We start from the raw sequence: 54,824 nt of genomic DNA, 5'->3' as shown, positions 1-54,824 counted from the left end.
GATGCCGCGCCCCGACACCTCCCCGCCTGCTCAGCTATCCGAATCGTCTTGCGCGACCGGAATCTCGTCGACCGCGAAATAGACCGGCTTGCCGAGCTGCCGCGCGAGGCTGACGTCCGCGTCGGCCCCGCGCGACGCGCCGTCGATCCGCCATACCGCATCGCAGCGCCGCAGCAGCCGGTGTGCGGCCGGATACAGAAACGTCTCGCTGATTTCGTCGCCGACCTGCCGCGACCCGGCCGCGACGGCGAGCGGCAGCGACACCCACTCGCCTATCATCGGCACATGCCCACGGCGATACACGGCGAGCGCCGCCGCTTCCAGCCGGTGCAGGTTCGCGGCGATGCGCGCGGGGTCGCCGTCCGTGCCGCTGCGATAGGGGCCGGCGACCAGCACGAGCAGCGGCGTCATGCCGCGCGCGCGCCGGCGGTTTCCCGCAGCGCGACGTACTGCAGCAGCATGATCGTCTTCGCGTCGACGATCTCGCCGCGCTCGACCGCGTCCAGCGCCGCCTGCAGCGGCATCTCGACGACCTCCAGATCCTCGCCCTCTTCCGCGACGCCGCCGCCGTCGCCGGTGCGCAGCGACGCGTCGTATTCGCCGACGAAGAAATGCAGCTTCTCCGTCACGGACCCAGGGCTCATGAACGCCTCGAACACCTTGCGCACGCCGCGCACGCGATAGCCGGTCTCCTCCTCGGCCTCCGCGCGGATGCGTGCTTCGGGCGTCGCGTCGTCGAGCAGGCCGGCAGCTGCTTCAAGCAGCATGCCATCGTGCCCGCTGACGAACGCCGGCATCCGGAACTGCCGCGTCAGCAGCACGTCGCCCGTGCCCGCATTGCGCAGCAGGATGGTCGCGCCGTTGCCGCGGTCGTAGGTCTCGCGGCTCAGGCGCTGCCACGTTCCGTCGCGGCGCAGGAAATCGAACGTCACCTTCTTCAGCACATACCAGTCATCGGACAGCACCGTCGTATCGACGATGCGTACGCGGTCCCGCGTTGCAGCCATCGCAGCCTCCCATTCGACAAAAGACGGCGCCCATGGTAACGTGCATATTCGTGCAACTTCAAGATATTTCGTGCAAACACGATGCTGACGACGCAACGCAAGAAAGCGATTCTCGACGCGCTCGCACGCGACGGCCAGGTGCTGGCGGTCGAATTGAGCGCGCAATTCGGCGTGTCCGAAGACACGATCCGCCGCGACCTGCGCGAGCTGGCGGCCGAAGGCCTGCTGCAGCGCGTGCATGGCGGCGCGCTGCCGGCGTCGCCGGCCGTCGCGCCGTTCGCGCAGCGCGAGGTGCTCGAAACGGCGGAGAAGCGGCGCATCGCAAGACGGGCCGCGGAGATGATCGCGCCCGGGCAAGTGGCGATCGTCGACGGTGGCACGACGTCGGCGCTGCTCGTCAGCCAGTTGCCGGCCGACCTGCGCGCGACGATCGTCACGCACAGCCCGAGCGTCGCCGTCGCGCTGGCCGCGCATCCGTCGATCGACGTGATCCTGATCGGCGGGCGGCTCTACAAGCATTCGATCGTCGCGGTCGGCGCCGCGGCGATGGAAGGCATCGCGCGCATCCATGCCGATCTGTATTTCATGGGCGTCACGGGCGTGCATCCGGTCGCGGGTCTGAGCACCGGCGATTTCGAGGAAGCGGCGATCAAGCGCGCGCTGGCCGAACGCGCGGCCGAGACGGTCGTGCTCGCGTCGCAGTCGAAACTGCGCGCGGCGTCGCAGTTCGTGATCGGCGACATCACGCTCGCGCAGACCGTCGTGGTCGAGAAGGAAACGGAAGCCGCGCTGACGAAGCCGATCGAGGCCGCGGGCGTGACGGTCGTGCGCGCATAGCGGCGCCGGCTCGCGCCCGTGCCGGTACGCACCGGATCGTGCTCATCGAATCGGTTGCGGATTTTCGACATGCCAACGCCGCGTCGATGTCAGCGTGCTGACAGGCGCCGCTTGCTAACATGGGCGCCCGCCCAATCGCCACGCGCCGCACGCACGATGCCCTCGCCCTCCGCCACGATTCCGCCTGCACCATCCGCGGGTGATGCGCCGCCGCCCGGCGTCCTCGCGCTGTTCGTCGCGTTCGCGCAGATCGGCCTGACCAGCTTCGGCGGCGGGCTCAGCGGGCGGATGATGCGCGACTTCGTGCACGAGCGGCGCTGGCTCGACGAAGAGGCGTTCCTCAACGGCCTCGCGCTGTCGCAGGCGCTGCCGGGCGTCAACGTGAAGAACCTCGCGATCTGGATCGGCTACCGGCTCGCCGGATGGCGCGGCGCGGTGGCCGGCTTCACCGGCATCATCGCGCCGCCGGCCGTGCTGATCGTGCTGTTCGGCGTCGCGTTCTCGACCCTCACGCGCTTCCCGCTCACGCATGTCGCGCTCGCCGGCGCGGCGGCCGCGGCGATCGGGCTGTCGATCTCGATGGCGATCACGGCCGTGCGCCGGCTGCCGCGCCGCGCTTTGCCGTTCGCGGTGATGACGCTCACCTTCATGTCGGTTGCGGTGCTGCACTGGCCGCTCGTATGGACCGTGCTGATCGGCGGCACGCTGAGCGTCGCGCTCGAATACCGCCGCGCGGCCACCACGCCCGCCGGGAGCGACAAGCCATGACCGCGTCGCAACGCTACGCCGCGCTGTTCGGCGTGTTCGCGCCGCTGTCGATCGCGACGATCGGCGGCGGACAGACGATCATCGCCGACCTCCAGCGTCAGGTCGTCGACATGCATCACTGGATGACCGCCACGCAGTTCGTGAACGACTTCGCGATCGCGCGGATGGCGCCGGGCCCCGGCTCGCTGCTGGCGACGCTGATCGGCTGGCAGGTCGCCGGCTTCTGGGGCGCGGTGATCGCGACGCTCGCGCTGTTCGGCCCGACCGCGTTCCTGATCTACGGCGTCGCGCACCTGTGGCGGCGGCACCAGGGCGCGCGCTGGCAGATCGCGCTCGAAGCCGGCCTGCGTCCGGTGGCGGCCGGCATGATCGTCGCGTCGGTGTGGGTGCTGCTGCAGGCGCTCGACGGCGGCTGGCCAGCACGCGCGATCGCGGTCGCATCGACGCTGTGCGTGATGGTTTCGCGCATTCACGCGCTGCTGCTGATCGCGGCGGGCGCGCTGTTGCTCGTCGGCGTGCACGCGATCGGCGGCGCGTAGCGCATACCGCCGTCGCACCTCAACGCCGCGCCACGCGAACACCTGAACGCCTAGACGCCGCGAAACACCGGCGCGCGCCGCTCCGCAAACGCACGCAGCCCTTCGTCGAAATCCGCGCCTTCGCACGCATGCCGGCGCAGTTCGGCAATCCGCTCGAACGCATCGACCGGCAACGGCCGTGAGTCCTGCAGCACGCGCAGTTGCTCCTTCACGGCGTGCACCGCAAGCGGCGCCTTCGCGGCAATCGTGCGTGCGACGTCGAGCGCCGCCTCGTCGACGCCGCCCGCGTCGGCCAGCCGGTTCACGAGCCCGTGATGCGCGGCGCGCTCCGCATCGAGCGGCTGCGCGCAGAAGAACATCTCCTTCAGCACGTGAATCGGCAGGTTGTCGTAGAAGCGCAGCAGGCCGCTCGTCGAATACGGCAGGCCGATGTTCGCGGGCGTCATCGCGAAGCGCGCGTCGCGTGCCGCGACGACGAGGTCGCAGCTCATCACGAGATCGACCGCCCCGCCCCACACCGACCCCGCCACCGCCGCGATCACCGCGCCCGGATAGGTCCGCACGCGCCGCAGCGCCCGTTCGAGCGGCTTGCCGTATGCGAGCGGATCGCGGTCGTCGGCCAGTTCGCGCAGGTCGTGCCCCGCGCTCCAAACGTCGCCGCTGCCGTCGTTCGACAGGATCACGACGGGCGGTGGACCCAGCTCGGCAAGCGCATCGAGGCGCGCGACGAGCGCATCGAGCAACGGTGCATCGAGCGCATGCCGTCGCGCCGGATTCGCGAACCGCACGCGCGCGATTCGCTCGCCGACCATGTCGACCGTCACGTTCGATTCGGTGTCATGTTTCATGTTGTCGCTCATTGCACCGCCTCCGCTACCGCTTCCGCCTGGAAGATCGCGCGCTCGGCCAGCAGCGCGTCGATCGCGTCGTCGCCGTAGCCCGCTTCGCGCAGCACGTCGACCGTATGCTCGCCGAGCAGCGGCGGCGCATGGCGCGTGCGCGGCGCCGGCACATCGTCGCCCATCCCGCCGAGCGGCGTGACGACCTGGCGCAGCGTCCCGAGCGTCGGATGCGCGACCGGTTCGACCAGCCCGCAGTGCGCGAGCTGCTGATCGTCGAACACTTCGTCAAGCGTATTGATCGGCCCGGCCGGCAGTCCGGCCTCGACGAAACGCTGCGTCCATTCGCGCTTGCCGCGCGTGCGCAGCCGGCTTTCGAGCAGCGCCTTCAGCGCGTCGCGGTGCTCGACGCGCGCATCGTTGGTCGCAAAGCGTGGATCGTTCGGCAACTCGGGCAGGTCCAGCAACCGGCACAGCCGCAGCCACATGTCGGTCGTGATCGGCGCAAGGTTGAGCGGCCCGTCGGCCGTCTCGAACACGCCGTACGGCGCGATCACCGCATGCGCATTGCCGGTGCGGCGCGGCACGTCGCCAAGGCTCAGGTAGCGTTGCCCGTGCACGCTCAGCAGCGCGACGAGGCTTTCGAGCAGCGACGTGCCGACATGCTGCCCGCGCCCCGTGCGCTCGCGTTCGAACAGCGCGGCCGTCACGCCGGTCGCGACCCACATCCCCGAGCTGAGATCGCCGATCGCGGTGCCCGTGCGGGTCGGCTCGCCGTCCGGGAAGCCGGTGAGGCTCATCAGCCCCGCATAGCCCTGCGCGATCTGGTCGAAGCCCGGCCAGTCGCGCAACGGGCCGCGCGGGCCGAACGCGGTGACGCTGCCCATCACGAGCCGCGGATCGCGCGCGCTCAGCGCGGCATAGCCGAGTCCCATCGCCTCCATCGTGCCGGCCTTGAAATTCTCGATCACGACGTCGGCCTGCGCGATCAGCCCCCGCACGACATCGAGGCCGGCCGGCTGCCGGAAATCCACGCAGATGCCGCGCTTGTTGCGGTTGCAGGACAGGTAGTACGTGCTCACGCCGCGATCGAACGGCCCCCACGCGCGGCTCATGTCGCCGTTCGGCCCCGACTCGACCTTGACCACGTCGGCGCCGAGATCGGCGAGCACCATCGAACAGAACGGCCCCGACAGCGCGCGACTCAGATCGACGACCCTGATTCCTTGTAATGCCTGCATTCCGGACTCCTGATATTGATGACGGGATGTTGCGTGCTTCCGTACGATCGCGGCGCGCCGCTCATTCGGGCAGCGTCTGGTGGCGCGTTTCAATCGCGAACGGCAGGATCAGGATGCCGAGCACGAACACGGCCGCGGTCCATGCGACCGGCACGCCGAGCGAACCGTAGCCGTGAATCGCGGCGCCGAGCAGGAAGTTCACGCCCGCGCCGATGAAGCGGCCAACCGACGCGTTGAACGCGAACGCGGTCGCCCGCACGCGCGTCGGATACTGCTCGGGCAGCCACAGCGAGAAGATCGCGAAATTGCCGCCGAAGAAACCGAGGAACGCGAGCGACACCATGAACGCCGTGAGCCCGTTCGGCTGGTAGAACGCCCAGCCGAACGCGAACACGATCGCACCGGCCATGCCCGCGAAATACACGCCGAGCGCCGCGCGGCGGCCGAGCCGCTCCGACAGCCACGGCGCGACCAGACAGCCGGCGATCGTCGCGCACGACAGGATCGCCGCGCCGACCGATGCAAGCCGCAGCGTACCGACGTGATCGATGCCCGCGCGCGCCGCCAGCGTGCTGACCGCGCTCGCCTCGTAGACCGAGCCGGCCCACAGCCCGACGATCGCGACGCCGACGAGGCTCGCGCTCGTCAGCGTGCGGCGCAGGAACGCCGGCGCGAAAATCTCGCGCAGCGGATGCGCGCGCCGCGCGTCGGCCACGTCGCCGTCGCGCGCGTCGTGCCGGCGCCACTGCCCCGGCTCCTTCACGCGCATCACGGTGAACACCGCGAGCAGCGCGGGAGCGAGCCCGCACAGAAACATCGCGCGCCAGCCGTAGGTCGCACCGATCGTGTAGTTCAGGCAGGCCGCGATGAAGAAGCCGAAGTAGTAGCCCGTCTGCAGGTAGCCGGCGCCCATCTTGCGGCGGTCCTCCGGCCAGCTCTCGGCGACGTAGGTGCCCGCGAGCGCCCATTCGCCGCCGACGCCGATCCCGGCGATCAGCCGGCACGCGGCCAGCGCCCACACGTCGTGCACGAACGCGGCCGCGCCGGTGAACACCGAATAGATCAGGATGCTCGCGGCGAGCGTGCGCACGCGGCCGAAGCGGTCGGCGAGCGGCCCCCAGACGAACGACAGCCCCCAGCCGATCAGGAACAGCGCGAACAGGATCGAGCCGTACATCCCGAGATTCGCGGGTGTCGCCGCGATGCCGGATGCCGGCAGCAGTTCGGTCAGTGCGGGAATCAGCACGAGCGCGTAGATCACCGAATCCACGCCGTCGAGCACCCAGCCCGCGTACACGGCCCAGAAGCCCTTGACCTGCTCGCGCGTGAGCGGCGTGCGCCGCGGCTTCGCGCCGGCCGCCGGCGCGTCGATCGCCTTCAACATCTTCGTCTCCTTGCCGGCGGGGCCGGCGCTGTTGCCGCGTCCGGTCCGGGATGGCCGACGGGCTGGCTCTTTTGTGAGACGAGTATAGAAACGCCATCGATCGCCGAAAAATATGATATTCATCTTGATCGATCGGATTGGCTTATGGCTTGAATCGGGAGACGGTGGCGATGGACTTGAGACAGTTGCGCTATTTCGTGAAGGTCGTCGAATGCGGCAACGTCACGCATGCGAGCGAGGCGCTGCATGTCGCGCAGCCCGCGGTGAGCCAGCAGATGCGCAATCTCGAACAGGATCTCGGGATGCAGTTGCTCGAACGGAGCGTGCGCGGCGTCGCGCCGACCGCCGCCGGCCGTACGCTGTACCAGCATGCGCTCGAGCTGCTGCGCCAGGCCGACGGCACGCGCGAGCTGCTGCGCCGCGACGCCGATACGCCGCAGGGCCGCGTGACGGTCGGCATGCCGTCGAGCACCGCGCGCGTGCTGGCGATTCCGCTCGCACGCGCGGTGCGCGACCGCTATCCGGGCATCATGCTGGAACTGATCGAGGCGCCGAGCGCCGATCTCGACACGCTGCTCGAACGCGCGCGGCTCGATCTCGCGATCGTCGTCGACGCGGTCGACACGCGCGGCATCGCGATCCACCGGCTGCTGACGGAAACGCTGTACCTGATCACGTGGCCCGGGTTTCCGGTGCCGGACGATCCCGTGCCGCTCGATACGATCGCGCGGATGCCGCTCGTGCTGCCGAGCGCGCCGAACACGATCCGCAACCGCGTCGACTGGGCGATGCGCGAGGCCGGGCTGTCGTACGAGATCAGCTTCGAGGCGAGCTCGACCGGGCTGCTGTTCGCGGCCGTGATGGCGCAGCTCGGCGTGACGATCCTGCCGTGGACGGCCGCGCACGTCGAGATCGAGGAACGCAAGCTCAAGCTGTCGACGGTCGCGCACCGGCTGTTCGCGCGCGACCTGTCGCTGTGCTGGCACGATACGGCGCTCGTCAGCAATGCGGTGCAGAAGGTGAAGGCCGAGATCGTGCGGTTGTTCGACACGCTCGGGCGGCGACCGGAGTGGGCGGCCGGCGATGCCGGCCGCGCGTGACCGGCGCGGCGCGAGCGCGTGCCACGCGTGGTTCGCTCGCGTGCTCGATTTCTTCGTCGCGGTGATGATGCTCGGCTTCGCGGTGCGTTTCGCGATCGATGCGCTTCAGGCGTCAGCGGCCCGATAGCTTGCGAAACGCGTTGTGCCCGTCGGCATGCAGTTCGAAGCCGATGCCGGGTGCTTGCGGTACGCGTGCGTAGCCCGCGTCGACGGTTTCGCCATCGGCCAGTCCGCTGAACGGATGGAACGCGAACGGATTGACTTCCGCGCCGCCGAGCCCGAGCGCCGCAACGACGTGCAGCGAAAACAGGTGGCCGCCGTGCGGCCAGAACGCGTCGCGCCGCCAACCGCGCGACACGAAGTGGTCGACGATCTGCAGATAGCCCGGCAGCCCGTAGCAATGCACCGGATCGAACACGAGCACGTCGCGGTCGCTGCGCAGGCCGCCGTAGCGGTCGAGCAGCTTTGCTTCCGCGAGTGAGAACAGTGCTTCACCGGCTGCGATTGGCGGCGCGTATCGCGCGGAAAGGTCAGCCTGGAGCGGCAGATCGAGCGGGTCGCAGATGTCTTCGAACCACCAGAGGTCGAACGGCGCGAGCATCGCCGCGGCGGCTTGCACGGTCGTCGCGTCGTATGTGTTCATCGCATCGACCGCGAGATGCGAACTGTCGGCGAGTTGGGCAGCGGCGGCTTCGATGCGGCGTCTGTCCTGGTCGAGATCCGCGCCGCCGATCTTGATCTTCGCGTGCGTGTAGCCGAGATCGGCGATGCGGCGCATCTCGTCCGACAGGCGCGCGAGATCGTCATGCGGATAGCGGTAGCCGCCGCCCGCGTACACGCGCACGCGTGATGCGGCCGTGCGTGCAAGCTGGTCGGCGAGAAAGCGATGGAGCGGCAGGTCGGCGATTTTCGCGGCGGCATCCCAGATCGCCATGTCGAGCGTGCCGACCGCGACGCAGCGTTCGCCGTGTCCGCCGGGTTTTTCGCCAGCCATCATCGCGCGCCATGCGCGGAACGGGTCGAGGTTGGTGCCGGCTTCGTCGGCGAGCGCGTCGGCCGCGGCCAGCAGGCGCGGCGCGAACCGTTCGCGGATCAAGCCGCCCTGCGCGAAACGGCCGACCGATGCGTAGCCGTAGCCCGTTACGGGGCGGCCGTCGCGCACGACGTCGGTGACGACCGCGACGACACTCGTCGTCAGGCCGCCGGAGGGAATGGACGGGTCGGCATAACGAGAGACAGGGATCGGTTGCTCGCGGATGGCGGTGATGCGCATGGTCGGGTTCCGGTGGGCGACCGGCGCATGCGATGGTTCAAGCGGTGCGGCCGGAACGATAAGCAGACCGCTGCATCATAGGCGCTGGCGCGGCCGGGCGCAGGCATTCGTTACCGGTATGGACGATCGCGCCGCCACGCCTGCACGATCGCCGAGAAGTCGGCCTGGATCACGGCGAAGATGCCGGGGACCGACAGCGCGGACACGACAGCCGTTCAACTGGCCCGAATCGCACCGTTGCCATTCCGGCGTGATTCCATGTAAAACCACGCGTTCTGCGAGCGTCGTCTTGTTCTTAATGTGTATGGGCCCTTGCAACATGCAAGGGCCGCGATGACAGAGGCCGCGAACCGGGAAGGTACCGGCGACGACGATATATGCGTGATCGAATCTACAGGCCCGCTCAGGCGAAGACGAAGTACTTGCGCACCGTCTCCACCACTTCCCAGGTCCCTTTCATGCCGGGTTCGATCACGAACACATCGCCGGCTTTCAGGTGCACAGACTCCTCGCCCTCCGGCGTGATGATGCAGTAGCCGTCGAGGAAGTGGCAGTACTCCCATTTCTCGTAGTTCACCTCGAACTTGCCCGGGGTGCAGATCCAGGTGCCCATGATCTTGCTGCCGTCCTTGGAGACGTAAGCGTTGAGGTTCACGGTGTGCGGATCGCCGCCGATGCGCTTCCACTTGGTCGCGTCAAGGACCGGAGTCGGGCAGGTTTCGCGCAAAACGGTGATGAAATCGGACATCTCAGCTCCAAACGATCGGGTAAGTGATCCGTCACGTTAGTTCGGAAGCGTTACCGGGGCTTGCGTGCTTCCGACGCCGACTCGTCTATTTTCGACACCGACTCGCCAGCAAGCGCGCTGCCAGCTCGTTGCCCGCTGGCCCGGGCGGAATGGCCCCGCTGTTTGCGGATTCAAGCCGCGCGAGGTCACGTATGAGAGTCCGGTTGAGTATCTCCATAATGCCAAATGACCATCCCCCACGCCGTGCGCTGAGGTCCCGGCATGGGTGCTCCGGCTTCGACATAAACCGAATCTTTCACGGCCGGGCTTTGCCAATAACCGGCGCGCGGACAAGGCTCCCCGGGCAGGACACGGAGCCTGGGTTGTGCGACAGGCTTGGGGAAGTAAATTTCCTCCTCCGCCGGAATGCTGCCATCCCGGTAACGCTTGTCTTCCCACAGCAGCCGCCAGCGCACAACATGTTCGTCATTCGTACCTTCCAACAGGTACTTGTGGGCGATACTGCCTTTAAGGAAGTAACTCGGACATCCAACCTTGCCAGCCGGAAACCATGGCTCCCAGATACCCTCGACAGGAATCTCTTGATCGCTGTAAACCTCGCCGGCCCCTGATTCATTCTTGGGCGGACAGGGGGGGAGTTCTGCAGGATAGCTGCGACCGGGTGGCCAATACCGCCACGCAGGAAATAGCGGATCTTGAAACAACGATTCGTACGTCCAATGCTTGAAGACACGAGTACCGCCATTGGGGCGCTTGCCATAGGTAAGGTATTCGGAAAAATCGAGCCCGACAGTGCACTTGAGCGCCTGACAACTCAACTCTTCAATCCACGCCCCTTCCGCATACCCCGTTGCATATTCGAAATCCGAAAATCTCGTATCCCTCACGCCAAGCGCGTGGAAAAACGGGTCATATGTTCGACCGACCTCGTGCGCACTCCGCCCGAACAACAGCTCGCCCCCCTTCTCGCTACCCGTTATGAGCGCGTCGTAAGCCGATCGCTTGTCGGCACCTTGTCGCAATGTCTCAATACCTTGACCCATCCTCACCAACGCATTCAGGAAATCGCTGACATACGCTGCCTCCAATTCCTCCTGATTTGGGCTCGGCGTGTCCAATTGCTTGGCGTACGCGTGAAGGAAATCCCTGAACAGACTAACTGCATGATCCAGGAACGTAACGCTTGTCCATTTCTTGAGCAGGTAAAACGCTTTGGCGCGTGCATCCAGCTCCTGCTCAGGAGTCGTGGTCAGAGTATTCAGCATCATTGGTTCTGTTCTTCCGTCGATTGTTTTCCGACATCGGCGAGGGCTCGCCGCGCATAACCTTCCTGTCTGATCTTGGCCGATCGTTCGCGCTCTGCCAGGAAGAGTGCCCGAGCTTCTGCTTGATCGGGCAGCCTCAAGTCGGTCCAATTCGTCCGCTGCGCCTTGACCTACGTTTTTATCCTCTCTGCCACAGGAGCATTGGACGGAGCTTGCTGACGGCTCTGGCACAGAAATGTCCGCAGATCGACAAGGACTTCGCCTACTGCAAGCAGACGTACAACGGTGATTTCAAGAAGATCGGCTCGGTCTTCACCGACCTCTATCGGGAATGGGCGTGGAGCAAGGGCAACTGATTCAGCCGTTGACCAGATCCGAACCGAGCTCGAAAAACTGAATCCGAGCACGAAACGACGAATTCTCGAGAAATTCGCTCTGGCGGCACTCGGCAGTATTCCTTGGGTCGGCGGATTCATCAGCGCGCTAGCTAGCGTCAAGGCCGAAGAATCCGGCTTGCGAACATCGACTCTTCAGACTCAATGGCTGGAACAGCATCAGGCCAAGATGGAAACGCTGAGTGCGACCATGCAGGAAATCGGGCGTCGATTTGAAGCGATCGGCGAGGAAATCGATGAACGCCTGGCGAGCGAAGAATATCTCGACGTCGTCCGCAAGGCTTTCCGCGCGTGGGACAAGGCCGACACCGAGGAAAAGCGCCGATACGTTGCAAACCTCGTGACGAACGCTGCTGGTACGCGGTTATGCTCCGACGACGTAGTTCGTCTCTTCATCGACTGGCTGGACAGCTATCACGAATCACATCTTGCAGTCATTCGCGAAATCTTTAAGAACCCGGGCGCGACCCGGTTTAACATCTGGACCGCGGTCTACGGCGATCTGGTTCGAGAGGATTCTGCGGAAGCAGACCTGTACAAACGACTGATCCGCGATCTCAGTACTGGCGGGGTGATTCGGCAAGCACGCGACACCAACGCTGACGGACAGTTCCTGCGCAAGCAGACGGTGCGTAAGCCGTCTGTCCCAGCCAGTGGCACCGTCGAATCTGCGTTCGATAGCAGCAAGCAATACGTGCTCACCGAACTGGGCAAACAGTTCGTGCACTACTCGATGAATGAGGTTGTTCAACGCGTGTCAGGCGACTAAGCTGTCGCCACTGACGGCGGGAAAGCGTCTTCATCTTGGTCGTCGGGACATCAGTGCAGCGTCCAAGTCTCTCGCGAGATTGTCTGCATGGACTCCGAGGATGGCCCACAGCGCCATGCAGCGCAATCGCATGGCAACAGCGGTGGTTTCCTCGGTTTCACCTGCATGCCTATACGTAATGTCCCGTCCCTTGAATAGATGAGCGGCCGCCAGCTCGGTATCTTCGAAGAACTTAGTCAGGAGCGTATCGAGGCGCACGGGCTGGTCCCGGTGTCCGAGAGCATTGCGAAGGGAGTTCAAGGATGTAATGCCCTTCCAAAAATTGGCATCGGCAGCGGTGCCCACGATTGCACGCGCAAGCTTTGCCGCAGTACCGAAACTGAAGATGTCGTTCTCGATAGTAGGCCTGACGTAGTTCGCGACACCCGCAGAGATGATATCGTGCAGCCGTTCTTCGACCATCATGTGCCCGCGAAGAACCGCCATCAAAAGATCAGCCCTACGGTCGAAAGCCCAATGGAATTGTTCAAGCTTTGCGTCTATGTCGGCTGCGAAGAGTTCTCTTGACATGATTCCTCTCAAGGTTGTTGACTGCCCGTCGAATGGAGCTGCGGTAGCTGTACCGAAAAGCCCCCAAGCATTACAAGACCCTATCTACGATGAATGTGTAGCCACGAGGAGCAAGGCCTTCTGCTCATGCTCGTCGCGGCTCTGTCGCGAAAGCGGCGAAAGGCCCTCGATCGCATTCCTATCACGGTCGGCAGGCTCGTAACAGCTGCCCGCCTTGGTAAATGGGACTCCGCAAAGGTCGAGAACAGTCGTTTCTGACGAACCATCGGGAAGGCGATAGGCGGTTAACAACGAAGCGCGCTCGTTGCCAGACTGCCTTCGCTATACTCCCCGAACGGGGTGGACTTCCTTTCGCGGTTCGGGGGCAACGATGAGCATCTACGGTATCTCGATGATTAAGCTGGACGCGGCGGTCGGTGAAGTGGCCGAAGCGAAGATTCATCGGTTCAGCAAGAACGACGACGGTAGCATCGGATTAGATGAGGGTCGAGCACTGGCCTATCACGAGGTTGCGAACCTGATCGTCGGCGGTGACGACGTGTTCGTCATCGTGCCTGACGGTCCCGGCTCCTACCGACACACGGATAAGGTTCGAGTGAAGCCGGGACAGCACGAATATCTAGAGAGCTTCGGCGACGACGGTGCTGCCAGCACCGCACTGAGGGCGCTGCCGACTTACGAGTAGCCATATGGAATTTGCGATACCGTCCGGGGGTGCGGGTAAGCTTATCATCGCTCATCTCGTCGGTAGCTAACAGCAAAAATCGTTGTCATGTCCGATGTCGTCTCTGCGGCGACTATCTCGGATAACATCGATGGAATAGGACCTCCGAACAAGTTATATATAAGCAAGAAAGCGCCAATGAGCGATATCGAAGATCGGATCATGTCGATGATGCAATCCGAACCAGATCCGGGCAAGCATTACTACGCCTTGACCGTACTGCTCGGTCAAAGCGGACAGCCAGAGTGTTCCGCTTTCAGCCACTTTACTGGATACGCTGACGAAAGTCGGCGGATTGAGTTGAGGGCGGCATCGCTAGTCCATGCTGACCGTATGTTGAATAGTTGGCGCACAATCGGCGAGCCCGGATTAGTGGTGGGCACGCAGGAAGACCTGGGGGTTTTTCTCTGGTTCGGCGGACATGCGGTCGTCGAAAAGGAGCTGGCCAACTCCACGATTCCCGAGTGGCTAGAGGCCAGCCCGGTAGTTCGCGTTGGGGAATTCGGTTTCGCCTCACCAGCATGTCTCCCGTCGTCCGCAATGCAACGAGCGCCCACGCCAAAGCTGCGCATGGAGATCATCAAGCGCGATCGGTACCGATGTCGCGTATGTGGAAGAAGTCCGAACGACCACACCGATATAGAGCTTCACGTCCATCATATTCGCCCGTGGGCTATCGGCGGTGTGACCGAAGCAAACAATCTGATTACGCTCTGCCATACCTGTCACAATGGGCTTGATCCTCACTACGAATACAGCTTGTTCCGGTTGCTTCCTCGACCAGAATCAGAACGAGCCACAGCGTATAGGGAAAAGATCGTTTCATACCAGCGACAAATGGCCGGCCGCTGGGCGGAAGGCGATCTCTAACGCACGACCGAGGGGTATAGATGCTGGGTATCGAGTTTGATTCGCATCTGGTTTACGAAGGATCGTATTCGCTATGGGGACACGCGATATGGCCGGCACCGTTCATTTCTATCGCAACTTATATCGGTCCACATATCGATCGGAACAAGCCATTGAGCGACGACGCATTGACATCGGCGGCCATGCTCTTCCGTGAGGATTCGTTCGATCCGGTCGCTCGCATTCGTCGGGGTCGCCTATACACACGATGGGCCGATGTGCAGCCGGCCACTTGGCACGTGCAACGTCATCCTGCGTATGCGTCGGTATCAGGCGGCACGGACGTTCGCGGATTTCTGGTTAAGCAACTCTACTCGTTCCAGCCCTGGTCAGCGCCCGACCAACTACTTGCCAAACGTCGAGAAGCAGTTCTCGTGCTCGGTTCGGGACCGCGCGTTGCAGCCTATACTGTGCTGGACATAGAGCGTCTGATTACAGGAGAAGACCTTATCACGGTGCGTACGAGGGCCAGCCTCGGAATCCTACCCGAAATCGAACCTCTCGCGAAGAATGAGCATGTCGCACTCGCGATGGAACATTACGAAAAAGCAGCAAGCTCCGCTTTTCGCGACAGTGCCGAAAGCGTGATCGACCGCTGCCGCGAAGCCGCGACTGCCGCTATCACCGCGCACCTCGCCCATACGAACGCGGGAAGCAATTCCCTGGGAAGGGACCTTGCGGTCCTTGCTGATGTCGTTGACTCGCCCAACGCACCGCGAGAAGAACGACGATTTGTGCTGGGCAACGCCATCCGGATCATCGCGCGTTTGCATGCACAAGGAAAGGCAGCGGAGAGGCTAAAACGAGGCAACGACGCCCCATCGGAAAGCGACGCCGAATGCGCGCTAGCGCTGCTTGGGAAAATCTATCGCGAGATCGGTTGGGCGCGGTGACCGTTTTTTGATACTGGGAGAAGATCGAAGTGACACCGACATCTCAAAAAGTGCGTATCGAGGGAGGCTTCCATGCTTGGTAGTTTGCCCGCAGTCGTTTGTGATGTCTTCGGCTTGCTCTCCTTACCCGGCGGCGCGATGGCCGGTGAAGCATTGAAGGCACTTTTTCAGAAGCGTGCCGACGATGCTCGGGAGATCATGCTAACCGCCATTTCACGGGGTGACATCCGGTTTAGCGAAAGTGACGCGGAGGAGTCGGTCGCCATTGTTTACCGCTACCTACGTGCGGCACAAGAAGGGGCCGCACGCGTTAATCTGCGATTGCTCGCAGAAGTGTTCTGCGGACAAGCACGGCTGGGTCTTATCAAGGCGGACGAATTTCTCTATTACGCGGATGTTCTTACACCGTTGCGCCGGGATGAGATTCTTTTGACGGGCTGCATTCTTCGGCATCGGAATGAGGCTATTGAGCAAAAGGATGACCCAATAGAACGAATGCGGGCCGCTACCGTCCAATCGCAGAGCGCACTTATTCCAGACGTCTTCGAAGATCACGCGGAATTCCGCGCCGTCGCGGACGGGATGAGACGAACCGGATTTTTCAGCATCCAGGCAACTGCCGGTGGGGGAGACCTCTTAGGCCCCTCTCCTATTCTTTTGCGACTGGCACGCCTTGTGGACTTCGACGCTGCAACTGCTACTTTTCATGAGCCAACGCCGAAATAGTGGTCGAGCTTGTCAGCGATCCACCTCTGATCTCGCCGCGCCAGCCAGCGACGGTCCAAGGCCGAATGTACGAGCACCGCAAGGCGCCCACCGACCGGGACAGCAGCACGTTGTTCGGCTCGCTCGTCAGGAAAGGAAATCTGTGTGTCTCGATCCAAGCATCATGGCCGGTTTCGGGATATCCGATGACGACATAAAGTCGTTCATGGCATCGAACGCGGGACTCTACGGCATCGACACGTCGCGATTGAGCAGGTTCTTGCTTGCCCAGTTGACCAGCGCGTGGAAGCATCGAACTATCAACACATTTGCTGTCACGGACGTCATTCAGCACCTTGAAGGTCGCAATCCTCTTCCGTCTATGACCGCGAAGCCTCGGCAGTTCAAAGGCGACGCCTTGCGCGGGCTGTGGAAGGTCCATTTTTTTGATGCCCGATTCCTGGTCCACAATATCCTCAATGAATGGAGTATGTTCAGCTCCAAGAGCGACAAATTCGAAAAATTGTGTGCACGGGTTGCAGCAGAAGAAGAACAAGCCCCCTCGCGCGTCGGTTGGCAAGGTCGGCTGGTACACGAGTTCGTGATGGAAGGTTACAGGCAACGCGCAACAAAGCGGAAACTCACCGGGGAGTGGCTAATCTTCGGCGTGCACGAACAGAAGAACATCTACCTTTCACTCTGCACCCATTCCGACAGCCCAGAGCAAGATCGCGAAATCTACGACGCACTTTTTGCGCTATGCGGAGATGAATTCCCCAACGTATTCGCACAGCAAACCGGATAAGCCGCTGGCTCAGTAGGCCCGGCAGCTTTTCGCAAACTTGGCGGCAGAAAGCTCGCTGCCGCGATCCTGATGGACCGCGTCGGCCAAATCGCCAATCCGTTCGATGGTCAGCGGCGGGAAATCGTTGTGGTGTTGGATGTCGTTCATGCGACGACTATCCCGGCAGTGTCCTCAACGCACAACGGCGGGAGCCGCTGAAGCCTCGCGACCGACGCAACCCGTAACCGCCGTTCCTAATCTAGCTAACGTATGACCGTTTCGTGCCTACAAACAGCCGCTCCTGGCGAATGGTCGAATGGAGCCGACCGCTTGTCCCTACTTTGCGACTAGTTTTGGCATCCTGTATGCAGCGCGACCGGCAATCACACATGGCATGGCAGCGCACTAAGCCGATGCATCGCCGTACCACTGGGGAGTAACGTCGTCTAGGAAAGAGTCTACGGTCGTCGGCTCAACTTCTACTCGCGTGATTTTCAAATCCCCGGATCTCTTAGCGACCGTAACCAGCGCTTTGAATTCAAACTGTTGCTCATCGCGATAAGTACCACCGCCGACCGCGACGCTCTGGCGCTTGGCTTTGTCCCATGATGAGAGACTTAGCTGCCACGAAATGACCGCCGACGCCCACGCAGTAATCTCAACCACTGTCTTTCCGGCGGCGCTGTCGTGGCTAACCGGCTTAAATTCGTCTGAGCTATGGTCAAACTCAGGAAGCTCGACTCCGCTGAACTCGATCGAGAAAGAGTCAATTGTCTCAGCATATGGTGTCTCACCTAACTCAAGTCGAAGCCGGAGTCGGTCACGGCCGTTATCAAGCGCTTTTAGTAGCTTCGCTTCAAGCCCGTACGGATCGCCATCTTCAACGGACATGAACAGCGCACGGCAAACATTCGCGGCATTGGGTGTCTGAAACGCGGAAAGCGCAGCCCCCAGGTCTTGTACTACATAGACCTCGCTGGAAGACTCGCCAAACCGTTTCCAGTCATCGTCGCCGGATACAGCAAGTACGCGAGTGCTATTGTTTTCCGCCCAACCCTTGAGCGCCAATAGCGCGAGTGCGTCAGGAAACTCGGACTTCTTCTTACCTTCTACGGTAAACGGCGGATCGCCAGCAACGTAGAGCGCGATCAGATCTTCAACCAGAGCAAAATCGCCAGCGTCAACTACCGATATTCCTGCCTTGGCGATCCATTCCTTCAGCCGCTGGACGGGGCGTTCTTGCGCTTCGACATATGCCGCGTCTGAGGCCGATATCAGCGTAGCCAGAGCAGCAGGGTAGATGAGGGACTTTCGCTCCAAATCGTCAACAGCACCTCGCAGCTTACCAACGGCGAGGGTTGCTTCTTTGAGAAGATGTGCGCGCGTCTCGTGCATAACGATGTTCGGGAGCAGCACTGTTATCCCGTGCGCCCGGAGATGAGCTACCTGCTCTAACAGACCTCGCTCAAACGCATAACCTGCCGCCCGCAGCGTGGAAGTGTCCAGCGCAAGCGCGCCGATCTCGCCGTTTTGGATAAATCCGCGGATTTCGTCGTCCATGGAGTTGAGGTATGAGTTGTATGACAATTGTTGCACACGTCCACGGACACTCTAATGCCTTCGCGATAACAGAGTGGTGGTTTTCCTCGTGGCCGATTCTTGCGGTTCAGAATCGGTCAATGCCGCCCGTTACGACGAGAGACGGCGATGCGCGCGCAGCCACCAGCAATGCGGCAACTCCGCTACGATGACACGACAGACCTACAACGAGGGTAGCGATGCGGCATACTCACGATTTTTCGCGCGGAGGCCGAGGGGGCCGCCCCGATGCAATTCTTGCGCAGACCGCACTAGCCTGTCTTGATGTTTCCCTAGTCGAGCGCCACACTGCTGGCCGTGCGTGCGGTGCATTAGGAGTTTGAGATGTTTTTGCCCCCTGAGGCGATGCCGTTCGCCGCAGTCGATGCTCAGGCACTGTTCCAAGTAAGACGCGACTTTCTCATCTGGCGGAACAGGAACCGGCCGATCCCCACCCACGTCGACAATGCTATAAGGAAGGTGCTCGATGGGATCAGCACCACCCTTAATACGCAGCTAGGGGATCAGGTCGCTTGGAACGCCGCTGTCGCCAATCTGAGATCCGAGTTAAGGTTCATTGATCTGCTGTACACCAGCTACCCGGGCTTCCAGGCCTTCGCCAATCAGCAGGCAAGTTTTCTTGCCGGGCGTGGTGTCCTCTGAAGAGCCGCGATCATCAGCCAAAGCGCTTGCACCCGACTGAGACGACCGGCGAATCCCGGCTGCGACACTAGGATCGTTTTCTTGCTGCCGGACGTGTAACATGGATTCGTCCGGCGGATGGCGGCTCGGTGCCGCCGCGTAACAGCATTCCGAGATGCCTGACAACCGTCGGCAGCGATGCCACCGCTCCGCCAGCGAGCCATGCCAGTTTCGCTGCCACTGCTCAAATCCGCCCGCTTGCCATCCCCACCGAAACCCCTGTAGAATTGCGCGTTCTGCGGGCGTCGTATAATGGCCATTACCTCAGCTTCCCAAGCTGATGACGTGGGTTCGATTCCCATCGCCCGCTCCACTTTCCGGCTGCATCGCAGCCTGCGCAAAAGCCGCCTCGTCGAAGGCGGCTTTTTTGTACCATGTGCCGGTTCCCCCGGCGCACTGCTGCGCACAACGGGCCTTCGCCCGCAACAAAGCCTTTCTCTGTACCGATGATGCACGACGATCCGAACGAAGCCGGCCTGCCGCCGCATGACGACGCCATTCCCGACGAAGCCGCCGACGGCGCCGACGAAGTCAATCCGCTGCACCACCGCCGCATCCGCAGCTTCGTCACGCGCGCCGGCCGCGTGTCGACCGGCCAGCGCCGCGCGCTCGACGAGCTCGGCCCGCGCTTCGTGGTCCCGTATGCGCCGGAGATGCCCGACTGGAATGCGGTGTTCGGCCGCAGCGCGCCGCGCATCCTCGAGATCGGCTTCGGGATGGGCGCATCGACCGCGGAAATCGCCGCGAACCGCCCCGGCGACGACTTCCTCGGCGTCGAAGTGCATGAGCCGGGCGTCGGCGCGCTGCTGAAGCTGATCGGCGAGCAGGGCCTGCCGAACATCCGCATCATCCAGCACGACGCGGTCGAAGTGCTCGAGCACATGCTCGCGCCGGAAAGCCTCGACGGCGTGCACATCTTCTTCCCCGATCCGTGGCACAAGGCGCGCCACCACAAGCGCCGGCTGATCCAGCCGCCGCTCGTCGCGCATCTCGCGTCGCGCCTGAAGCCCGGTGCGTACATTCACTGCGCGACCGACTGGCAGAACTACGCGGAACAGATGCTGGAAGTGCTCGGCGCGGAACCGACGCTCGAAAACACGGCCGCCGACTATGCGCCGCGCCCCGACTATCGCCCGGTGACTAAGTTCGAACGGCGCGGGCTGCGGCTCGGCCACGGCGTGTGGGACCTGGTGTTCCGCAAGCGCGCAGGCTGAACCCTTCCGCCGAGGCGGCGCACGTCGCACCGCCCCGGACGACAAAACGGCCCGACCGGCATTTGCCGATCGGGCCGTTTGCTTATGGAAGCGCGCCGGACACCGGCGCCCGCATCACGCCCAGTTCAGCCAGCCGCTGTACCCAACCAGCAGCACGAACAGCCCGAACGCGATCCGGTACCACGCGAATACCGTGAAATCGTGCGTCGCGACGTAGCGCAGCAACCAGCGCACGCACACGAACGCGCTGACGAACGCCGCGACGAGCCCGAGTGCGAACAGCCCGAGCGAATCGACCGTGAACGCCTGCCAGTCCTTGACGGTTTCGTAGAGCGTCGCGCCGAAGATGATCGGAATCGCGAGGAAGAATGAGAATTCGGTGGCGACGCGCCGGTCGAGGCCGAACAGCATCCCGCCGATGATCGTCGAACCCGACCGCGACATGCCGGGCACCAGTGCGAAGCACTGCGCGATGCCGACCTTCAGCGCATCGAGCGGCGTCAGCGCGTCGACCGACATCACGCGCGGCGGCTCGCCGCGCTCGCGCTGCCGCGCCTCCGCCCACAGGATGATCGCGCCGCCCACGACGAGCGCGAACGCGACGGGCACCGGCGAAAACAGCACGGCCTTGATTTTCTTCTCGAACAGGAGGCCGAGCGCGATCGCGGGAATCGTCGCGATCACGACGTTCAGCGTGAAGCGCCGCGCGTCGGGCCGGCTCGGCAGCCCGGAGACGATGGACGCGATCCGTTGCCGGTACTCCCAGCAGACCGCGAGGATCGCGCCGAACTGGATCACGACGTCGAAGGTTTTCGCGTGCGAATCGTTGAAATTCAGGAAGCTGCCCGCGACGATCAGGTGACCGGTGCTCGACACCGGCAGGAATTCCGTCAGCCCCTCGACGACGCCGAGGATCAATGCCTTGCAGATCAGGATCCAGTCCATCCGTGGCCCAACTCCGAAATGGTCGAAAGGAAGGGCCAGGTTGCCGCGCGGCCCGCTCGGCCGCGCGGGTTCGTCGTCATTTTTCGACGATCGCCACGCGTATGCCGTTTGTAAGAATCGTAATTGTACCGGGTTCGTAGTTCACCCCGGCAAATTGCAGCTGTTCGGGCTTGAACGTGTAGATCGGATAGTTGGTCAGCAACTGCGTCGCGAGCAGGCCGGCGGCAGCGCCGACCTGTTGCCCGTACATCTGCGCGTCGCCGTCGAGCACGAGGCTGTCGACGGACGGCGCCTTCAGCACGACCGAGCGGCTCGGCGCGTCGTACGCGAGCTGGCCCGACACGGTGAACTTGCCGCTGACGGGCGCGCGCAGGAACGGGCTCGCGAAATTCGCGTCGAGTTGCACGGCGACGCGGTTCTGGTCGGGCAGCAGGTTGACGGCCGGGTTCGCGAGCGACACGTCGACGACCTGCGCGACCGTCTTCTGGTACGGGAACTTGCGCGCGACGGCTTTCTGCACGTCGCCGCGCGAGAACGTGTAGTGATCGGGGATGAACGGGAACGTCGATGCGCAGGCGGCGAGCGATACACACACGCCGATGGCGCCGACGGTTGCGGCGAGAAAACGGCGCCGGCCGGGCGCGCGAGGTGCGGTCATGCTTGATCAATCTCCTGTATCCGGCGCAGCGGCGATCGGGCTATCGGCGCTGCGCCCATGCCGGGCAAACGACCGGAGTTAGTGCTTCAACCCGCGCGGCGGGTTCCATGCGTCGCATTCGTCCCGAACGTGGTCGGCAACCCGCTACCGCCCCATGCCGCCACGCGGCGACGGCTGCGTCGCGGCCTCGAGGCGCGTGAGCCACGCGAGCGCATCGTCGCGCGATGCGCCGCACATGTCGGCGGACGGTTGCAGCCCCGAACAGCACGCGGGCCGCTCGGGCCGGCCGAAGATCCGGCAGCGCAGGTCGTCGCCGAGCTGCACGCAGCGCACGCCGGCCGGCTTGCCGTCGGGCATGCCCGGAATGGGGCTGGAAATCGACGGCGCGATGCAGCACGCGCCGCAGCCCTCGCGGCACGCATGCGGCGGCGGGACATCGGCGGGCGCCGGGCGGACAGGCATTTCGACGGACACTCGGCTCTCTCGAACGAACAACAAAAAACGGTGCGACAACCGGACGCGGTGTCCGGCAGCCCACCCCGCATTGTGCCATCGCCGGCTGCGACGTTATTACGCAATGCAGCCGAATCGCGCGTTTATATACTCGAAAGCATCTGAAAAGCGCGAGACCATCATGAGCTCCGGTTCTGCCGACATAATGTTCCGTCCCGATTTGCTCACGAAATACGGCGCGAACGGGCCGCGCTATACGTCGTACCCTACCGCGCTGCAGTTTCGCGACGATTTCGATCCGGCCGACTACGTGCGCGCGGCCGGCGACCCCGGCGCGTCGTCGAGCGACCTGTCGCTGTATTTCCACATCCCGTTCTGCAACACCGCGTGCTTCTACTGCGGCTGCAACAAGATCGCGACCAACAATCGCCGCCGCGCGCGCCCGTATCTCGACCAGCTCAAGCGCGAAATGGCGCTGCAGGCCGCGCTGTTCGATCCGTCGCGCCCGGTCACGCAGCTGCACTGGGGCGGCGGCACGCCGACCTTTCTTTCCGACGACGAAACGGCCGAGCTGATGGCGGCCACCCGCGAGCACTTCGCGCTCGCACCGGACGCCGACGCCGAGTTCTCGATCGAGATCGACCCGCGCACGGTCACGCCCGCGACGCTCGTGCACCTGCGCACGATCGGCTTCAACCGGCTGAGCCTCGGCGTGCAGGATTTCGATCCGGTCGTGCAGCAGGCGATCAACCGCATCCAGCCGCTCGCGATGACGGCCGACCTGCTCGGCGCCGCGCGCGCGACGGGCTTCCATTCGGTCAGCGTCGACCTGATCTACGGGCTGCCGCACCAGACGGTCGCCGTGTTCGCGCGCACGCTCGAGACGATCATCGAACTCGCGCCCGACCGGCTGTCGGTGTTCGGCTACGCGCACATGCCGCACCTGTTCAAGATGCAGCGGCAGATCGACGATGCGACGCTGCCGCCACCCGAAACGCGCATCGCGCTGCTCGGCCTCGCGATCGACATGCTGACGTCGGCCGGCTACGTGTACATCGGGATGGACCACTTCGCGCGGCCGTCCGACGAGCTCGTGCGCGCGCAGCGCAACGGCACGCTGCAGCGCAATTTCCAGGGCTACAGCACGCGCGCGGATACCGACCTCGTCGGCTTCGGCGTGTCGTCGATCGGCAAGGTCGGCGACGTCTACGCGCAGAACGCGAAGGATCTGCCCGCGTACGGCGCCGCGCTCGACGCGGGCCGACTGCCGATCGCGCGCGGCGTGCGGCTCACGCCCGACGACCGGCTGCGCCGCGACGTGATCACGCAACTGATGTGCAACCTCGAACTGCCGTTCTCGCACGTCGAGGCCGCGCACGGCATCCGCTTCGCCGATCATTTCGCGCGCGAGCTCGACGCGCTGCGCCCGTTCGAGCGCGACGGGCTGCTGACGATCGCGGGCGACCGCCTGACGATCCATCCGGCCGGCCGGATGGTCGTGCGCAACATAGCGATGGCGTTCGACGCGTATCTCGGCCACGCGCCGCGGCAACGCTACTCGCGCACGGTCTAGGGCCAGTTCCCGCCGATAAGGGGCTTGCGAACGTGCGTTGCCGCCGGCAAACCGGCGGCCGCACGCGGCCCGGCCGGTTTGATACAGTGTGGGGCTTCCGCTCCGCCAGAACCCCCACGATGCGCACCACCAAAGCGACCTACGCGGTCGAACGCCTGAAGACCCGCTCCGGCAACCCGCAATTCGCGGCCGTCGCGATGGCGGGCGGCCTGTTCTATCTCGTCGACCGCTCGGGCGGCACCGCCGAGAAGTGCTGCGAGCCGCTGCCGCTCGACGAGTTCGTCAAGTTCGTCGACGAATTCGGCCCCAAAAAGCCGCGCAAGGCGAGCAAGCTCGACCTCGCATTCGAGGCACAGATCAAGAAGAGCAAAGGATAAAGGTCTGTTGCAGGCCGCCTGAAGGCTTGACCTCCGCCCTGTTTGGTACAATCGCGGGGTTTATCTACCCCCGCTGATGGCCGACCAGGCTGCATGACCACACCATGAATATCGAAAACGCGCGTTTCAACATGATCGAACAGCAGATCCGGCCGTGGGACGTGCTGGATCTGGACGTCCTGGGCCTGCTGTCGATCGTCAAGCGTGAAAACTACGTTCCGGTCGAATACCGCGATCTCGCGTTCGCCGATCTCGAACTGCCGCTGCCCGGCGGCCGCAGCAAGATGCTGTTCCCGCGCGTCGAAGCGCGCGTGCTGCAGGAGCTGACGGTCAAGAAGCACGAGAACGTGCTGCTGATCGGCGCGGGCTCGGGCTACCTGGCCGCGCTGTTCGCGCACCGCGCGCAGCACGTGACGGCCGTCGAAATCGATCCGGCGATCGCGAAGTTCGCGGAAGACAACCTCCGCAACGACGGCGTGACCAACGTGGAAGTCGTGCTCGGCGACGGTTCGCGCGGCTGGGCCGGCAAGGCGCCGTACGACGTGATCTGCGTCGCGGGCGGCCTGCCCGTCGTGCCGCAGGAAATGCTCGAACAGCTGAAGGTCGGCGGCCGCCTGTCGGCATTCGTCGGCGGCCGTCCGGTGATGAAGGCGCAGATCATCACGCGCATCGACGACAAGCAGTATCGCGTCGCCGACGTGTTCGAAACCTATATCGACCACCTCGTCAACGCGATCGAGCCCTCGCGTTTCAAGTTCTGAGCGGCGGAGCCTCCATGCAGATCCTGACGCCCGCGATGCTCGCGGAATGGCTCGGCGATACGGCGCGCCCCGCGCCGGTCGTGCTCGACGTGCGCGAGCCGTGGGAAATCGCGACCGCGCAGATCGCCGGCAGCGTATCGATTCCGATGCAGCAGATCCCCGCGCGCAGCGAAGAGCTCGACGACGAAGCGGAAATCGTCTGCGTGTGCCATCACGGGATGCGCAGCGCCCAGGTCGCGATGTTCCTCGAATCGCGCGGCTTCACGAAGCTGTACAACCTGCAGGGCGGAATCGACGCGTGGTCGCGCGACGTCGATCCGTCCGTGCCGCGTTACTGATCTCTCCGGCGGCGCATCGCGCGCCGCCGCGCCGGCAAGTTCGCGCCGGCCGCACCGATCCGCCGAACGGGCGCGCACTGCGCGCCCGTTTCTCATTCCAGCCCTGCTCCGTTTCCCTCTGCGCGTCGGCGACGATCGCGAACAGCCCGGCCATCTGCGCGTCGTCGATGACGAGCGACGGCGAGAACGCGAGGATGTCGCCCGTATCGCGGATCATCGCGCCCTTCTCCTTCTGATAGCACCTGACGAACACGTCGTACGCGCGCGCCCGGCTTGCCGTCGCGCGGCTTCAGCGCGACGCCGCCGACCAGGCCGGGATTGCGCACGTCGATCACGTGCCGCGCGTCCTTCAGCTCGTGGATCTCGCGCTCGAACACGGGCGCCATCTGCGCGGCGCGCGCGAACAGTTGCTCGCGCTCGTACAGGTCGATCGTCGCGCACGCGGCGGCGGCCGCGCGCGTGGCCGCGCCAGTACGGTGCGTAGACAGGGCGCACGGCGGCCCGAACAGCGAGTGCAGGCACCGGAACGGGGAATCACATCCGTGCACCATTTGCGCCCGCGAACCTGCACCGCAACGGACCGCGCGTGCTGCACGACGCGTCATCCGCACCGCCGCGACGCCCGGCACTGCGCCGCACAGGCACGCCGGGCGTGCATCCGCGCGACTGGCACATGCCTTGCGTTACCCGATGGCCGGCGCCGCCACGGCGCACGCACATCCAACACGTCAAGGGGAAACAGATGAAACGTCGCAGTCTGTTGAAGTTCGGTTCGATGGCCGGCGCGCTCGCGCTGGCGGGCAAGAGCCCGTTCGCGCATGCGGCGGATGCGGGCACCGGCCCGATCAAGGTTGGCATCCTGCACTCGCTGTCGGGCACGATGGCGATCTCGGAGACGTCGCTGAAGGACACCGCGCTGATGACGATCGCCGACATCAACAAGAGCGGCGGCGTGATGGGCCGCAAGCTCGAGCCCGTGGTGGTCGATCCCGCGTCGAACTGGCCGCTGTTCGCCGAGAAGGCGCGGCAGTTGCTCACGCAGGACAAGGTCGCGTGCGTGTTCGGCTGCTGGACGTCGGTGTCGCGCAAGTCCGTGCTGCCGGTGTTCGAGGAACTGAACGGGCTGCTCTATTACCCGGTGCAGTACGAAGGCGAGGAAATGTCGCGCAACGTGTTCTACACGGGTGCCGCGCCGAACCAGCAGGCGATCCCGGCCGTCGAGTACCTGATGAGCGCGGAAGGCGGCGGCGCGAAGCGCTTCTTCCTGCTCGGCACCGACTACGTGTATCCGCGCACGACCAACAAGATCCTGCGCGCGTTCCTGAAATCGAAGGGCGTGAAGGACGCCGACATTCAGGAGGTCTACACGCCGTTCGGCCACAGCGATTACCAGACCATCGTCGCGAACATCAAGACCTTCTCGCAGGGCGGCAAGACGACCGTGATCTCGACGATCAACGGCGACTCGAACGTGCCGTTCTACAAGGAGCTCGGCAACCAGGGCATCAAGGCGACCGACGTACCGGTCGTCGCGTTCTCGGTCGGCGAGGAGGAACTGCGCGGGATCGACACGAAGCCGCTCGTCGGCCACCTCGCCGCGTGGAACTACTTCATGTCGGTGAAAAACCCGACCAACACGAAGTTCAAGGACCAGTTCGCCGCATGGGTGAAGGCGAACAACCTGCCGGGCGGCGCGAAGCGCGTGACCAACGACCCGATGGAAGCGACCTACGTGGGCATCCACATGTGGAAGCAGGCCGTCGAGAAGGCGAAGAGCACCGACGTCGACAAGGTGCGCGTCGCGATGATCGGCCAGACCGTCGCCGCGCCGTCGGGCTTCACGCTCGCGATGGACGGCAACCATCACCTGCACAAGCCGGTGATGATCGGCGAGATCCGCGGCGACGGGCAGTTCAACGTCGTGTGGAAGACGAAGACCGCGGTGCGCGCGCAGCCGTGGAGCCCGTTCATCGCGGGCAACCAGGGCAAGCCGGACATCGTCTCGTCGATCCCCGCGTTCCTGCGCCGGCAGCGCGCGGCGCTGGCCTGACGCGGTGCGGCGCGTCGCGCATCGGCGTGACGTGCCGCTCGCATGCCGGTGCCGACGCGCCGGCCGTGCCTGCGGTGACGAACCGCAAGCGCCGGCGCCTCGCCGCATGAATCTGCTTCCCCACGCCCGACAGGAATTCCCGATGCCTATCCGCTTTCGCCGAGCCGCCGTCGCGATCGTCGCGTGCACCGCCCTCGCGGGTGCACTGCCGCGCGCCGCGTTCGCGCTGACGGCCGCCGATACCGCCGCGCTTGCCGGCGACGACTTCGATGCGAAGACGTCCGCGATCGACCGGCTCGCCGCCGATGCCGATCCGCGCGCCGTTGCCGTGCTCAACGCGCTGTCGACCGGCGACGCGCTCGCGACCGGCGACGGCCGCCTGCTGATCCAGAGCGGCGACACCGCGCACGAAGCGCTCACGCAGGCCGCGACACCGGCCGGCGACGCGCAGCCCGTGATGCTGAACAATCTGCTGCGCACGAAGATCGCGGGCGCACTGTCGGGCCTCGCGCTCGCATCGCCCGACGTCGCCGCGCGACGCGACGCGATCGATGCACTGCTGAAGTCGCCGGACCCGGCACTCAAACCGATGATCGACCGCGCCCGTGCGAAGGAAACCGATCCCGCGCTGAAGCGTCGCCTCGATGCGCTGTGGGCGATCGCCGCGCTGCACGATGCCGATCCGGCGAAACGCCTCGAAGCCGTGCAGGTGGTGGCCGCGCGCCGCGACCTCGACATGATCGAACAACTGCGCCCGCTCGTCGCGAAGAACGCGGACGGCAGCTACGCGGAGCCCGACGCGCGCGTGCGCGATGCCGCGCAGCAAGGGCTTGACGCATTGCACTCGCTGCAGCGCCGCGGCGAGATCGTCGGCACGCTGTTCGCGGGCCTGTCGCTCGGCAGCGTGCTGCTGCTCGCCGCGCTCGGCCTCGCGATCACGTACGGGCTGATCGGCGTGATCAACATGGCGCACGGCGAATTCCTGATGATCGGTGCGTACGCAACCTATGTCGTACAGACGCTGATCCAGCGCTACGCGCCCGGCGCATTCGACTGGTATCCGCTCGTCGCCGTGCCCGCGTCGTTCGCGACGGCCGCGCTCGTCGGCATCGTGCTCGAACGGCTCGTGCTGCGGCACCTGTACGGCCGCCCGCTCGAGACATTGCTCGCGACCTTCGGCGTGAGCCTGATCCTGATCCAGGCGACACGCATGCTGTTCGGCGCGCAGAACGTGCAGGTCGTGAACCCGTCGTGGATGAGCGGCGGCGTGACCGTGATGCAGAACCTGATCCTGCCGTACAACCGGCTCGCGATCCTCGCGTTCGCGCTTGCGGTGGTGTTCGTCGCGTGGGCCGTGCTGACGAAGACGCGGCTCGGCCTGTTCGTGCGCGCGGTCACGCAGAACCGCCGGATGGCCGCGTGCGTCGGCGTGAAGACCGCGCGCGTCGACGCGTATGCGTTCGCATTCGGCGCGGGCATCGCGGGCCTCGGCGGCTGCGCGCTGTCGCAGATCGGCAACGTGGGGCCCGATCTCGGCCAGAACTACATCATCGATTCGTTCATGGCGGTCGTGCTCGGCGGCGTCGGACAGATCGCCGGCACCGTGCTCGGCGGCTTCGGGCTCGGCCTCGCGAGCAAGGCGATCGAGCCGTTCTGGGGCGCCGTGCTCGCGAAGATCGCGGTGCTCGTGATGATCGTGCTGTTCATCCAGAAACGCCCTCAGGGCATGTTCGCCCCGAAGGGCCGCAGCGCGGAGGCTTGACGTGACTTTCATTACCGATTCGATGTCGAACCCGGTCGCCGGTGCACCGAAGCCCGCTGCCGCCGCACGCGCGGCAGACGGCTTCGCGCTCGGCCTGCCACCGCGCCCTGCGCTGCTGTCGCGCCGCGCATGGCTCGCGCTCGTCGCGCTGTGCATCGCGATCGGCATCGGCGTGCCGCTCGCCGCGCTCGTCGCGCCCGAAGCGAGCGCATTCCATCTGTCCGCCTACGCGATGACGCTCGCGGGCAAGCTGATGTGCTACGCGATCGCCGCGCTCGCGCTCGATCTCGTATGGGGCTACTGCGGGATTCTTAGCCTCGGCCACGGGCTGTTCTTCGCGCTCGGCGGCTATGCGATCGGCATGTACCTGATGCGCGAGATCGGCCGCGACGGCAAGTACGGCAGCGACCTGCCCGACTTCATGGTGTTCCTCGACTGGCACCAGTTGCCGTGGTACTGGGGCGGCACGCAGCATCTCGCGTGGGCGCTCGCGCTCGTCGTGCTCGTGCCGGCCGTGCTCGCGTGGGTGTTCGGCTTCTTCACGTTCCGCTCGCGCGTGAAAGGCGTGTACCTGTCGATCATCACGCAGGCGCTGACGTTCGCCGCGATGCTGCTGTTCTATCGCAACGAGACGGGCTTCGGCGGCAACAACGGCTTCACCGACTTCAAGCGCATCGCGGGTTTCGCGATCACGTCGCCCGGCACGCGCACGGTGCTGTTGCTGCTGACGTTCGCGACGCTGGTGCTCGCGTTCATCGCCGCGCGCGCGATCGTCACGAGCAAGCTCGGGCGCGTCGTCACCGCGGTGCGCGACGGCGAGACTCGGCTGATGTTCCTCGGCTACAGCCCGCTCGCGTACAAGCTGTTCGTGTGGACCGTGTCGGCCGTGCTGTGCGGCATCGCCGGCGCGTTGTACGTGCCGCAGGTCGGCATCATCAACCCTGGCGAGATGTCGCCCGGCAACTCGATCGAGATGGCGATCTGGGTCGCGGTGGGCGGGCGCGGCACGCTGATCGGGCCGATCGTCGGCGCGTTCGCGGTGAACGGCGCGAAGAGCCTGTTTACCGCGTACTTCGCCGAATACTGGCTGTTCTTCCTCGGCCTGATCTTCGTGCTCGTGCCGCTGCTGCTGCCGCGCGGGATCATGGGCCTCGTCGAAACCGTGCTCGCGAAGGGGAAACGTGCATGAACGGAACGGCCCTCTACCAATTCACGCCGCCGCCGGAAGACGAGCTGCTGGCCGTCAGCGGCACCGCTTCGATGGGCCGCGTCGTACCGCCCGGCATCGACACGTCGCACGGCACGATCCTGTACCTCGAGGACATCGAAGTGAGCTTCGACGGCTTCCGCGCGCTGAAGAAACTGTCGCTCGCGATCGACGCGGGCGAGCTGCGCTGCGTGATCGGCCCGAACGGCGCCGGCAAGACGACGATGATGGACGTGATCACCGGCAAGACGCGCCCCGACGCCGGCAAGGTGTTTCTCGGCCAGACGCTCGACCTCGCGCGGATGAGCGAGCCCGAGATCGCGCGCACCGGCATCGGCCGCAAGTTCCAGAAACCGACCGTGTTCGAGCAGCACCCGGTGTGGGAAAACCTCGAACTCGCGATGCAGACCGACAAGGGCTGGCTCGCATCGCTGCGCGCGCGACTCGACCGCACGGCGCAGGCGAAGATCGAGGAGACGCTCGCGCTGATCGGCCTCGAAAGCCATGCGTTTCGCGCGGCCGGCGAACTGTCGCACGGGCAGAAGCAGCGGCTCGAGATCGGCATGCTGCTGATGCAGCGCCCCGCGCTGCTGCTGCTCGACGAGCCGGCGGCCGGGATGACCGACCACGAGACGATGGAACTCGCCGAACTGCTGAACACGCTGCGCGGCACCTGCTCGATGATGGTCGTCGAGCACGACATGGAATTCGTCGCGGCGCTCGCCGGTGACACCGGCTGCGTGACGGTGATGGCCGAAGGCGCGGTGCTCGCGCAAGGCACGCTCGACCAGGTCAAGCGCGACGACGCGGTGATCGAGTCTTACCTCGGACGATGAAACGATGCTGAAGATCGAAGCACTGAACCAGTACTACGGCGGCAGCCATATCCTGCGCAACGTGAACCTCGCCGCCGACGACGGCAAGCTCACCGTGCTGCTCGGCCGCAACGGCGTCGGCAAGAGCACGCTGCTGCGCTGCCTGATGGGCGTGGTCGCCGCGAAAAGCGGCACCGTTTCGTGGCGCGGCACGGCGCTCGGCGCGCTGCCGCCGTATGCGCGCGTCGCGGCTGGGCTCGCGTACGTGCCGCAGGGCCGCGACATCTTTCCGCGGTTGACCGTCGAGGAGAACCTGCTCGTCGGCGCGGCGAGCCGCAAGGCGCCGTCGAAGGTGCCGGACCGCATCTACGACCTGTTCCCGGTGCTGAAGGACATGCGCGCGCGGCGCGGCGGCGACCTGTCGGGCGGCCAGCAGCAGCAACTCGCGATCGGCCGCGCGCTGATGAGCGAGCCGCAGCTGCTGATCCTCGACGAGCCGACCGAGGGCATCCAGCCGTCGATCATCCAGGACATCGGCCGCACGCTGCGCCAGCTCGTCGACGAATCGAACATGACGGTGCTTCTCGTCGAACAGTATTACGATTTCGCGCGCTCGATCGCGGATCGCTACTGGGTGATGAGCCGCGGCGAGATCGTCGCGGGCGGCGACGCGCGCGACATGGAGACGAACGGCGTGCGCGAACTGATCGCGGTGTGACGCGCGGCGCGGCAGCGGGCACGGGCGTGCGGTTCGCGGTGCGGCCACATGCGGCGCTTTCAACGAACGCGGCATCTGGATTATTGTTCCGGTAGCATCCACGTTCTTCGCGCCCGTTTCTCTCGTTGCCCGCTCGCCGCCGATGTCCGCCCCCGATTCCCACGCCCCGCTGTCCCGCCCCGCCGTCGCCAAGTCGTGGCGCGGCCGCCTCGAACTCGGCTTCGAGCGGCACGGCGCACGCACGACGCTCGCGCACCGGCTGCACGACGGCCCGCTGCGCGTGCAGCGGCCGCTGTACCCGGAAGGCGACGCGATCTGCCATGCGGTGATCGTCCACCCGCCGGGCGGCGTCGCGGGCGGCGACCGGCTCGATATCGACATCGCGCTCGGCGCCGGCACGCACGCGGTGCTGACGACGCCCGGCGCGACCAAGTGGTACAAGTCGAACGGCCTCGACGCGACGCAGCGCATCGCCATTACCGTCGGCGAGAACGCGAAGCTCGACTGGCTGCCGCAGAACAACCTGTTCTTCGACGCAGCGCACGCAGCGCTCGATTTCACGGTGACGCTCGGCGCGGGCGCGAGCGCGATCGGCTGGGACGCGACGCAGCTCGGCCGGCAGGCGGCCGGCGAAACCTGGTCGGCGGGCCGCATCGCGTCGACCTCCGCGCTCGTCGATGCCGACGGCCGGCCGCTGTGGACCGAGCGCGCGCGGCTCGACGCGCACGATCCGCTGCGCGGCGCACTGCAGGGCCTCGCAGGGTTCCCCGCATACGGCACGCTGTGGGCCGCCGGCGCCGCGTGCGACGCCGCACTGGCCGAATCGCTCGCCGCGCGGATGCCGTTCGACGGCACGCTGCGCGCGGGTGCGACCTGCGTCACGCCCGGCGTCGTGCTCGTGCGCGCGCTGTCGACGTCGATGGAAGCGCTGCAGCGCCACTTCACCGATTGCTGGCTGCATCTACGGCCGATCGTGCACGGCGTCGACGCACGGCCGCTGCGCCTCTGGCAAACCTGAGCGCGCTCGCGCCACGCACCGTTTCGGCGCATCCCCACATCAGGCGTTGCACGTTACCCATGCACCGCGCACCACGAACGCGCATCGCGCTGCGTTCCATGCACATGGCACGCGCCTTGCTGCTTACATAAGCGATACACGGCGCGCGCAAAACAGCGCGGTGCTACGATGACCCGCACGTCCGCCCGGTTTCGCGCGTACCGATAACAAATTACGTTTTCCTGAACGTTTGCCTTCATGAAACTGACTCCCCGAGAAAAGGACAAGCTGCTGATCTTCACGGCGGCGCTGCTGGCCGAACGCCGTCGCGCGCGCGGCCTGAAGCTCAACTATCCGGAGGCGGTCGCCTTCATCACCGCCGCGCTGATGGAAGCCGCGCGCGACGGCAAGACGGTTGCCGAGGTGATGCACTACGGCACGACGCTGCTCACACGCGACGACGTGATGGACGGCGTGCCGGAGATGATTCCCGACATCCAGGTCGAGGCGACCTTCCCCGACGGCACGAAGCTCGTGACCGTTCATCACCCGATTCCGTGAGGCAACGCATGATCCCCGGCGAAATCCTCACCGACGACGGCGAGCACGAACTGAACGCGGGCCGCGAAACGCTGACGCTCGTCGTCGCGAACACCGGCGACCGCCCGGTGCAGGTCGGCTCGCACTACCACTTCTTCGAAGTCAACGACGCACTGTCGTTCGACCGCGCGGCCGCGCGCGGCTTCCGGCTCAACATCGCGGCCGGCACGGCCGTGCGCTTCGAGCCGGGCCAGACGCGCACCGTCGAGCTCGTCGCGCTCGCGGGCGATCGCGCCGTCTACGGTTTTCAGGGCAAGGTGATGGGGCCGCTCTGAGCGAAGCCTCACGTCCGTCTCTTCAGGAACAGCACGACATGACACTACGCTTGAGCCGCCGCGCGTACGCGGAAATGTTCGGGCCGACGACGGGCGACCGCGTCCGGCTCGCCGATACCGAACTGCTGATCGAGATCGAACGCGACTTCACGACCTACGGCGAGGAAGTGAAATTCGGCGGCGGGAAAGTGATCCGCGACGGGATGGGCCAGTCGCAGCGCGTGTCCGCCGACGTGCCCGACACGGTCATCACGAACGCGGTGATCCTCGATCACTGGGGCATCGTGAAGGCCGACATCGCAATCAAGCACGGCCGCATCGCCGCGATCGGCAAGGCCGGCAACCCGGACATCCAGCCGGGCGTGACGATCGCGATCGGCGCTGCGACCGAAGTGATCGCCGGCGAAGGGCTGATCGTGACCGCGGGCGGCATCGACACGCACATCCACTTCATCAGCCCGCAGCAGATCGACGAGGCGCTCGCATCGGGCGTCACGACAATGCTCGGCGGCGGCACGGGGCCGGCCACCGGCACCAACGCGACGACCTGCACGCCGGGCCCGTGGCACATGGAGCGGATGCTGCAGGCCGCCGACGGCTGGCCGATCAACCTCGGCTTTCTCGGCAAGGGCAACGCGAGCCTGCCGCAGCCGCTCGTCGAGCAGATCGCGGCCGGCGCGATCGGGCTGAAGCTGCACGAGGACTGGGGCACGACGCCCGCCGCGATCGACAACTGCCTGTCGGTTGCGGACGACACCGACACGCAGGTCGCGATCCACACCGACACGCTGAACGAAGCCGGCTTCGTCGAATCGACGGTCGCCGCGTTCAAGGGCCGCACGATCCACACGTACCACACCGAAGGCGCGGGCGGCGGCCATGCGCCCGACATCCTGAAGGTGTGCGGCGAGGCGAACGTGCTGCCATCGTCGACCAACCCGACGCGCCCGTACACGATCAACACGCTCGACGAGCATCTCGACATGCTGATGGTGTGCCATCACCTCGATCCGTCGATCGCCGAGGATCTTGCGTTCGCCGAATCGCGGATTCGCCGCGAGACGATCGCGGCCGAGGACATCCTGCACGATCTCGGCGCGCTGTCGATGCTGTCGTCCGATTCGCAGGCGATGGGCCGCGTCGGCGAAGTGATCATCCGCACGTGGCAAACCGCGCACAAGATGAAGGTGCAACGCGGCGCGCTGCCCGGGGACGGCGCGCGCAACGACAACTTCCGCGCGAAGCGCTACGTCGCGAAGTACACGATCAACCCGGCGATCACGCACGGGATCGCGCACGAAGTCGGTTCGATCGAGCCCGGCAAGTGGGCCGACCTCGTGCTGTGGGAGCCCGCGTTCTTCGGGATCAAGCCGTCGATGATCCTGAAGGGCGGGATGATCGCGGTCGCGCAGATGGGCGACCCGAACGCGTCGATCCCGACGCCGCAGCCCGTCCACTACCGCGAGATGTTCGCGACGCGCGGCGGCGCGCTCGCGCGTACGTCGCTGACCTTCGTGTCGCAGATGGCGGCCGATGCGGGCATCGCGGAACGCTACGGCCTCGCGAAGCAGATCGTGCCGGTGCGCAACTGCCGCAACGTGACGAAGGCCGACATGATCCACAACGCATGGCGCCCGTCGATCAGCGTCGATCCCGAAACCTACGACGTGATCGCCGACGGCCAGTTGCTCACCTGCGAGCCGGCGACGGTACTGCCGATGGCGCAGCGCTATTTCCTGTTCTGATTTCCGGTTTTCGGTTCCTGTCTTATGCGCACCCTCGACAAACGCATTGCCCCGAACGTGAAACTCGCCGCGTCGCTCGTCGCGCGCGCACCGACGCTCACGCTCGCGTATGACGCCCGCTGCAAGAGCCGCCTCGCGGCGACGCTCGACACCGGCGAGGACGTCGCGGTGCTGCTGCCGCGCGGCACCGTGCTGCGCGACGGCGACGTGCTCGTCGCCGACGACGGTGCGCTCGTGCGCGTCGCCGCGGCGCCCGAAGCCGTGCTGCTCGTGCGCGCGGCCGATCCGCTCACGCTGATGCGCGCCGCGTACCACCTCGGCAACCGTCACACGCCGGTCGAGATCGGCGACGGCTACCTGAAGCTCGAAGCCGATCCGGTGCTCGCGGACATGCTGCGCCGGCTCGGCACGCAGGTCGAAGCAGAGAACGCGCCGTTCCAGCCGGAAGCCGGTGCGTACGGCGGCGGCCACAAGCACGGGCACGACGCGACGTTCGCCGAGGATTACGCGCTCGCGCAGCAGGTGTTCGGCGAACACCACGGGCATTCGCATCCGCACGATCACGATCACGATCATCAACATGGTCCCGGATGCACGCACGGCCACGGCCATGACCACCACTGAACTCGTCGCGCTGCTGCACCTCGCGTCGCCGGCGCTGCCGATCGGCGCGTACAGCTATTCGCAGGGCCTCGAAGCCGCGCTCGACGCGAACCTGATCCACGACGCCGATTCCGCGCGCGACTGGATCGCAAGCGGCCTGACCGACGTGCTCGCGCACGGCGAACTGCCGTTCCTCGCGCACCAGCTCGCGCGCTGGCATGCGCACGACGCGCACGCGCTCGCCGCCGAAAACGCATGGTTCATCGCGAGCCGCGAATCGGCGGAACTGCGCCGCGAGACCGAACAGATGGGCTGGTCGCTCGCGCAGCTCTGCGCATCGCTCGAATGGGGCGATACCGCACGACGCGCGACGCTCGCGTCGATCTCGCCAATCGCACTGCCGACCGCATTCGCATACGCGGCCGCCGCGCATAACGCCAGCGCCGACGCGACGCTCGCCGCGTACGCCTTCGGCTGGGTCGAGAACCAGACATCCGCCGCGCTGAAGGCCGTGCCGCTCGGCCAGCTCGCCGGGCAACGCATCATCGTCGCGCTGCGCGGCGCGATCGACGCGGCCGTGCGCCGCGCGCTCGCGACGCCGCCCGATGCCGTCAACACGTTCGCGCCGCAGCTCGGCATCCTGTCCGCGCGGCACGAAACCCAGTACTCGCGGTTGTTCCGCTCCTGAACACGACGCTACTCGCCATGAACGCACCTGCTCCCTCCTCCGCCCGCCGCACGAAGAAACTGCCGCCGCTGCGCGTCGGCATCGGCGGCCCCGTCGGCTCCGGCAAGACCACGCTGCTCGAAATGCTGTGCAAGGCGATGCGCGACCGCTACGACCTCGTCGCGATCACCAACGACATCTATACGAAGGAAGACCAGCGGCTGCTGACCGTTGCGGGCGCGCTGCCCGAGGAGCGCATCATGGGCGTCGAGACGGGCGGCTGCCCGCACACCGCGATCCGCGAGGATGCTTCGATCAACCTCGAGGCCGTCGACCGGATGCTGTCGCGCTTTCCCGACGCCGACATCGTGTTCATCGAATCGGGCGGCGACAATCTCGCGGCGACGTTCAGCCCCGAGCTGTCGGACCTGACGATCTACGTGATCGACGTCGCGGGCGGCGAGAAGATTCCGCGCAAGGGCGGCCCCGGCATCACGAAGTCCGACCTGCTCGTGATCAACAAGACCGATCTCGCGCCGCTGGTCGGCGCGAACCTCGACGTGATGGCGTCCGACACGAAGAAGATGCGCGGCGAGCGGCCCTACGTGATGACGAACCTGAAGGCGCTCGACGGCGTCGCGGACGTGATCGCGTTCATCGAGAAGAAGGGCTTGCTGACGGTCTGAGCAGCGCGGCGGCGGCACACGACGCCGCCACGCATGCCCGGGCGGCATTGCGCCGCCTTCGCTTATTCGTCGGAAGTGTCCTGCTGCTCACGCTCGCCGCGTTCGGCGGGCGGCAGCAGCGCCGCGAGCACGTCGACCGTGCGCGCGGTCGCGCCGCGGTGACGCGACGCGAAGGCCGCGCCGGCCGCGCCCATCGCGATGCGCCGCGCCTTGTCGGCGAACAGCGCGTCGAGCACGTGCGCGAGATCGAGCGGATCCTCGACCTGCATCGCCGCGCCGGCCGCGACCGCGTCGGCGGTCGCCTGCGTGAAGTTGAACACGTGCGGGCCGATCAGCACCGGCACACCGACCGCGCACGCTTCGATCAGGTTCTGTCCACCGAGCGGTAGCAGGCTGCCGCCGATGAACGCGACGTCGGCGGCCGCGTAGTACGCGCCGAGTTCACCCATCGAATCGCCGAGCAGCACCGTCACGTCGCCCGGCAGCGGTTCGGCAGCCGGGTGGCCGGCCGCGAGCGCGGCCATGTCGGCGGCCCACGCCGAGCGTCGCACGCACTTGAGCCCGCCGCGCTCGACGAGCGCCTCGACCTCGGCGAAACGCTGCGGATGACGCGGCACGAGCACCAGCAGCGCGCCGGGCGTGTGCATCGCGGCGAACGCCTGCAGCACCAGCGCCTCCTCGTTCTCGCGCGTGCTGGCGGCGACCCACACGGGCCGCGTGCCGATCGCGTCGCGCCACGCATGGCCGCGCGCCGCGAGTTCCGGCGGCGTCGCCATGTCGAACTTCAGGTTGCCGAGCACGGTCACGTTGCGTGCGCCGAGCGACGTCAGCCGCTCCGCATCGGCCGGGCTCTGCGCGAGCACGCGCGAGAAGCCGCCGAACACGTCGCGCGTCGCCGCGCCGAACTTCGCCGCGCGCCGGAACGAACGCGCCGACATCCGCGCATTGGTCAGCACGAGCGGCACGTCCGCGCGGCGGCACTCGTCGATCAGCGTCGGCCACACCTCGGTTTCCATCACGAGGCCGAGCGTCGGCCGCCATGCGTGCAGGAAGCGCCGCACCAGGCCCGGCATGTCGTACGGCAGGTAGCAGCGCAGCACGCGATCGCCGAAGATCTGTTCGCCGGTCGCGCGGCCGCTCGGCGTCATGTGCGTGAGCAGGATGCGCGCATCGGGGCGCGCATGCATCAGTGCGTCGATCAGCGGCTGCGCGGCGCGCGTTTCGCCGACCGATACCGCATGCACCCAGATCAGCGGCGCACGGTCGTCGCGCGAGCGGCCCGCCACGCGGCCGAAGCGTTCGCCGACGTGCTCTCGATAGCCGCGCTCCTTGCGCGAGCGCACATAAAGCCGAATGACCGCAGCGGGTGCGACGAGCCACCACAGCGCGCGATAGATCGCCCTCAGCATGCGGCAGCCCTCGTATTGCTTCGAAGCAGGTGCGCGCTCAAACCAGCGCCCTGCCCGTCAGGCGCTCGAGAATGCCGAGCGGCGCGCATTCGCGGCGGACCATCGCATCGACCGGCAGGAAGAAGGTCTGCTCGAGCATGAACTGGCCGGACATCACAGCGTGCGAAGTCTGGTCCGAGAAACATATCCACACGCTGCCCGGCGGGAACGGCATCGTCTGCTGCGGGCTGGTCTTCTGGTAGTCGAGATCGGCCTTCATGCCGTCGTGCAGGTTCAGCATCAGGTGGTCGTACGCGCTGCGCGGCGACTTCGTCACGTGCAGCAGGTTCAGCAGCCACGCGGAACCGGGGAGCTGCGGCTTGATGCGCGGCAGGAAACGCTTCGCGACGTCCTCGAACGGTTCGCCCACGCGCCACACGCGCGGCGCGCCGGCCGGGTTCACGTTCGTGAACACGCGCAGGATGCGCTCGCCGTAGTTCGGCCGCGACGGAAACGCGTCGACGTGCAGCCGGCTGTCGTCCTTGCGCCACGACGTCTGGCGCGTCTCGACCTGCATCAGCCGCAGGCTCGTCGGCGCGACGCGCAGCTTGCCGCGGTATTCGGGGAACAGGCCGTCGACGAGCGTGCCGGCCTGCTGCTGGAAGCGCGCGACGAGCGCACGCACGGCCGACTGCGTGACGCTGTCGCCGAGCACGCCGGCGAGCGCGCCGCCGTTCGGCGCGAGGCTGATGTTCTTGCGTTTCGGATCGGCGAGCGCCGGATCGAGCAGCGCTTCCTCGCCGCCTTCGATCGCGAAGCGCAGGTGCGGGAAATACAGCACCTTGCCTTCCTCGACCGCGGCCAGCAGCTGCTCGCGCGGCGCCGACAGGTTGTGTCCGCTCCAGTCGGCGGACGGGACTTCGATGATCTGGGATTCGCTCATGATCGGTTCGCGTAAATGACAGGCGTTACAGGAGACCGAAGCCCGCGAGCGCCGACTTCACCTGCGCGATCGACGGAGGCTGCCCCGCCGTGCCGAGATTGACGACGTTCGGCGACCAGTAGCCGCCGGTCCGCCAGGCCGTCGCGAAATTGTACAGTTCGACCGTCGGACGCTTCAGCGCGGCCGCGATGTGAACCAGACCTGTATCAACCCCGACGGTCGCGGCCGCGCCGTCGATCAGGCCGACCACGGCCGGCAGCGACAGCTTCGGCGGCACGATCGCCGCCGCGCCGAACTCCTTCGCGAGCCGCTCGCTCGTCGCGCGCTCGGCGTCGTTGCCCCACGGCAGCACGAGCGACGCGCCGCGCCGCACGAGCGCCTGGCCGAGCTCGATCCACGCGGCGTCCGGCCACTGCTTGTCGGCGCGCGACGTCGCATGGACGAACACCACGTACGGCACCGGCAGGTTCAGGCCGAGCGCGGCCACCGCGAGCGCCGCCGCGCGCGTGTCGAGGCCGAAGTCGACCGGATCGGCCGGCGTCGGCACCGGGTCGCCCAGCGCGGCCGCGACGAGTTGCCGCGAGCGCTCGACGACGTGCGTGCGCGGCGCGATCGGCACGCGCTTGCGGTAGAAGAAGCGCACGGGCCATTCGTAGCCGGCGCCGTCGGTGCGGTTGCCGAGCCCGACGAGCGGGCCGCGCGCCCAGCTCGCGACCCAGGCCGTCTTGATGAGGCCCTGGCAGTCGATCACGAGGTCGTACTGCTCGGCCGCGATGCGCCGGCGGAATGCGCGGATCTCGCGCCACGTGGCGCCCGAGAACGGCTTCTTGCGCCAGCGGCGCAGCGAGAACGGCAGCACGTCGCGCACGCCGTCGACGAGCCGCACGAGGTCGACGAAGCTTTCCTCGACGAGCCAGTCGATCTGCGCATCGGGGTGGCGGCGCCGGATATCGGCGATCACCGGCATGTTGTGCACGACGTCGCCCAGCGACGATACGCGCACGATCAGGATCTTTTGCACGCTGAAAAAACGCCGGCTGACAGCCGGCGACAGACATAAAGGAGCGATTTTATCTCGCCCGGGGGAGCAGACAGACAAAAAGCGGCCGCACGCCTGTTGCGTGCGCCGCTTTTCGGGGATGGCGCGACCGCTAGATCGGCCGTCGCGCCGTTGGCGGCCCGCAGGCCGCCGACACTCAGAACGGCAGCTTGACGTCCGGCTTCGCGGCCGTCAGCACGCGGCGGAAGTCCTCCTGGATACGCTTCAACCCTTCCTGCGTCTCCGACTCGAAACGCATCACGACGACCGGCGTCGTGTTCGACGAACGCGCGAGGCCGAAGCCGTCCGGGTACTCGACGCGCAGGCCGTCGATCGTCACGACTTCCTCGGCGCCGTCGAACTTCGCCTCTTTCTGCAGCTTGTCGATCAAGCGGAAGTTCTCGCCCTCTTCGAGCCACAGCTGCAGCTCGGGCGTGCTCATCGCGTCCGGCAGCCCGTTGAGCAGCGCGCTCGGATCGGCCGTCTTCGTAAGGATCTCGAGCAGGCGCGCGCCCGTGTAGAGGCCGTCGTCGAAGCCGTACCAGCGATCCTTGAAGAACACGTGGCCGCTCATTTCGCCGGCGAGCGGCGCACCCGTCTCGCGCAGCTTCGCCTTCACGAGCGAGTGGCCCGTCTTCCACATCAGCGGCTCGCCACCCTTCGACTTCACCCACTGCGAGAGGTTACGCGTGCACTTCACGTCGTAGATGATCTGCGCGCCCGGGTTGCGCGACAGCACCTCTTCCGCGAACAGCATCAGCTGGCGGTCCGGATAGATGATCTGGCCGTCCTTCGTGACGACGCCGAGGCGGTCGCCGTCGCCGTCGAACGCGAAGCCGAGCTCGGCATCGGTGTCCTTCAGCGCCTGGATCACGTCCTGCAGGTTTTCCGGGTGCGCGGGATCGGGGTGGTGGTTCGGGAACGTGCCGTCGATGTCGGTGAAGCGCTCGACGAGTTCGCAGCCGAGCGCCTTGAACAGGCGCGTCGCGAGCGGGCCCGCGACGCCGTTGCCGGCGTCGACGACGAGCTTGATCGGCCGCGCGAGCTTCACGTCACCGACGATGCGCGCGATGTACTGATCGGCGACGTCGACCTGCTCGTAGGTGCCGCTGCCCGTCTCGAAGCGCTCGTCGACGATGCGGCGGTACAGCGCCTGGATCTGCTCGCCGTAGATCGCGGCGCCGCGCAGCACCATCTTGAAGCCGTTGTAGTCGGGCGGGTTGTGGCTGCCCGTGACGACGATGCACGAATCGATGCGGCGCTCGCCGCCCTTCAGCGCAAGCGGCACGCTCGCCGCGAAATAGCCGACCGGCGTGGGCACCATGCCGACGTCGACGACGTCGACGCCCGCCGCACGCAGGCCGTCGGCGAGTGCGCCGACGAGTTCGGGCCCGGACAGGCGGCCGTCGCGCGCGACGACGACCGCGTCGCCGCCCTGGGCGCGCACTTCGCTGCCGAATGCCCGGCCGATCCCGCGCGCCGTGTCGACGTCGAGCGTCTTGCCGACCACGCCACGAATGTCATATGCCTTGAAGATGGATTGGGAGATCATCGATTCTCTTCTCTCTCGGTTGCGTGCATGGAAAATTGTCTGGCCGCGTCTCGCCGGCGCCGCGCATGATACAAGCGGGCCCGGCGAAACTAGGAACGGAACGGCTGGAGCGGCCCCGATCCCACTTATAATCGCGGGTTTTGATGACGCGCATGTCGCCCATTTTAATGCCTAGCCGTCCCGCCGCCGCCAACCTGCTGCCTCCGGGCGCCCTGCCGGCCGCCCCGCACGCGTGCGGCCGCCGCGCATGCTGAAGCGCTTCGGCAACCCGGATGTCGCGAAGGCCGTCGCGAACCTCGTCTGGCTGGGGCTCGAACGGCTCACGCAGATCGGCGTCGCGATCGCGATCAGCGGTCTTCTGGCCCGTTATTTCGGGCCGGACGTGTTCGGCAAATGGCAGTATGCGAATACGCTCCTCCTGGTACTGGCGCCGCTCACCTGGGTGTGCGGCGCGGAAATCCTCGTTCCGACCATCGTCCAGCGCCCGCCCGCCCAGCTCGGCGCGGTGCTCGGCAGTGCATTCGCGCTGCGCATCGCCGTATCGGCCGCCGCGCTCGTCGCGACCTGGGTCGCGATCGCTGCGGGTGCCTTCGATCCGCTGGTCGGCGCGATGCTCGCGGGCCTGGCGGTCACGATGGTGTTCCGCGAGCCGTTCGTCGGCGTGATCAACGCGTGGCTGCAGAGCATGACCTACAGCAAACCGCAGCTCGTCGCCAGCATGATCACCGCGCTGGCGAAGGCGCTGCTCGTCTGGCTGCTGGTCCGTGCGGCCGCCGGCCCCGCGCGCTTCGGCTGGCTGTGGGCGCTCGAGGCCGCCGCGATCGGCTTCGCGCTGCTGCTCTACTACCGGCATCGTAACGGCGGCGCGCTCGGCTGGACGTTCGATAAGCCGCTGTTCAGGCACTTTGCGACGGCCGGCACCGTGTTCTGGCTCGGCCTCATCTGCATGTACCTGTTCCTGAAGCTCGACCGCCTGATGCTCGAGCGCCACGTGTCGTTCGCCGATCTCGGCCGCTACTCGGCCGCGCAGCAGCTCAACGAGAACTGGATCACGCTCGCGCTGATGCTCGCGCAGACGATCGCGCCCGCATTCGTCTACCGCGTGCAGGACGTCGCGCGGCTGCGCCGCAATATCGTCCGGCTGATCGCGATGACGGCCTGCCTGATGACGGCCGGCGCGCTCGTGCTCGACGCGGCCGCCCCGCTGATCGTCGGCAAGGTGTTCGGCCGCGGCTACGAGGCCTCGGTCGACATCTTCCGCTGGGCCGTCTGGCTGTCCGTGCCGGCCGGCATCGAGGCGATAGGCAATCTTATCGTTCTCAAATATCAAGCAAAATTCGTGTTGCTGTCGAAATGGCTGCTCGCGCTCGCGATCGCCGCGCTCGTCAACCTGTTCGCGATCCCGCGGCTCGGCCTGTACGGCGCGCTCGTCGGGCTGGCGGCCGGCTACCTGGCCGCGGCCGCCGTCAATTTTTATTACATCCGTTTCAAGCTGCAAACATGACGTCATCCGATTGCCCGCCCCCGCTTGACGACGTGGCCGTGCTGATGCCGGCCTACAACGGGCACGACGACGTCGTCCGGACGCTCGCGTCGTTTCGCGAGGACACGCCCGTGCACGTACTGATCGTCGACGACGGCAGCACGCCGCCGATCGTCGCGCCCGACCTGCCCGGCCTCGCGATCGAGGTGCTGCGCATGCCGCGCAACGGCGGCATCGAGCGCGCACTGGCGGCCGGCATCGACGCGCTCGCGGCACGCGGCTTCCGTTATGCGGCGCGCATCGACGCGGGCGATCTCGCCGCGCCGCAGCGCCTCGCGAAGGAGCGCGCGTATCTCGGCGCCCATTCGCGCGTGGCCTGCGTCGGCATGTGGACGCAGGTCGTGTCGCGTGCCGGCGAGCCGCGCTTCATGCTGACGCCGCCCGCCGATCCGCGCACGCTGCGCCGCACGCGCTTCCTGCGCTCGCCGCTCGTGCATCCGTCGGTGATGCTGCGCATCGACGCCGTGCTGGAGGTCGGCAACTATCGCGAGAAATACCGCGCGGCCGAGGATCTCGATCTTTTTTTACGGTTAATGCAACGCTACGATTGCGCGAACCTGCCGGAACTCGGCCTTTATTACGAACTCAACGAGGGCGGGATCAGCGCGACCAAACGCCGGCGCCAGCTGGTGTCGACGCTGTCGCTGCTGCTGAGCCACTTCAACGCGCTGAACCCGTACGACTGGGCCGGCCTCGCCAAGAACCTGCTGCATTTCGTGACGCCGTACCGCACGCTGCAGCGGATCAAGCAGACGCTGTTCGCCGCGCGGCCGTCCGCTTGAGCCCGGCCCCGGCACCCGCGGCATTTTCGACGCTTTATTTTTTCTTTTTTTCATGTCCGCCACCTCTTCGCTGCGCATCGCGCTCGTCTGCAACACGGCCTGGGCGATCTACACGTACCGCCACGGCCTGATCCGTGCGCTCGTCGCGCGCGGCGCCGAGGTCATCGTGATCGCGCCGCACGACCGCACGGTGCCGCTGCTCGAGCAGATGGGCTGCCGCTACGTGGCGCTCGCGGTCGCGTCGAAAGGCACGAGCCCGCGCGAGGATCTCGGCACGCTCGCCGCGCTGGTGCGTCGCTACCGCGCGCTGCAGCCCGATCTCGTGTTCCACTACACGATCAAGCCGAACATCTACGGCTCGATCGCCGCATGGCTCGCGCGCGTGCCGTCGATCGCGGTGACGACGGGGCTCGGCTACGTATTCATCCAGAAGAGCCGCGCGGCGAGCGTCGCGAAGCGGCTGTACCGGTTCGCGTTCCGCTTCCCGCGTGAAGTCTGGTTCCTGAACCGCGACGATCTCGCGACGTTCACCGACCAGCAGCTGCTCGCGCATCCCGACCGCGCGCGGCTGCTGCACGGCGAAGGCGTCGACCTCGAACAGTTCGCGCCCGTGCCGCTGCCCGCCGGCGACGCGCCCGTCTTCATCCTGATCGGCCGGCTGCTGTGGGACAAGGGCGTGCGCGAATATGTGGAGGCCGCACGCTTCGTGCGGGCCCGCTACCCGAACGCGCGCTTCCAGCTGCTCGGGCCGCTCGGCGTCGACAATCCGAGCGCGATCGGCCGCGCGGATGTCGACGCGTGGGTCGGCGAAGGCATCGTCGAGTATCTCGGCGAAGCGCACGACGTGCGCCCGCATATCGCGGCCGCCGACTGCGTCGTGCTGCCGTCGTACCGCGAAGGCGTGCCGCGCACGCTGATGGAAGCCTCGGCGATGGGCCGCCCGATCGTCGCGACCGACGTGCCGGGCTGCCGCGACGTCGTCGCCGACGGCGAAACGGGCTTCCTGTGCCACGTGCGCGACAGCGCGAGCCTCGCGGAGCAACTGCTCCGCATGATCGAACTCGGAACGGCCGGACGCGACGCGATGGGCGCGCGCGGCCGGCAGAAGGTCGCGGCGGAATTCGACGAGCAGCAGGTCGTCGAACGCTACCGGCAGACCATTCATTCGTTGACAGGTATCACCCTCTGAAGGAGCGCATCAACAATGACCGCTAAAGGCACCATCCTCGTCACCGGCGGTGCGGGCTACATCGGCTCGCACACGGCCGTCGAGCTGCTCGACAACGGCTACGATGTCGTGATCGTCGACAACCTCGTCAACAGCAAGGCCGAGTCCGTGCGGCGCATCGAGCAGATCACGGGCAGGAAGCCCGCGTTCCACCAGGTCGACGTGTGCGACGAAGCCGCGCTCGCGAAGGTGTTCGACGCGCACCCGATCACCGGCACGATCCACTTCGCGGCGCTCAAGGCCGTCGGCGAATCGGTCGCGAAACCGCTCGAGTATTACCAGAACAACATCGGCGGCCTGCTCGCCGTGCTCAAGGTCATGCGCGAGCGCAACGTCAAGCAGTTCGTGTTCAGCTCGTCCGCGACCGTATACGGCGTGCCCGAGCGCTCGCCGATCGACGAATCGTTCCCGCTGTCCGCGACCAACCCGTACGGCCAGTCGAAGCTGATCGCCGAGCAGATCCTGCGCGATCTCGAGGTATCGGACCCGGCGTGGCGCATCGCGACGCTGCGCTACTTCAACCCGGTCGGCGCGCATGCGAGCGGGCTGATCGGCGAGGATCCGGCCGGCATCCCGAACAACCTGATGCCGTATGTCGCGCAGGTCGCCGTCGGCAAGCTGGAAAAACTGCGCGTGTTCGGCTCCGACTACCCGACGCCGGACGGCACGGGCGTGCGCGACTACATCCACGTCGTCGATCTCGCGAAGGGGCACATCGCCGCGCTCGACGCGCTGGCGAAGCGCGACGCGAGCTTCGTCGTGAACCTCGGCACGGGCCAGGGCTACAGCGTGCTGGAAGTCGTGCGCGCGTTCGAGAAGGCATCGGGCCGCCCCGTGCCGTACGAGCTCGTCGCGCGCCGCCCGGGCGATATCGCCGAGTGCTACGCGAACCCGCAGGCCGCGGCCGACATCATCGGCTGGCGCGCGACGCTCGGCATCGAGGAAATGTGTGCCGACCACTGGCGATGGCAGGAGGGCAACCCGCGCGGTTTTGTATAATCCGCTGTCCATTTTTCGAGCGATCCCATGCTCAGCTTCGCGTCCGGCTTCATCGTCTCCCTGCTCGTCACGCTGTTCATCGTGCGCTACGCGCACCTTCACGAGAAATTCTCGGTCGACAGCGATCTGGCCGGCGTGCAGAAATTCCACGTGCGGCCCGTGCCGCGCGTTGGGGGCATCGGGATCCTCGCCGGGGTCGTCATTGCCGCGTCGATCCTGTCGCGGCGCTATCCGACGATCGCCGGCAGCATTCTGGGGATCGCCGCATGTGGGCTGCCGGCGTTCCTGTCCGGCCTCGTCGAGGACCTGACCAAGCGCGTGTCGCCGCGTGCGCGGCTGCTGTGCACGATGGGCGCGGCCGCGCTCGCGTTCGGGGTGATGGGTATCGCGGTCAAGCGCATCAGCGTGCCGCCGCTCGATTTCCTGCTCGGCTACGTCGCCATCTCGGCGTTCATCACCGTGCTCGCGGTCGCGGCCCTCGCGAATGCGATCAACATCATCGACGGCTTCAACGGACTCGCGTCGATGGTCAGCTTCATGATGTTCGCGTCGCTCGCGTACGTGGCGTTCCATGTCAACGACCCGGTCGTGATGTCCGCGTCGATCATCATGATGGGCGCCGTGCTCGGCTTTTTCCTGTGGAACTTCCCGGCCGGGCTGATCTTTCTCGGTGACGGCGGCGCGTATTTCATCGGGTTCATGCTCGCGGAACTCGCGATCATGCTCGTGATGCGCAATCGCGAAGTGTCCGCGTGGTATCCGGTGCTGCTGTTCATGTACCCGATCTTCGAGACCTGCTTCTCGATCTACCGGAAGAAATTCATCCGCGGGATGTCGCCCGGCATTCCGGACGGCGTGCACCTGCACATGCTCGTGTACAAGCGGCTGATGCGCTGGGCGGTCGGCACGAAGCACGCGCATGATCTGACGCGCCGCAACTCGCTGACGTCGCCGTACCTGTGGCTGCTGTGCCTCGTCGCGGTGATACCCGCGACGCTGTTCTGGCGGCACACGGTGCACCTGTTCGTGTTCGTCGTGCTGTTCGCGCTGACCTATGTGTGGCTGTATCTCAGCATCGTGCGGTTCAGGGTGCCGAGGTGGATGGTGGTGAGGAAGGAGAAGCGCGGGCATTGAGCGTGGCGGACGGCCAGCGTGATGGCGCTGGCCGGAATCGTCCCCTAGCCTCCCGCCGTATTCGTGCTCCAGTTTGGTACTTGCGTATAGATCACGACGTTACCGTCGTCCTGAACGTAAGTGGCTCCACCGGGATATCCACTCGTGCCGGAATACCAGAGCGGCGTCCCTGTCGAACTGTAGACGACCAGATTGCCGTCCGTTTGCATCACCGCAAAGGCGCCCGGATGATTGTAGGTACCCGAACTCCACTGCGCAACGCCCTGGCGAATCAGCACCAAATTGCCGTCGCCCTGCATGACCAGCGCGTTCATACCATTGCCTGAAATAAAACTTTGGCCGCTACCGAGGGCGATGCCGCCCTTCCAGACGGCCGGGCCGCTCGTGGAGTTCGTATATCCGCTGGCAGCGGTCGATGTGGCAAATACCGGCACGGACGATCGGTAGATCACCATGTTGCCGTCGTCCTGCACGGCAAGAGACTGACCGTAGGACGCCCCGCCGGTCGCCGAGTACCACAGCGCGTTGCCGCTCGCGCCGTAGACCACGAAATTGCCATCGGCCTGAAACACGGCATACGCTCCGGCGTTTCCATACGTGCGGGAACTCCACACCGCGGCACCATTGGTCGTGTTGTAAAGCACGAGGTTGCCGTCGTATTGCATGACCAGCTCATGGCTTTTGGAAGCCGAATACACGACTTGCCCCGGCCTGAGCATCGTACCTTCGTTGAGCACGCCGCCGTAGATCGGGGCCGTCGGAACGCATATCGCGGAATACAGCACGCTGACGTTCGGCGAGCCCCAGCCGGTCACGAAATCCCATCCCGAACCCGCACTGTATGCGCCATTCGAACCGTTGGTGATATCGCGAAAGCTCGATGGGGTCGTGGTTTTAGCGCTATACAGCGTGGGCGCCGCGAAACCGAGATTCGTCGCGCAGGCACCGGACAGCATGCGCGCCCAGGTCGCGGCAAACAGCGGCGCGGACAGGCTCGTCCCGCCCACTATCTCGAGTTGTCCTCCCACGATGACTGCTTCGCCGCTGTTCGGATCGCCATCGAACGCAAGGTCCGGCATGCCCCGAAAAGCGCGCCCCTTGAGCGCCGGAACGTTCAACTGCCACGATGGAATCGGCTCGATGCCACTGATGCCGCCCCCGCTGGAGCCCCAGGCCGTCTCGCCCGCGTAGCTGCCGTTCCCGTTCGTATAGAGCGTGGTGCCCCCAACGGCCACGACATACGGGGACGTCGCCGGGTATTGCACCGACGTGCCGGTGCAGCCGTACGCCACGCTGCCTGAATCCCCGGAACTGACCGCGAAAGTCTGCCCTTGCGCGACGGCGAGCTGGAACAGCGTGTCGATGGCCGCCGTCGGCGCCCAGTTCTCGCAACCGCCGATCGACATGTTGATGACCCGGGCGGTGTTGTCGATCACGGCGCGATTGATTGCAAGCGCCATATCGCTCCAGGCAAACGATGACGCAACGTAGAAATTGAGCTGCTTGACGCCGCCGGACATCCCGACGATGGCCTGACTATCGAGCGACCATTCGACGTTCGCGCTCGTGTTCGCGCTCGACAGTCCGGCATGGATCACCGAAACGGGTACGGCGGGCAGATGGTTGTTGCTCACGAACGTCGCCAGGTCGATGACAGGCTGCGTCACGTCTCCTTCGGCAATGATGCCGACCGTGGTGTTGGCCGCCGTCGGGGTGCTGCCGACGGAATAGATGCCGGGAAGGTCCGTCGGGTTGTGACCCACCGTGACCGCGGAAGTAGTCGGCGACGCATTTGCGGTCGGCGCAGCGCCCGCATTGGACGCGCGCACGAAATTCGGATGCAGGCGAGTCGCGGTATCGAGCCCGAGAACCCCTTGAACGACCCCGCTGATCGCATCGGGCATCGTCTCCGGGGCGGTATTGATATGCGTGCTGGTGCCGTCCGCCATCGCGACCGGGACGAGCGACGTCTGGAACACGCCGGATATCACGCCGGCCGGGGCATCGGCTTCGACGATCATGTTGTTGTCGGCCACCTTGATGTTCGTGAAGCCCTTACTTCCCAAATAGGCCTTCACGGTGGCGACCTGGCCCGCGGTGGGCGCGTACTGCGCGGCAATCTGCGCGGACGTCAGCATGGCCCCGAAGCTGGCGCTGCCGGGCGTTCGCGCTTGCTGCAGAAAGCGGTTCAACCCGGCTTCGTCATTCAGTTTGAGCACCAGCGCGACATGGACCGGCGCCGTTGCGCTCATCGGCGCCGCGCTCACCGCGTTGCCCGTGGCTCGCAGCGCCGACAGTTTGCCGGCCTGCGCCGTGGCCACCGCCGGACTTGCGTCGTCGCCGCCGCCACAGCCTGCAAGCGCGAGCACCATGAGTGCCGCGCTCATTCCCCTAGCAATATGTTCCGCTTTCATCGGATTGGTATCGAACGTAGATTTTTTATTCAGTTTTTCACATCGTTCTTTACGGCAATCGCACGGCTATCTTGAGGAAAACATATGCAGAGATCGGCCGACAGTCAAATGACGCTGACGTATCGAGCCATGCGCCCGGCGGGCAGATATTCCAAGTGCGGCCCGTGCCGCGGGTCGGAGGGATCGGGATCCTCGTCGGGGTCGTCATTGCCGCACCGATCCTGCTCGGGCGCTATCCGACGATCGCCGGTAGCATTCCGGGCATCGTCGCCTGCGGGCCACCGGCGTTCCTGCCAGGCCTCGTCGAGGGCCTGACCAAGCGCGTGTCGCCACGTGCGCGGCTGCTGTGCACGATGAGCGCGGCCCGCCCGCTGGTGACGGGGCCGTGACGGTGCGATCGCGAATCGACGAGTGAAATACTAGGTCCCTGCGGTATTCGTGCTCCAACGCGGCAGTTGCGTATAGATCACGACGTTACCGTCGTCCTGAACATAAGTGGCCGCGCCTGAATCCCCACTGGTGCCGGAATACCAGAGCGGGACGCCCGTCGAACTGTAGACGACCAGATTGCCATCCGTTTGCATCGTCGCAAATGCGCCCGGATGACTGTAAGTACCCGAACTCCACTGCGCAACGCCCTGGCGGAGCAGCACCAAATTCCCGTCGCCCTGCATGACCAGCACGTTCGCGCCATTGCCTGAAGTAAAACTTTGGCCGCTGCTGAGGGTGATGCCGCCCTTCCAGACGGCCGGGCCGCTCGTGGAGTTCGTATATCCGCTGGTAGCGGTCGATGTGGCAAATACGGGGACGGACGATCGGTAGATCACCATGTTGCCGTCGTCCTGCACGACGAGATACTGGCCGTAGGACGCGTTGTTGGTCGCCGAGGACCACAGCGCGTTGCCGCTCGTGCCGTAGACCACGAAATTGCCATCGGCCTGGAACACGGCATACGCTCCGGCGTTTCCGTACGTGCGGGAACTCCACACAGCGGCACCATTGGTCGTGTTGTAAAGCACGAGGTTGCCGTCGTATTGCATGACGAGTTCATGGTTCGTGGACGGCGAGTACAGTGTTTGCCCCGGGTTCAGTGATGTACCTTCATTCACGACACCGCCGTAGATGGGAGACGTTGGAGCGCATATCGCGGAATGCAGGACGCTGATATCCGGCGAGCCCCAGCCGGTGACGAAGTCCCATCCCGGACCGGCGCTGTATGCGCCGTTCGTACCGTAGGAGACGTCGCGAAAGATGGCCGGAGTCGTTGCTTGAAAGCTGTATAAGGTGGGCGCGGCGAATCCCGGAGCCGTCGCGCAAGCGCCGGAGAGCATGCGCGCCCAGGTTGCCGCAAACAGCGGCGCGGCCAGGCTCGTACCTCCGACGGTCTGCAGTTGTCCACCGACAATGACCTGCGCACCGCTATAGGGATCGGCATCGAACGCAAGATCCGGGACGCCCCGATAGGCTCGCCCATTGAGTTGGGATACGTTCGACTGCCAAGCGGGAATGGGCTCCACGACGCTGATGCCGCCACCGCTACCGTCCCAGGCCGTCTCGCCGGCGTAGCTTCCGTTCGCGTTCGTGTACAGGCTTGTGCCGCCCACGGCTACGACATAGGGAGAGCTTGCCGGGTATTCCACCGAGGTGCCGGAACAGCCGTAGCCAACGCTGCCTGAATCCCCCGAGCTGACCGAAAAAGTCTGTCCTTGTGCTACGGCGAGTTTGAGCAGCGCATCGACCGATACCGTTGGCGCCCGGCTCTCGCATCCGCCGATGGACATGTTGATGACCCGGGCGGTATTGTCTGCCACCGCCAGATTGATGGCGGAAGCCATATCGATCCACGAGAACGATGACGCAACGTAGAAATTGATTTGTTTGAGGCCGCCGGACATTCCGACAATGCTCTGGCTATCGAGCGACCACTCCACGTTCGCGCTCGTGTCGGCGCTTGGTATCCCGGCATTGATGACCGAGACGGGTACCGCGGGCAGTTGGTTGTTGCTTTCGAAGGTAGTCAGGTCGATAAGCGGCTGTGTCAGGTTTCCTTCGGCAATGATTCCCACCGTGATGTTGCTGGCCGTTGGTGCGCTGCCGACGGAATAGATGCCGGGAAAAGCCGTTGGGTTATGACCTACCGTGATTGCTGCCGTCGACGGCGCGCTTGCATTTTGCGCACCGCCCGCGAGCGGAAGCCGGACGCTGTGCGTATGCAAGCGGGTCGCCGTATCCAGTCCTAGAACCGATTGAACAACCCCGCCGATCGCATCGGGCACCGTCTCTGCGGTGAGGTTGACATGCGTCCGACTGCCATCCGCCATCGCAACCGGCACCAGCGTCGTCCTGAACACGCCGGATACCACATTGGCGGAGGCATCGGCCTCGACGATCATGTTGTTGCCGGCTACCTTGATGTTAGTGAAACCATTACTTCGCAGGTAGGCCTTCACGGTCGAGACCTGCTCGGCCGTGGGAGCGTACTGCGCGGCGACCTGCGCCGAGGTCAGCGCGGCTCCGAAATTGCCGCTGCCACGAGTCCTGGCTTGCTGCAGGAATCTATCCAATGCGATTTCGTTGTTGAGCTTGAGTACCAGCGCAACATGCACGGGCGTCGTGGCACTCAACGGCGCCAAACCCACAACATTGCCTGCGGCCCGCAGTTCCGACAACTTGTACGCCTGCTCGGTGACTGCCGTCGGGCTGTCGCCGCCCCCGCAGCTTGCAAGCGCGAACACCGCAAGTGCCGCGATCACCGATCTGGCAATGTGCTCGGTCTTCATCGGAATGGTCTCTGCTCTGGATTGGTTATTTAAATTTTTTACTGTTCCTTTCCTTATTTCGGCATCCGATCATTGATAGGTGTTCTCGCCGGTACCGGTGTGCGCGGCGGATACAGGAGGTGCCAACTTAACGCGAATATTGCCGAGACCACCGCGCCCGCCCAATCGAGCCTTATTCCTATTATTAAAAATATGCGGGAATCAACCAACAGTCAAATACGCTTGGTCGATATGCGCAGAGGCGAATGGATTAAGCTATGTCTTAATTCGAATAATGTCGTCGCGCGAATGCGACGCACCGGCAAAGCGCCGCTCGCCGTGTCCGGCTCATCGGGTAAAAAGTGCCTTCGTGGCCCCGCGAATTCTCAACATAGAAGGCCTAAGGTTCGGAGCAAGCCACCAGATCTCCGTGGAAGACCGAGCACGCTACCCGGTGCGACATCGCCGAGTGCTACGCGAACCCGCAGGCCGCAGCCGACATCATCGGCTGGCGGCGCGACGCTCGGCATCGGGGAAATGTGTGCCGACCACTGGCGATGGCAGGAGGGCAACCCGCGCGGTTTTGTATAATCCGCTGTCCATTTTTCGAGCGATCCCATGCTCAGCTTCGCGTCCGGCTTCATCGTCTCCCTGCTCGTCACGCTGTTCATCGTGCGCTACGCGCACCTTCACGAGAAATTCTCGGTCGACAGCGATCTGGCCGGCGTGCAGAAATTCCACGTGCGGCCCGTGCCGCGCGTTGGGGGCATCGGGATCCTCGCCGGGGTCGTCATTGCCGCGTCGATCCTGTCGCGGCGCTATCCGACGATCGCCGGCAGCATTCTGGGGATCGCCGCATGTGGGCTGCCGGCGTTCCTGTCCGGCCTCGTCGAGGACCTGACCAAGCGCGTGTCGCCGCGTGCGCGGCTGCTGTGCACGATGGGCGCGGCCGCACTCGCGTTCGGGGTGATGGGTATCGCGGTCAAGCGCATCAGCGTGCCACCGCTCGATTTCCTGCTCGGCTACGTCGCCATCTCGGCGTTCATCACGGTGCTCGCGGTTGCGGCCCTCGCCAACGCGATCAACATCGTCGACGGCTTCAACGGGCTTGCGTCGATGGCCAAACACGCAGACACGCGTCGAGGCACTAGTTAGTGGTCGATCGACGAATTGTAATCTGTCGAAATCTGCACGACTGCCGATTCCCGCATCGCGCGATCCGTTGACTGCCGTGATGAATATAATAAACCTCAAGCAGACAGACACACGATTTGTCGACAACAAACCCCGTTCCAGCACCCGCTCGCTACGACTCGAACCCGTGCATCGTTTTATTCGTTCGTGCCGAAGGTGCATGACGAAATCATTCCGTCAAAAAATGCTCAACCATTTCATTACCCCAAGATTCAAGAACATTCCTCGAGACATCGAGAAACCGCTTGCAGTCATGCACATCCCGAAGAGCGCAGGTACGTCGGTCCTTCGGGGTATTTCCGAAGCGCTTCAATCTCCCGCAGATGTATCAGGCTTCGACCGGTCGTTGCTGGGGGCATTTGATGGTTTTTCCGA

At 65.5% G+C, this 54,824-nt stretch carries 56 protein-coding genes, 1 tRNA gene and 4 pseudogenes (1 of these 61 only partly in view); 40 read left to right on the top strand and 21 right to left on the bottom strand.

Features of this window, described 5'->3' with window-relative positions; genetic code table 11:
* Window positions 1-30 precede the first annotated feature (30 nt).
* Both OEJ37_RS12970 and OEJ37_RS12965 read right to left on the bottom strand, forming a co-directional pair.
* Window positions 31-411 (bottom strand): DUF4406 domain-containing protein, encoded by a 381-nt coding sequence (locus OEJ37_RS12970; RefSeq protein WP_175947549.1) that lies wholly within the window; start codon window positions 409-411, stop codon window positions 31-33.
* Complete coding sequence (locus OEJ37_RS12965) at window positions 408-1,007, bottom strand: NUDIX domain-containing protein (protein ID WP_047900025.1); 600 nt, start codon at window positions 1,005-1,007, stop codon at window positions 408-410. Before OEJ37_RS12965 ends, OEJ37_RS12970 begins: the two co-directional genes overlap by 4 nt.
* 81 nt (window positions 1,008-1,088) lie before the next feature.
* Here OEJ37_RS12965 and OEJ37_RS12960 point away from each other — a divergent pair, with 81 nt between their 5' ends.
* The 3 genes from OEJ37_RS12960 (at window position 1,089) to OEJ37_RS12950 (ending at window position 3,151) form a co-directional block, all read left to right on the top strand.
* A complete protein-coding gene (locus tag OEJ37_RS12960; protein ID WP_263344481.1) occupies window positions 1,089-1,844 on the top strand; it encodes a DeoR/GlpR family DNA-binding transcription regulator in 756 nt (251 codons plus the stop codon).
* A 156-nt stretch (window positions 1,845-2,000) separates the two neighbouring features.
* On the top strand, window positions 2,001-2,612 hold the full coding sequence (locus OEJ37_RS12955) for a chromate transporter (RefSeq protein ID WP_174420093.1): 612 nt from the start codon (window positions 2,001-2,003) through the stop codon (window positions 2,610-2,612).
* Entirely contained in the window at window positions 2,609-3,151 is a 543-nt protein-coding gene (locus OEJ37_RS12950; protein ID WP_263344480.1) for a chromate transporter, read from the top strand. The genes OEJ37_RS12955 and OEJ37_RS12950 overlap by 4 nt, the downstream gene beginning before the upstream one ends.
* 50 nt (window positions 3,152-3,201) lie before the next feature.
* Here OEJ37_RS12950 and scpB read toward each other — a convergent pair whose 3' ends face one another.
* From scpB to OEJ37_RS12935, 3 genes are all read right to left on the bottom strand, one after another.
* A complete protein-coding gene (gene scpB / locus OEJ37_RS12945; protein WP_263344479.1) occupies window positions 3,202-4,011 on the bottom strand; it encodes a methylmalonyl-CoA decarboxylase in 810 nt (269 codons plus the stop codon).
* Complete coding sequence (locus OEJ37_RS12940; protein WP_175947552.1) at window positions 4,008-5,231, bottom strand: CaiB/BaiF CoA transferase family protein; 1,224 nt, start codon at window positions 5,229-5,231, stop codon at window positions 4,008-4,010. Before OEJ37_RS12940 ends, scpB begins: the two co-directional genes overlap by 4 nt.
* A 61-nt stretch (window positions 5,232-5,292) precedes the next feature.
* Window positions 5,293-6,615 (bottom strand): MFS transporter, encoded by a 1,323-nt coding sequence (locus OEJ37_RS12935; RefSeq protein ID WP_175947553.1) that lies wholly within the window; start codon window positions 6,613-6,615, stop codon window positions 5,293-5,295.
* Window positions 6,616-6,785: 170 nt separating this feature from the next.
* On the opposite strand from OEJ37_RS12935, the gene OEJ37_RS12930 reads away from it, so the two are divergent.
* Together OEJ37_RS12930 and OEJ37_RS12925 are read left to right on the top strand one after the other, a co-directional pair.
* Window positions 6,786-7,715 (top strand): LysR substrate-binding domain-containing protein, encoded by a 930-nt coding sequence (locus OEJ37_RS12930; protein WP_263344478.1) that lies wholly within the window; start codon window positions 6,786-6,788, stop codon window positions 7,713-7,715.
* Window positions 7,699-7,842 (top strand): hypothetical protein, encoded by a 144-nt coding sequence (locus OEJ37_RS12925; RefSeq protein ID WP_263344477.1) that lies wholly within the window; start codon window positions 7,699-7,701, stop codon window positions 7,840-7,842. Before OEJ37_RS12930 ends, OEJ37_RS12925 begins: the two co-directional genes overlap by 17 nt.
* On the opposite strand, the gene OEJ37_RS12920 is transcribed toward OEJ37_RS12925, so the two are convergent.
* The 3 genes from OEJ37_RS12920 to OEJ37_RS12910 all read right to left on the bottom strand — a co-directional run bounded on the left by OEJ37_RS12920 (window position 7,828) and on the right by OEJ37_RS12910 (window position 11,004).
* On the bottom strand, window positions 7,828-8,988 hold the full coding sequence (locus tag OEJ37_RS12920) for an enolase C-terminal domain-like protein (RefSeq protein ID WP_174420087.1): 1,161 nt from the start codon (window positions 8,986-8,988) through the stop codon (window positions 7,828-7,830). The genes OEJ37_RS12925 and OEJ37_RS12920 overlap by 15 nt on opposite strands.
* A gap of 403 nt (window positions 8,989-9,391) precedes the next feature.
* Window positions 9,392-9,736, bottom strand: coding sequence for a cupin domain-containing protein (locus OEJ37_RS12915; protein WP_152864713.1), 345 nt, complete (start codon window positions 9,734-9,736; stop codon window positions 9,392-9,394).
* 185 nt (window positions 9,737-9,921) lie between these two features.
* Complete coding sequence (locus OEJ37_RS12910; protein ID WP_263344476.1) at window positions 9,922-11,004, bottom strand: Imm71 family immunity protein; 1,083 nt, start codon at window positions 11,002-11,004, stop codon at window positions 9,922-9,924.
* On the opposite strand from OEJ37_RS12910, the gene OEJ37_RS12905 reads away from it, so the two are divergent.
* Window positions 11,004-11,357: a hypothetical protein gene (locus OEJ37_RS12905; RefSeq protein WP_263344475.1), complete on the top strand. Its 354-nt coding sequence runs from the start codon at window positions 11,004-11,006 to the stop codon at window positions 11,355-11,357. The genes OEJ37_RS12910 and OEJ37_RS12905 overlap by 1 nt on opposite strands.
* A gap of 208 nt (window positions 11,358-11,565) precedes the next feature.
* Window positions 11,566-12,165: a hypothetical protein gene (locus OEJ37_RS12900; protein WP_263344473.1), complete on the top strand. Its 600-nt coding sequence runs from the start codon at window positions 11,566-11,568 to the stop codon at window positions 12,163-12,165.
* 30 nt (window positions 12,166-12,195) lie between these two features.
* Here the strand turns inward: OEJ37_RS12900 and OEJ37_RS12895 are convergent, their stop codons facing one another.
* Window positions 12,196-12,735, bottom strand: coding sequence for a hypothetical protein (locus OEJ37_RS12895; protein WP_263344472.1), 540 nt, complete (start codon window positions 12,733-12,735; stop codon window positions 12,196-12,198).
* 370 nt (window positions 12,736-13,105) lie between these two features.
* Here OEJ37_RS12895 and OEJ37_RS12890 point away from each other — a divergent pair, with 370 nt between their 5' ends.
* The 5 genes from OEJ37_RS12890 (at window position 13,106) to OEJ37_RS12870 (ending at window position 16,771) form a co-directional block, all read left to right on the top strand.
* Window positions 13,106-13,420 (top strand): hypothetical protein, encoded by a 315-nt coding sequence (locus OEJ37_RS12890; protein WP_263344471.1) that lies wholly within the window; start codon window positions 13,106-13,108, stop codon window positions 13,418-13,420.
* A 177-nt stretch (window positions 13,421-13,597) separates the two neighbouring features.
* The gene (locus tag OEJ37_RS12885) at window positions 13,598-14,329 is read left to right on the top strand and encodes an HNH endonuclease (protein ID WP_197689369.1); all 732 of its coding nucleotides are present in this window, start codon (window positions 13,598-13,600) and stop codon (window positions 14,327-14,329) included.
* A 20-nt stretch (window positions 14,330-14,349) separates the two neighbouring features.
* On the top strand, window positions 14,350-15,261 hold the full coding sequence (locus OEJ37_RS12880; protein ID WP_129112190.1) for a hypothetical protein: 912 nt from the start codon (window positions 14,350-14,352) through the stop codon (window positions 15,259-15,261).
* Between the two features lie 72 nt (window positions 15,262-15,333).
* Window positions 15,334-15,987 (top strand): hypothetical protein, encoded by a 654-nt coding sequence (locus OEJ37_RS12875; protein ID WP_263344470.1) that lies wholly within the window; start codon window positions 15,334-15,336, stop codon window positions 15,985-15,987.
* Window positions 15,988-16,129: 142 nt separating this feature from the next.
* Window positions 16,130-16,771: a hypothetical protein gene (locus OEJ37_RS12870; protein WP_263344469.1), complete on the top strand. Its 642-nt coding sequence runs from the start codon at window positions 16,130-16,132 to the stop codon at window positions 16,769-16,771.
* 9 nt (window positions 16,772-16,780) lie between these two features.
* Here the strand turns inward: OEJ37_RS12870 and OEJ37_RS12865 are convergent, their stop codons facing one another.
* Window positions 16,781-16,918 carry a hypothetical protein gene (locus OEJ37_RS12865; protein WP_263344468.1) on the bottom strand — a complete coding sequence of 46 codons (138 nt, stop codon included), beginning with the start codon at window positions 16,916-16,918 and terminating at the stop codon, window positions 16,781-16,783.
* A 237-nt stretch (window positions 16,919-17,155) separates the two neighbouring features.
* Entirely contained in the window at window positions 17,156-18,310 is a 1,155-nt protein-coding gene (locus tag OEJ37_RS12860) for a PIN domain-containing protein (RefSeq protein WP_263344467.1), read from the bottom strand.
* Window positions 18,311-18,673: 363 nt separating this feature from the next.
* On the opposite strand from OEJ37_RS12860, the gene OEJ37_RS12855 reads away from it, so the two are divergent.
* The 3 genes from OEJ37_RS12855 (at window position 18,674) to trmB (ending at window position 20,244) form a co-directional block, all read left to right on the top strand.
* The gene (locus OEJ37_RS12855; protein WP_085503456.1) at window positions 18,674-18,991 is read left to right on the top strand and encodes a hypothetical protein; all 318 of its coding nucleotides are present in this window, start codon (window positions 18,674-18,676) and stop codon (window positions 18,989-18,991) included.
* 277 nt (window positions 18,992-19,268) lie between these two features.
* A tRNA-Gly gene (locus OEJ37_RS12850) sits at window positions 19,269-19,343 on the top strand.
* Window positions 19,344-19,476: 133 nt separating this feature from the next.
* Complete coding sequence (gene trmB, locus OEJ37_RS12845; RefSeq protein WP_263344466.1) at window positions 19,477-20,244, top strand: tRNA (guanosine(46)-N7)-methyltransferase TrmB; 768 nt, start codon at window positions 19,477-19,479, stop codon at window positions 20,242-20,244.
* 114 nt (window positions 20,245-20,358) lie between these two features.
* Here trmB and OEJ37_RS12840 read toward each other — a convergent pair whose 3' ends face one another.
* The 3 genes from OEJ37_RS12840 to OEJ37_RS12830 form a co-directional block, all read right to left on the bottom strand.
* A complete protein-coding gene (locus OEJ37_RS12840) occupies window positions 20,359-21,189 on the bottom strand; it encodes an undecaprenyl-diphosphate phosphatase (protein WP_175947558.1) in 831 nt (276 codons plus the stop codon).
* 76 nt (window positions 21,190-21,265) lie between these two features.
* A complete protein-coding gene (locus OEJ37_RS12835) occupies window positions 21,266-21,847 on the bottom strand; it encodes a DUF1439 domain-containing protein (RefSeq protein WP_152864727.1) in 582 nt (193 codons plus the stop codon).
* Between the two features lie 144 nt (window positions 21,848-21,991).
* The gene (locus OEJ37_RS12830; RefSeq protein WP_065500557.1) at window positions 21,992-22,309 is read right to left on the bottom strand and encodes a YkgJ family cysteine cluster protein; all 318 of its coding nucleotides are present in this window, start codon (window positions 22,307-22,309) and stop codon (window positions 21,992-21,994) included.
* A gap of 172 nt (window positions 22,310-22,481) precedes the next feature.
* Here OEJ37_RS12830 and hemN point away from each other — a divergent pair, with 172 nt between their 5' ends.
* From hemN to OEJ37_RS12810, 4 genes are all read left to right on the top strand, one after another.
* Window positions 22,482-23,873, top strand: coding sequence for an oxygen-independent coproporphyrinogen III oxidase (gene hemN / locus OEJ37_RS12825; RefSeq protein ID WP_263344465.1), 1,392 nt, complete (start codon window positions 22,482-22,484; stop codon window positions 23,871-23,873).
* A gap of 119 nt (window positions 23,874-23,992) precedes the next feature.
* Window positions 23,993-24,250, top strand: coding sequence for a hypothetical protein (locus tag OEJ37_RS12820; protein ID WP_152864731.1), 258 nt, complete (start codon window positions 23,993-23,995; stop codon window positions 24,248-24,250).
* A gap of 104 nt (window positions 24,251-24,354) precedes the next feature.
* On the top strand, window positions 24,355-25,011 hold the full coding sequence (locus OEJ37_RS12815; RefSeq protein ID WP_263344464.1) for a protein-L-isoaspartate O-methyltransferase family protein: 657 nt from the start codon (window positions 24,355-24,357) through the stop codon (window positions 25,009-25,011).
* Window positions 25,012-25,025: 14 nt separating this feature from the next.
* Window positions 25,026-25,349, top strand: coding sequence for a rhodanese-like domain-containing protein (locus OEJ37_RS12810; RefSeq protein ID WP_006488544.1), 324 nt, complete (start codon window positions 25,026-25,028; stop codon window positions 25,347-25,349).
* A 106-nt stretch (window positions 25,350-25,455) separates the two neighbouring features.
* Here OEJ37_RS12810 and OEJ37_RS12805 read toward each other — a convergent pair.
* Window positions 25,456-25,804 (bottom strand): annotated as a pseudogene (locus OEJ37_RS12805) (aminotransferase class III-fold pyridoxal phosphate-dependent enzyme); the annotation flags it as partial.
* Window positions 25,805-26,091: 287 nt separating this feature from the next.
* Here OEJ37_RS12805 and urtA point away from each other — a divergent pair.
* The 12 genes from urtA (at window position 26,092) to ureG (ending at window position 37,474) form a co-directional block, all read left to right on the top strand.
* Window positions 26,092-27,399 (top strand): urea ABC transporter substrate-binding protein, encoded by a 1,308-nt coding sequence (urtA, locus tag OEJ37_RS12800; protein ID WP_034182917.1) that lies wholly within the window; start codon window positions 26,092-26,094, stop codon window positions 27,397-27,399.
* A gap of 142 nt (window positions 27,400-27,541) precedes the next feature.
* Window positions 27,542-29,161, top strand: coding sequence for an urea ABC transporter permease subunit UrtB (urtB, locus tag OEJ37_RS12795; protein WP_263344463.1), 1,620 nt, complete (start codon window positions 27,542-27,544; stop codon window positions 29,159-29,161).
* A 1-nt stretch (window position 29,162) separates the two neighbouring features.
* Window positions 29,163-30,350, top strand: a complete 1,188-nt coding sequence (urtC, locus tag OEJ37_RS12790) for an urea ABC transporter permease subunit UrtC (RefSeq protein ID WP_175918984.1) — start codon at window positions 29,163-29,165, stop codon at window positions 30,348-30,350.
* Window positions 30,347-31,204, top strand: a complete 858-nt coding sequence (urtD, locus tag OEJ37_RS12785) for an urea ABC transporter ATP-binding protein UrtD (RefSeq protein WP_096472647.1) — start codon at window positions 30,347-30,349, stop codon at window positions 31,202-31,204. The genes urtC and urtD overlap by 4 nt, the downstream gene beginning before the upstream one ends.
* Window positions 31,205-31,208: 4 nt before the next feature.
* Window positions 31,209-31,901, top strand: a complete 693-nt coding sequence (urtE, locus tag OEJ37_RS12780; RefSeq protein WP_047900002.1) for an urea ABC transporter ATP-binding subunit UrtE — start codon at window positions 31,209-31,211, stop codon at window positions 31,899-31,901.
* Window positions 31,902-32,043: 142 nt separating this feature from the next.
* Window positions 32,044-32,919 (top strand): urease accessory protein UreD, encoded by an 876-nt coding sequence (locus OEJ37_RS12775; protein ID WP_263344462.1) that lies wholly within the window; start codon window positions 32,044-32,046, stop codon window positions 32,917-32,919.
* Between the two features lie 237 nt (window positions 32,920-33,156).
* Window positions 33,157-33,459, top strand: a complete 303-nt coding sequence (gene ureA / locus OEJ37_RS12770; protein WP_006406310.1) for an urease subunit gamma — start codon at window positions 33,157-33,159, stop codon at window positions 33,457-33,459.
* A gap of 8 nt (window positions 33,460-33,467) precedes the next feature.
* The gene (locus OEJ37_RS12765) at window positions 33,468-33,773 is read left to right on the top strand and encodes an urease subunit beta (RefSeq protein ID WP_034182910.1); all 306 of its coding nucleotides are present in this window, start codon (window positions 33,468-33,470) and stop codon (window positions 33,771-33,773) included.
* A gap of 38 nt (window positions 33,774-33,811) precedes the next feature.
* Window positions 33,812-35,518: an urease subunit alpha gene (gene ureC / locus OEJ37_RS12760; RefSeq protein WP_174420075.1), complete on the top strand. Its 1,707-nt coding sequence runs from the start codon at window positions 33,812-33,814 to the stop codon at window positions 35,516-35,518.
* Between the two features lie 24 nt (window positions 35,519-35,542).
* Entirely contained in the window at window positions 35,543-36,142 is a 600-nt protein-coding gene (gene ureE / locus OEJ37_RS12755; RefSeq protein ID WP_263344461.1) for an urease accessory protein UreE, read from the top strand.
* On the top strand, window positions 36,129-36,809 hold the full coding sequence (locus OEJ37_RS12750) for an urease accessory protein UreF (protein ID WP_174420073.1): 681 nt from the start codon (window positions 36,129-36,131) through the stop codon (window positions 36,807-36,809). Before ureE ends, OEJ37_RS12750 begins: the two co-directional genes overlap by 14 nt.
* Window positions 36,810-36,826: 17 nt before the next feature.
* The gene (ureG, locus tag OEJ37_RS12745; RefSeq protein ID WP_034182906.1) at window positions 36,827-37,474 is read left to right on the top strand and encodes an urease accessory protein UreG; all 648 of its coding nucleotides are present in this window, start codon (window positions 36,827-36,829) and stop codon (window positions 37,472-37,474) included.
* Between the two features lie 62 nt (window positions 37,475-37,536).
* Here the strand turns inward: ureG and waaA are convergent, their stop codons facing one another.
* The 4 genes from waaA to OEJ37_RS12725 form a co-directional block, all read right to left on the bottom strand.
* Window positions 37,537-38,883 (bottom strand): lipid IV(A) 3-deoxy-D-manno-octulosonic acid transferase, encoded by a 1,347-nt coding sequence (gene waaA, locus OEJ37_RS12740; protein ID WP_263344460.1) that lies wholly within the window; start codon window positions 38,881-38,883, stop codon window positions 37,537-37,539.
* A gap of 37 nt (window positions 38,884-38,920) precedes the next feature.
* A complete protein-coding gene (locus tag OEJ37_RS12735) occupies window positions 38,921-39,805 on the bottom strand; it encodes a Kdo hydroxylase family protein (RefSeq protein WP_174420071.1) in 885 nt (294 codons plus the stop codon).
* Window positions 39,806-39,830: 25 nt separating this feature from the next.
* Window positions 39,831-40,826: a lipopolysaccharide heptosyltransferase I gene (waaC, locus tag OEJ37_RS12730; protein WP_174420070.1), complete on the bottom strand. Its 996-nt coding sequence runs from the start codon at window positions 40,824-40,826 to the stop codon at window positions 39,831-39,833.
* Window positions 40,827-41,001: 175 nt separating this feature from the next.
* Window positions 41,002-42,396, bottom strand: coding sequence for a phosphomannomutase/phosphoglucomutase (locus OEJ37_RS12725; protein WP_263344459.1), 1,395 nt, complete (start codon window positions 42,394-42,396; stop codon window positions 41,002-41,004).
* A 247-nt stretch (window positions 42,397-42,643) separates the two neighbouring features.
* Here OEJ37_RS12725 and OEJ37_RS12720 point away from each other — a divergent pair, with 247 nt between their 5' ends.
* Genes OEJ37_RS12720 through OEJ37_RS12700 form a run of 5 tightly spaced genes read left to right on the top strand, consistent with a single transcriptional unit; the run spans window position 42,644 to window position 48,082 of the window.
* Window positions 42,644-43,900: an oligosaccharide flippase family protein gene (locus OEJ37_RS12720; RefSeq protein WP_263344458.1), complete on the top strand. Its 1,257-nt coding sequence runs from the start codon at window positions 42,644-42,646 to the stop codon at window positions 43,898-43,900.
* Window positions 43,897-44,721: a glycosyltransferase gene (locus OEJ37_RS12715; protein WP_263344457.1), complete on the top strand. Its 825-nt coding sequence runs from the start codon at window positions 43,897-43,899 to the stop codon at window positions 44,719-44,721. Before OEJ37_RS12720 ends, OEJ37_RS12715 begins: the two co-directional genes overlap by 4 nt.
* 52 nt (window positions 44,722-44,773) lie before the next feature.
* Entirely contained in the window at window positions 44,774-45,910 is a 1,137-nt protein-coding gene (locus OEJ37_RS12710; RefSeq protein ID WP_263344456.1) for a glycosyltransferase family 4 protein, read from the top strand.
* Between the two features lie 15 nt (window positions 45,911-45,925).
* Window positions 45,926-46,948: a UDP-glucose 4-epimerase GalE gene (gene galE / locus OEJ37_RS12705; protein WP_174420065.1), complete on the top strand. Its 1,023-nt coding sequence runs from the start codon at window positions 45,926-45,928 to the stop codon at window positions 46,946-46,948.
* Between the two features lie 27 nt (window positions 46,949-46,975).
* On the top strand, window positions 46,976-48,082 hold the full coding sequence (locus OEJ37_RS12700; protein ID WP_263344455.1) for an MraY family glycosyltransferase: 1,107 nt from the start codon (window positions 46,976-46,978) through the stop codon (window positions 48,080-48,082).
* A gap of 44 nt (window positions 48,083-48,126) precedes the next feature.
* Here OEJ37_RS12700 and OEJ37_RS12695 read toward each other — a convergent pair whose 3' ends face one another.
* Window positions 48,127-50,454: a protease pro-enzyme activation domain-containing protein gene (locus tag OEJ37_RS12695; protein WP_244130738.1), complete on the bottom strand. Its 2,328-nt coding sequence runs from the start codon at window positions 50,452-50,454 to the stop codon at window positions 48,127-48,129.
* 179 nt (window positions 50,455-50,633) lie between these two features.
* Between OEJ37_RS12695 and OEJ37_RS12690 the strand changes: the two are divergent.
* Window positions 50,634-50,861, top strand: a pseudogene (locus OEJ37_RS12690) (glycosyl transferase); the annotation flags it as partial.
* A gap of 54 nt (window positions 50,862-50,915) precedes the next feature.
* Here the strand turns inward: OEJ37_RS12690 and OEJ37_RS12685 are convergent.
* The gene (locus OEJ37_RS12685) at window positions 50,916-53,276 is read right to left on the bottom strand and encodes a protease pro-enzyme activation domain-containing protein (protein ID WP_263344453.1); all 2,361 of its coding nucleotides are present in this window, start codon (window positions 53,274-53,276) and stop codon (window positions 50,916-50,918) included.
* A 437-nt stretch (window positions 53,277-53,713) separates the two neighbouring features.
* Here OEJ37_RS12685 and OEJ37_RS12680 point away from each other — a divergent pair.
* The 3 genes and pseudogenes from OEJ37_RS12680 to OEJ37_RS12670 all read left to right on the top strand — a co-directional run.
* A pseudogene (locus OEJ37_RS12680) lies at window positions 53,714-53,846 on the top strand (UDP-glucose 4-epimerase); the annotation flags it as partial.
* Window positions 53,847-53,873: 27 nt separating this feature from the next.
* Window positions 53,874-54,374: pseudogene (locus OEJ37_RS12675) on the top strand (MraY family glycosyltransferase); the annotation flags it as partial.
* Window positions 54,375-54,609: 235 nt separating this feature from the next.
* A protein-coding gene (locus OEJ37_RS12670; RefSeq protein WP_263344452.1) for a hypothetical protein crosses the window boundary here: on the top strand, window positions 54,610-54,824 show its beginning. Its footprint extends 709 nt past the window's final position; only the first 215 of its 924 coding nucleotides appear in the window; its start codon is at window positions 54,610-54,612; its stop codon lies beyond the right edge, outside the window.

It is taken from the genome of Burkholderia sp. BKH01 (genome assembly GCF_025685725.1).
In the GTDB taxonomy this organism is placed as follows: Bacteria; Pseudomonadota; Gammaproteobacteria; order Burkholderiales; family Burkholderiaceae; genus Burkholderia; species Burkholderia pyrrocinia_C.
The sequence above is the reverse complement of the archived record's forward strand: the minus strand, read 5'-3'. Positions and strand labels throughout refer to the sequence as shown.

Coding starts and splice junctions, on each gene's coding strand:
- OEJ37_RS12970 (WP_175947549.1), bottom strand. CDS start 411: ATGACGCCGCTGCTCGTGCTGGTCGCCGGCCCCTATCGCAGCGGCACG.
- OEJ37_RS12965 (WP_047900025.1), bottom strand. CDS start 1,007: ATGGCTGCAACGCGGGACCGCGTACGCATCGTCGATACGACGGTGCTG.
- OEJ37_RS12960 (WP_263344481.1), top strand. CDS start 1,089: ATGCTGACGACGCAACGCAAGAAAGCGATTCTCGACGCGCTCGCACGC.
- OEJ37_RS12955 (WP_174420093.1), top strand. CDS start 2,001: ATGCCCTCGCCCTCCGCCACGATTCCGCCTGCACCATCCGCGGGTGAT.
- OEJ37_RS12950 (WP_263344480.1), top strand. CDS start 2,609: ATGACCGCGTCGCAACGCTACGCCGCGCTGTTCGGCGTGTTCGCGCCG.
- scpB (WP_263344479.1), bottom strand. CDS start 4,011: ATGAGCGACAACATGAAACATGACACCGAATCGAACGTGACGGTCGAC.
- OEJ37_RS12940 (WP_175947552.1), bottom strand. CDS start 5,231: ATGCAGGCATTACAAGGAATCAGGGTCGTCGATCTGAGTCGCGCGCTG.
- OEJ37_RS12935 (WP_175947553.1), bottom strand. CDS start 6,615: ATGTTGAAGGCGATCGACGCGCCGGCGGCCGGCGCGAAGCCGCGGCGC.
- OEJ37_RS12930 (WP_263344478.1), top strand. CDS start 6,786: ATGGACTTGAGACAGTTGCGCTATTTCGTGAAGGTCGTCGAATGCGGC.
- OEJ37_RS12925 (WP_263344477.1), top strand. CDS start 7,699: ATGCCGGCCGCGCGTGACCGGCGCGGCGCGAGCGCGTGCCACGCGTGG.
- OEJ37_RS12920 (WP_174420087.1), bottom strand. CDS start 8,988: ATGCGCATCACCGCCATCCGCGAGCAACCGATCCCTGTCTCTCGTTAT.
- OEJ37_RS12915 (WP_152864713.1), bottom strand. CDS start 9,736: ATGTCCGATTTCATCACCGTTTTGCGCGAAACCTGCCCGACTCCGGTC.
- OEJ37_RS12910 (WP_263344476.1), bottom strand. CDS start 11,004: ATGATGCTGAATACTCTGACCACGACTCCTGAGCAGGAGCTGGATGCA.
- OEJ37_RS12900 (WP_263344473.1), top strand. CDS start 11,566: ATGGAAACGCTGAGTGCGACCATGCAGGAAATCGGGCGTCGATTTGAA.
- OEJ37_RS12895 (WP_263344472.1), bottom strand. CDS start 12,735: ATGTCAAGAGAACTCTTCGCAGCCGACATAGACGCAAAGCTTGAACAA.
- OEJ37_RS12890 (WP_263344471.1), top strand. CDS start 13,106: ATGAGCATCTACGGTATCTCGATGATTAAGCTGGACGCGGCGGTCGGT.
- OEJ37_RS12885 (WP_197689369.1), top strand. CDS start 13,598: ATGAGCGATATCGAAGATCGGATCATGTCGATGATGCAATCCGAACCA.
- OEJ37_RS12880 (WP_129112190.1), top strand. CDS start 14,350: ATGCTGGGTATCGAGTTTGATTCGCATCTGGTTTACGAAGGATCGTAT.
- OEJ37_RS12875 (WP_263344470.1), top strand. CDS start 15,334: ATGCTTGGTAGTTTGCCCGCAGTCGTTTGTGATGTCTTCGGCTTGCTC.
- OEJ37_RS12865 (WP_263344468.1), bottom strand. CDS start 16,918: ATGAACGACATCCAACACCACAACGATTTCCCGCCGCTGACCATCGAA.
- OEJ37_RS12860 (WP_263344467.1), bottom strand. CDS start 18,310: ATGGACGACGAAATCCGCGGATTTATCCAAAACGGCGAGATCGGCGCG.
- OEJ37_RS12855 (WP_085503456.1), top strand. CDS start 18,674: ATGTTTTTGCCCCCTGAGGCGATGCCGTTCGCCGCAGTCGATGCTCAG.
- trmB (WP_263344466.1), top strand. CDS start 19,477: ATGATGCACGACGATCCGAACGAAGCCGGCCTGCCGCCGCATGACGAC.
- OEJ37_RS12840 (WP_175947558.1), bottom strand. CDS start 21,189: ATGGACTGGATCCTGATCTGCAAGGCATTGATCCTCGGCGTCGTCGAG.
- OEJ37_RS12835 (WP_152864727.1), bottom strand. CDS start 21,847: ATGACCGCACCTCGCGCGCCCGGCCGGCGCCGTTTTCTCGCCGCAACC.
- OEJ37_RS12830 (WP_065500557.1), bottom strand. CDS start 22,309: ATGCCTGTCCGCCCGGCGCCCGCCGATGTCCCGCCGCCGCATGCGTGC.
- hemN (WP_263344465.1), top strand. CDS start 22,482: ATGAGCTCCGGTTCTGCCGACATAATGTTCCGTCCCGATTTGCTCACG.
- OEJ37_RS12820 (WP_152864731.1), top strand. CDS start 23,993: ATGCGCACCACCAAAGCGACCTACGCGGTCGAACGCCTGAAGACCCGC.
- OEJ37_RS12815 (WP_263344464.1), top strand. CDS start 24,355: ATGAATATCGAAAACGCGCGTTTCAACATGATCGAACAGCAGATCCGG.
- OEJ37_RS12810 (WP_006488544.1), top strand. CDS start 25,026: ATGCAGATCCTGACGCCCGCGATGCTCGCGGAATGGCTCGGCGATACG.
- urtA (WP_034182917.1), top strand. CDS start 26,092: ATGAAACGTCGCAGTCTGTTGAAGTTCGGTTCGATGGCCGGCGCGCTC.
- urtB (WP_263344463.1), top strand. CDS start 27,542: ATGCCTATCCGCTTTCGCCGAGCCGCCGTCGCGATCGTCGCGTGCACC.
- urtD (WP_096472647.1), top strand. CDS start 30,347: ATGAACGGAACGGCCCTCTACCAATTCACGCCGCCGCCGGAAGACGAG.
- urtE (WP_047900002.1), top strand. CDS start 31,209: ATGCTGAAGATCGAAGCACTGAACCAGTACTACGGCGGCAGCCATATC.
- OEJ37_RS12775 (WP_263344462.1), top strand. CDS start 32,044: ATGTCCGCCCCCGATTCCCACGCCCCGCTGTCCCGCCCCGCCGTCGCC.
- ureA (WP_006406310.1), top strand. CDS start 33,157: ATGAAACTGACTCCCCGAGAAAAGGACAAGCTGCTGATCTTCACGGCG.
- OEJ37_RS12765 (WP_034182910.1), top strand. CDS start 33,468: ATGATCCCCGGCGAAATCCTCACCGACGACGGCGAGCACGAACTGAAC.
- ureC (WP_174420075.1), top strand. CDS start 33,812: ATGACACTACGCTTGAGCCGCCGCGCGTACGCGGAAATGTTCGGGCCG.
- ureE (WP_263344461.1), top strand. CDS start 35,543: ATGCGCACCCTCGACAAACGCATTGCCCCGAACGTGAAACTCGCCGCG.
- OEJ37_RS12750 (WP_174420073.1), top strand. CDS start 36,129: ATGACCACCACTGAACTCGTCGCGCTGCTGCACCTCGCGTCGCCGGCG.
- ureG (WP_034182906.1), top strand. CDS start 36,827: ATGAACGCACCTGCTCCCTCCTCCGCCCGCCGCACGAAGAAACTGCCG.
- waaA (WP_263344460.1), bottom strand. CDS start 38,883: ATGCTGAGGGCGATCTATCGCGCGCTGTGGTGGCTCGTCGCACCCGCT.
- OEJ37_RS12735 (WP_174420071.1), bottom strand. CDS start 39,805: ATGAGCGAATCCCAGATCATCGAAGTCCCGTCCGCCGACTGGAGCGGA.
- OEJ37_RS12725 (WP_263344459.1), bottom strand. CDS start 42,396: ATGATCTCCCAATCCATCTTCAAGGCATATGACATTCGTGGCGTGGTC.
- OEJ37_RS12720 (WP_263344458.1), top strand. CDS start 42,644: ATGCTGAAGCGCTTCGGCAACCCGGATGTCGCGAAGGCCGTCGCGAAC.
- OEJ37_RS12715 (WP_263344457.1), top strand. CDS start 43,897: ATGACGTCATCCGATTGCCCGCCCCCGCTTGACGACGTGGCCGTGCTG.
- OEJ37_RS12710 (WP_263344456.1), top strand. CDS start 44,774: ATGTCCGCCACCTCTTCGCTGCGCATCGCGCTCGTCTGCAACACGGCC.
- galE (WP_174420065.1), top strand. CDS start 45,926: ATGACCGCTAAAGGCACCATCCTCGTCACCGGCGGTGCGGGCTACATC.
- OEJ37_RS12700 (WP_263344455.1), top strand. CDS start 46,976: ATGCTCAGCTTCGCGTCCGGCTTCATCGTCTCCCTGCTCGTCACGCTG.
- OEJ37_RS12695 (WP_244130738.1), bottom strand. CDS start 50,454: ATGGTGCTCGCGCTTGCAGGCTGTGGCGGCGGCGACGACGCAAGTCCG.
- OEJ37_RS12685 (WP_263344453.1), bottom strand. CDS start 53,276: ATGAAGACCGAGCACATTGCCAGATCGGTGATCGCGGCACTTGCGGTG.